General features: G+C 66.7%; 55 protein-coding genes and 1 pseudogene (2 of these 56 only partly in view). 40 read left to right on the top strand and 16 right to left on the bottom strand.

Annotated features, from left to right (window positions below):
* The 5 genes in view from RXV88_RS07525 to RXV88_RS07505 are tightly spaced (at most 48 nt apart) and all read right to left on the bottom strand, a layout consistent with a single transcriptional unit that may run on beyond the window.
* On the bottom strand, positions 1-350 hold the beginning of the coding sequence (locus tag RXV88_RS07525) for a hypothetical protein (protein ID WP_316291641.1). 352 nt of this gene lie to the left of the window's left edge; only the first 350 of its 702 coding nucleotides appear in the window; the start codon lies at positions 348-350; its stop codon lies off the left edge, out of view.
* 3 nt (positions 351-353) lie between these two features.
* Positions 354-1,646 carry a serine--tRNA ligase gene (gene serS, locus RXV88_RS07520; RefSeq protein ID WP_316291639.1) on the bottom strand — a complete coding sequence of 431 codons (1,293 nt, stop codon included), beginning with the start codon at positions 1,644-1,646 and terminating at the stop codon, positions 354-356.
* A gap of 48 nt (positions 1,647-1,694) precedes the next feature.
* On the bottom strand, positions 1,695-2,318 hold the full coding sequence (locus tag RXV88_RS07515) for a trypsin-like serine peptidase (protein ID WP_316291637.1): 624 nt from the start codon (positions 2,316-2,318) through the stop codon (positions 1,695-1,697).
* Positions 2,319-2,366: 48 nt separating this feature from the next.
* On the bottom strand, positions 2,367-2,750 hold the full coding sequence (locus RXV88_RS07510) for a pentapeptide repeat-containing protein (RefSeq protein ID WP_410468805.1): 384 nt from the start codon (positions 2,748-2,750) through the stop codon (positions 2,367-2,369).
* Positions 2,693-4,000: a pentapeptide repeat-containing protein gene (locus RXV88_RS07505; protein ID WP_316291634.1), complete on the bottom strand. Its 1,308-nt coding sequence runs from the start codon at positions 3,998-4,000 to the stop codon at positions 2,693-2,695. Before RXV88_RS07505 ends, RXV88_RS07510 begins: the two co-directional genes overlap by 58 nt.
* Positions 4,001-4,200: 200 nt before the next feature.
* Here RXV88_RS07505 and yajC point away from each other — a divergent pair, with 200 nt between their 5' ends.
* The 8 genes from yajC to RXV88_RS07465 all read left to right on the top strand — a co-directional run bounded on the left by yajC (position 4,201) and on the right by RXV88_RS07465 (position 10,499).
* Positions 4,201-4,488 carry a preprotein translocase subunit YajC gene (gene yajC, locus RXV88_RS07500; RefSeq protein ID WP_316291633.1) on the top strand — a complete coding sequence of 96 codons (288 nt, stop codon included), beginning with the start codon at positions 4,201-4,203 and terminating at the stop codon, positions 4,486-4,488.
* 41 nt (positions 4,489-4,529) lie between these two features.
* The gene (secD, locus tag RXV88_RS07495) at positions 4,530-6,191 is read left to right on the top strand and encodes a protein translocase subunit SecD (RefSeq protein ID WP_316291632.1); all 1,662 of its coding nucleotides are present in this window, start codon (positions 4,530-4,532) and stop codon (positions 6,189-6,191) included.
* A 1-nt stretch (position 6,192) separates the two neighbouring features.
* Entirely contained in the window at positions 6,193-7,161 is a 969-nt protein-coding gene (gene secF / locus RXV88_RS07490) for a protein translocase subunit SecF (RefSeq protein ID WP_316291631.1), read from the top strand.
* Complete coding sequence (locus tag RXV88_RS07485; RefSeq protein ID WP_316291629.1) at positions 7,154-7,906, top strand: sulfite exporter TauE/SafE family protein; 753 nt, start codon at positions 7,154-7,156, stop codon at positions 7,904-7,906. The genes secF and RXV88_RS07485 overlap by 8 nt, the downstream gene beginning before the upstream one ends.
* Before the next feature lie 12 nt (positions 7,907-7,918).
* The gene (locus tag RXV88_RS07480; RefSeq protein WP_316291627.1) at positions 7,919-8,272 is read left to right on the top strand and encodes an Mth938-like domain-containing protein; all 354 of its coding nucleotides are present in this window, start codon (positions 7,919-7,921) and stop codon (positions 8,270-8,272) included.
* Between the two features lie 41 nt (positions 8,273-8,313).
* Positions 8,314-8,742, top strand: a complete 429-nt coding sequence (locus RXV88_RS07475) for a GlcG/HbpS family heme-binding protein (protein WP_316291626.1) — start codon at positions 8,314-8,316, stop codon at positions 8,740-8,742.
* A 60-nt stretch (positions 8,743-8,802) separates the two neighbouring features.
* The gene (locus RXV88_RS07470; protein ID WP_316291625.1) at positions 8,803-9,579 is read left to right on the top strand and encodes a gamma-glutamyl-gamma-aminobutyrate hydrolase family protein; all 777 of its coding nucleotides are present in this window, start codon (positions 8,803-8,805) and stop codon (positions 9,577-9,579) included.
* 395 nt (positions 9,580-9,974) lie between these two features.
* Positions 9,975-10,499, top strand: a complete 525-nt coding sequence (locus tag RXV88_RS07465) for a flavodoxin domain-containing protein (RefSeq protein WP_316291624.1) — start codon at positions 9,975-9,977, stop codon at positions 10,497-10,499.
* Between the two features lie 18 nt (positions 10,500-10,517).
* Here the strand turns inward: RXV88_RS07465 and RXV88_RS07460 are convergent, their stop codons facing one another.
* From RXV88_RS07460 to RXV88_RS07450, 3 genes are all read right to left on the bottom strand, one after another.
* The gene (locus RXV88_RS07460; protein WP_316291623.1) at positions 10,518-12,893 is read right to left on the bottom strand and encodes a Hint domain-containing protein; all 2,376 of its coding nucleotides are present in this window, start codon (positions 12,891-12,893) and stop codon (positions 10,518-10,520) included.
* A 196-nt stretch (positions 12,894-13,089) separates the two neighbouring features.
* Positions 13,090-15,327, bottom strand: a complete 2,238-nt coding sequence (locus RXV88_RS07455) for a xanthine dehydrogenase family protein molybdopterin-binding subunit (RefSeq protein WP_316291621.1) — start codon at positions 15,325-15,327, stop codon at positions 13,090-13,092.
* Positions 15,328-15,330: 3 nt separating this feature from the next.
* Positions 15,331-15,792 carry a (2Fe-2S)-binding protein gene (locus RXV88_RS07450; protein ID WP_316291619.1) on the bottom strand — a complete coding sequence of 154 codons (462 nt, stop codon included), beginning with the start codon at positions 15,790-15,792 and terminating at the stop codon, positions 15,331-15,333.
* 96 nt (positions 15,793-15,888) lie between these two features.
* Here RXV88_RS07450 and RXV88_RS07445 point away from each other — a divergent pair, with 96 nt between their 5' ends.
* A complete protein-coding gene (locus RXV88_RS07445; RefSeq protein ID WP_316291617.1) occupies positions 15,889-16,467 on the top strand; it encodes a helix-turn-helix domain-containing protein in 579 nt (192 codons plus the stop codon).
* Positions 16,468-16,477: 10 nt separating this feature from the next.
* On the opposite strand, the gene kynA is transcribed toward RXV88_RS07445, so the two are convergent.
* The 3 genes from kynA to RXV88_RS07430 all read right to left on the bottom strand — a co-directional run bounded on the left by kynA (position 16,478) and on the right by RXV88_RS07430 (position 19,351).
* On the bottom strand, positions 16,478-17,311 hold the full coding sequence (kynA, locus tag RXV88_RS07440; RefSeq protein ID WP_316291615.1) for a tryptophan 2,3-dioxygenase: 834 nt from the start codon (positions 17,309-17,311) through the stop codon (positions 16,478-16,480).
* 100 nt (positions 17,312-17,411) lie between these two features.
* A complete protein-coding gene (gene kynU, locus RXV88_RS07435; RefSeq protein WP_316291613.1) occupies positions 17,412-18,605 on the bottom strand; it encodes a kynureninase in 1,194 nt (397 codons plus the stop codon).
* Positions 18,602-19,351, bottom strand: a complete 750-nt coding sequence (locus RXV88_RS07430; RefSeq protein WP_316291611.1) for an SDR family oxidoreductase — start codon at positions 19,349-19,351, stop codon at positions 18,602-18,604. The genes kynU and RXV88_RS07430 overlap by 4 nt, the downstream gene beginning before the upstream one ends.
* 120 nt (positions 19,352-19,471) lie before the next feature.
* Here RXV88_RS07430 and RXV88_RS07425 point away from each other — a divergent pair, with 120 nt between their 5' ends.
* From RXV88_RS07425 to RXV88_RS07400, 6 genes are all read left to right on the top strand, one after another.
* Positions 19,472-20,413, top strand: a complete 942-nt coding sequence (locus tag RXV88_RS07425) for an MBL fold metallo-hydrolase (RefSeq protein ID WP_316291609.1) — start codon at positions 19,472-19,474, stop codon at positions 20,411-20,413.
* A 104-nt stretch (positions 20,414-20,517) separates the two neighbouring features.
* Complete coding sequence (locus tag RXV88_RS07420) at positions 20,518-20,970, top strand: isoprenylcysteine carboxylmethyltransferase family protein (protein WP_316291752.1); 453 nt, start codon at positions 20,518-20,520, stop codon at positions 20,968-20,970.
* A gap of 135 nt (positions 20,971-21,105) precedes the next feature.
* Positions 21,106-22,677 (top strand): Re/Si-specific NAD(P)(+) transhydrogenase subunit alpha, encoded by a 1,572-nt coding sequence (locus RXV88_RS07415; protein WP_316291607.1) that lies wholly within the window; start codon positions 21,106-21,108, stop codon positions 22,675-22,677.
* Positions 22,678-22,690: 13 nt separating this feature from the next.
* Entirely contained in the window at positions 22,691-24,124 is a 1,434-nt protein-coding gene (locus RXV88_RS07410; RefSeq protein WP_316291605.1) for an NAD(P)(+) transhydrogenase (Re/Si-specific) subunit beta, read from the top strand.
* 195 nt (positions 24,125-24,319) lie between these two features.
* Positions 24,320-24,955, top strand: a complete 636-nt coding sequence (locus RXV88_RS07405; RefSeq protein WP_316291602.1) for a hypothetical protein — start codon at positions 24,320-24,322, stop codon at positions 24,953-24,955.
* Between the two features lie 174 nt (positions 24,956-25,129).
* A complete protein-coding gene (locus RXV88_RS07400) occupies positions 25,130-26,428 on the top strand; it encodes a DUF3422 domain-containing protein (RefSeq protein WP_316291600.1) in 1,299 nt (432 codons plus the stop codon).
* A gap of 325 nt (positions 26,429-26,753) precedes the next feature.
* Here RXV88_RS07400 and RXV88_RS07395 read toward each other — a convergent pair whose 3' ends face one another.
* From RXV88_RS07395 to RXV88_RS07380, 4 genes are all read right to left on the bottom strand, one after another.
* Positions 26,754-27,812, bottom strand: coding sequence for a YeeE/YedE family protein (locus tag RXV88_RS07395; protein WP_316291598.1), 1,059 nt, complete (start codon positions 27,810-27,812; stop codon positions 26,754-26,756).
* A gap of 233 nt (positions 27,813-28,045) precedes the next feature.
* Positions 28,046-29,026 carry an ABC transporter permease gene (locus tag RXV88_RS07390; protein ID WP_316291596.1) on the bottom strand — a complete coding sequence of 327 codons (981 nt, stop codon included), beginning with the start codon at positions 29,024-29,026 and terminating at the stop codon, positions 28,046-28,048.
* Positions 29,019-30,083 carry an ABC transporter permease gene (locus RXV88_RS07385; RefSeq protein WP_316291595.1) on the bottom strand — a complete coding sequence of 355 codons (1,065 nt, stop codon included), beginning with the start codon at positions 30,081-30,083 and terminating at the stop codon, positions 29,019-29,021. The genes RXV88_RS07390 and RXV88_RS07385 overlap by 8 nt, the downstream gene beginning before the upstream one ends.
* Positions 30,084-30,184: 101 nt before the next feature.
* Positions 30,185-31,888: a peptide ABC transporter substrate-binding protein gene (locus tag RXV88_RS07380; protein ID WP_316291593.1), complete on the bottom strand. Its 1,704-nt coding sequence runs from the start codon at positions 31,886-31,888 to the stop codon at positions 30,185-30,187.
* Positions 31,889-32,148: 260 nt separating this feature from the next.
* On the opposite strand from RXV88_RS07380, the gene RXV88_RS07375 reads away from it, so the two are divergent.
* The 25 genes and pseudogenes from RXV88_RS07375 to RXV88_RS07255 all read left to right on the top strand — a co-directional run bounded on the left by RXV88_RS07375 (position 32,149) and on the right by RXV88_RS07255 (position 55,782).
* Positions 32,149-33,969: an ABC transporter ATP-binding protein gene (locus RXV88_RS07375; protein ID WP_316291591.1), complete on the top strand. Its 1,821-nt coding sequence runs from the start codon at positions 32,149-32,151 to the stop codon at positions 33,967-33,969.
* 111 nt (positions 33,970-34,080) lie between these two features.
* Positions 34,081-35,238 (top strand): acetylornithine deacetylase, encoded by a 1,158-nt coding sequence (argE, locus tag RXV88_RS07370; RefSeq protein WP_316291589.1) that lies wholly within the window; start codon positions 34,081-34,083, stop codon positions 35,236-35,238.
* Complete coding sequence (locus RXV88_RS07365) at positions 35,235-36,578, top strand: FAD-binding oxidoreductase (protein WP_316291587.1); 1,344 nt, start codon at positions 35,235-35,237, stop codon at positions 36,576-36,578. Before argE ends, RXV88_RS07365 begins: the two co-directional genes overlap by 4 nt.
* A 60-nt stretch (positions 36,579-36,638) precedes the next feature.
* Positions 36,639-37,802, top strand: a complete 1,164-nt coding sequence (locus RXV88_RS07360; RefSeq protein ID WP_316291586.1) for a M20 aminoacylase family protein — start codon at positions 36,639-36,641, stop codon at positions 37,800-37,802.
* A gap of 46 nt (positions 37,803-37,848) precedes the next feature.
* Entirely contained in the window at positions 37,849-38,646 is a 798-nt protein-coding gene (locus tag RXV88_RS07355) for a glycosyl transferase (RefSeq protein WP_316291584.1), read from the top strand.
* Between the two features lie 86 nt (positions 38,647-38,732).
* Positions 38,733-39,992: a beta-ketoacyl-ACP synthase II gene (gene fabF / locus RXV88_RS07350; RefSeq protein ID WP_316291582.1), complete on the top strand. Its 1,260-nt coding sequence runs from the start codon at positions 38,733-38,735 to the stop codon at positions 39,990-39,992.
* Positions 39,993-39,995: 3 nt separating this feature from the next.
* Entirely contained in the window at positions 39,996-41,156 is a 1,161-nt protein-coding gene (mltG, locus tag RXV88_RS07345; RefSeq protein ID WP_316291580.1) for an endolytic transglycosylase MltG, read from the top strand.
* Between the two features lie 274 nt (positions 41,157-41,430).
* Positions 41,431-41,772 (top strand): hypothetical protein, encoded by a 342-nt coding sequence (locus RXV88_RS07340; protein WP_316291579.1) that lies wholly within the window; start codon positions 41,431-41,433, stop codon positions 41,770-41,772.
* Positions 41,708-43,051, top strand: a complete 1,344-nt coding sequence (locus tag RXV88_RS07335; RefSeq protein ID WP_410468804.1) for a DNA-packaging protein — start codon at positions 41,708-41,710, stop codon at positions 43,049-43,051. Before RXV88_RS07340 ends, RXV88_RS07335 begins: the two co-directional genes overlap by 65 nt.
* 177 nt (positions 43,052-43,228) lie before the next feature.
* The gene (locus RXV88_RS07330) at positions 43,229-44,425 is read left to right on the top strand and encodes a phage portal protein (RefSeq protein ID WP_316291575.1); all 1,197 of its coding nucleotides are present in this window, start codon (positions 43,229-43,231) and stop codon (positions 44,423-44,425) included.
* Complete coding sequence (locus tag RXV88_RS07325) at positions 44,418-44,645, top strand: hypothetical protein (RefSeq protein ID WP_316291574.1); 228 nt, start codon at positions 44,418-44,420, stop codon at positions 44,643-44,645. The genes RXV88_RS07330 and RXV88_RS07325 overlap by 8 nt, the downstream gene beginning before the upstream one ends.
* Before the next feature lie 78 nt (positions 44,646-44,723).
* A complete protein-coding gene (locus tag RXV88_RS07320) occupies positions 44,724-45,266 on the top strand; it encodes an HK97 family phage prohead protease (RefSeq protein ID WP_316291573.1) in 543 nt (180 codons plus the stop codon).
* 30 nt (positions 45,267-45,296) lie between these two features.
* Positions 45,297-46,481: a phage major capsid protein gene (locus RXV88_RS07315; RefSeq protein ID WP_316291572.1), complete on the top strand. Its 1,185-nt coding sequence runs from the start codon at positions 45,297-45,299 to the stop codon at positions 46,479-46,481.
* 161 nt (positions 46,482-46,642) lie between these two features.
* On the top strand, positions 46,643-47,236 hold the full coding sequence (locus RXV88_RS07310; RefSeq protein WP_316291571.1) for a head-tail connector protein: 594 nt from the start codon (positions 46,643-46,645) through the stop codon (positions 47,234-47,236).
* Positions 47,233-47,571, top strand: a complete 339-nt coding sequence (locus RXV88_RS07305) for a head-tail adaptor protein (protein ID WP_316291569.1) — start codon at positions 47,233-47,235, stop codon at positions 47,569-47,571. The genes RXV88_RS07310 and RXV88_RS07305 overlap by 4 nt, the downstream gene beginning before the upstream one ends.
* Entirely contained in the window at positions 47,568-47,972 is a 405-nt protein-coding gene (locus tag RXV88_RS07300) for a DUF3168 domain-containing protein (RefSeq protein WP_316291567.1), read from the top strand. The genes RXV88_RS07305 and RXV88_RS07300 overlap by 4 nt, the downstream gene beginning before the upstream one ends.
* A gap of 23 nt (positions 47,973-47,995) precedes the next feature.
* Entirely contained in the window at positions 47,996-48,418 is a 423-nt protein-coding gene (locus RXV88_RS07295; RefSeq protein ID WP_316291565.1) for a phage major tail protein, TP901-1 family, read from the top strand.
* Positions 48,418-48,636 (top strand): annotated as a pseudogene (locus RXV88_RS07290) (gene transfer agent family protein); the annotation flags it as partial. The gene RXV88_RS07295 and the pseudogene RXV88_RS07290, both read left to right, overlap by 1 nt.
* A 24-nt stretch (positions 48,637-48,660) precedes the next feature.
* Positions 48,661-48,849: a rcc01693 family protein gene (locus tag RXV88_RS07285; RefSeq protein ID WP_316291563.1), complete on the top strand. Its 189-nt coding sequence runs from the start codon at positions 48,661-48,663 to the stop codon at positions 48,847-48,849.
* Positions 48,850-48,853: 4 nt separating this feature from the next.
* Positions 48,854-49,513: a phage tail tape measure protein gene (locus RXV88_RS07280; protein WP_316291561.1), complete on the top strand. Its 660-nt coding sequence runs from the start codon at positions 48,854-48,856 to the stop codon at positions 49,511-49,513.
* A gap of 12 nt (positions 49,514-49,525) precedes the next feature.
* Positions 49,526-50,158 (top strand): DUF2460 domain-containing protein, encoded by a 633-nt coding sequence (locus RXV88_RS07275; protein ID WP_316291559.1) that lies wholly within the window; start codon positions 49,526-49,528, stop codon positions 50,156-50,158.
* Positions 50,158-51,045 (top strand): DUF2163 domain-containing protein, encoded by an 888-nt coding sequence (locus RXV88_RS07270; protein WP_316291558.1) that lies wholly within the window; start codon positions 50,158-50,160, stop codon positions 51,043-51,045. Before RXV88_RS07275 ends, RXV88_RS07270 begins: the two co-directional genes overlap by 1 nt.
* Positions 51,042-51,482, top strand: a complete 441-nt coding sequence (locus tag RXV88_RS07265) for an NlpC/P60 family protein (RefSeq protein WP_316291557.1) — start codon at positions 51,042-51,044, stop codon at positions 51,480-51,482. Before RXV88_RS07270 ends, RXV88_RS07265 begins: the two co-directional genes overlap by 4 nt.
* On the top strand, positions 51,482-55,417 hold the full coding sequence (locus tag RXV88_RS07260; protein WP_316291555.1) for a glycoside hydrolase TIM-barrel-like domain-containing protein: 3,936 nt from the start codon (positions 51,482-51,484) through the stop codon (positions 55,415-55,417). Before RXV88_RS07265 ends, RXV88_RS07260 begins: the two co-directional genes overlap by 1 nt.
* On the top strand, positions 55,414-55,782 hold the full coding sequence (locus tag RXV88_RS07255; protein WP_316291554.1) for a hypothetical protein: 369 nt from the start codon (positions 55,414-55,416) through the stop codon (positions 55,780-55,782). The genes RXV88_RS07260 and RXV88_RS07255 overlap by 4 nt, the downstream gene beginning before the upstream one ends.
* On the opposite strand, the gene RXV88_RS07250 is transcribed toward RXV88_RS07255, so the two are convergent.
* A protein-coding gene (locus RXV88_RS07250; protein WP_316291552.1) for a TraR/DksA family transcriptional regulator crosses the window boundary here: on the bottom strand, positions 55,689-56,020 show its 3' portion. It continues 10 nt past the right edge of the window; the window shows 332 of its 342 coding nt (coding positions 11-342); its start codon lies off the right edge, out of view — the gene reads right to left on this strand; its stop codon occupies positions 55,689-55,691. The genes RXV88_RS07255 and RXV88_RS07250 overlap by 94 nt on opposite strands.

The following is a 56,020-nucleotide window of genomic DNA, read 5'->3' as shown; positions in this document are numbered from 1 at the left end:
AGCGCGGTTCCCAGCATGAGCCAGATCATGGCCGTCGCCGCGATGGGCGAGGCCTGCGCCACCGGAAGCCAGGCCGCGCCGATGGCGAGGCTGGCAAAGAGCGGCTTGCGCATCGCCGCCCAGTCGGGATCGTCGGCGCGCTTGACCATGCCGAACCCCGTTCCGGCGATGAGCCACAGGTAAATAAGCCCCCAGATGCCAAAGGCATAGCCCGCGGGCTGCACCGGCGGGCCGTCCTGAGGGACCGGGAACTGGTCGGGCGCAAAACCGTTGAAGCCGGGCGACAAAATCGGCGAGGCGGCGAAGGCCAGCGCCGCCACGAACGTCAGGATCGCCCAGGTCCGGTTCATCGCTCAGACAAGCTCCCCGTCCGGGGTCAGCGTGGTCTTGCCGCCGATCCAGGGGTGCAGCGCCTCGGGCAGGGTCACCGATCCGTCGGCATTCTGGCCGTTCTCCAGCACCGCGATCAGGCAGCGGCCCACCGCCAGGCCCGATCCGTTCAAAGTGTGCACAAACTCGGGCTTGCCGCCCGCCGCCGGTTTGAACCGGGCGTTCATCCGGCGGGCCTGGAAATCGCCCGCGACCGAGACCGAGCTGATCTCGCGGTAGGTGTTCTGGCCGGGCAGCCAGACCTCGATGTCGTGGGTCTTGAGCATCCCAAAGCCCATGTCGCCGGAACACAGCACCACCGTCCGGTAGGGCAGGCCCAGCTTTTGCAGGATGCCCTCGGCGCAGGCGGTCATGCGGTCGTGCTCTTCCATGCTGCGGTCGGGGTGGACCACCGACACCATCTCGACCTTTTCGAACTGGTGCTGGCGCAGCATCCCGGCGGTGTCCTTGCCCGCCGAGCCCGCCTCGGAGCGGAAACATTGCGTGTGCGCCACATAGCGGCGCGGCAGGTAGCTTTCTTCGACCACCAGACCGTTGACGATATTGGTCAGCGTCACCTCGGCGGTGGGCACCAGCCACCAGCCATTGGTGGTGCGGTAGCTGTCCTCGCCGAATTTCGGCAATTGCCCGGTGCCGTACATCATCTCGTCGCGCACCAGCACGGGGGTCCATGTCTCGGTCAGGCCGTTTTCGGCGATGTGGGTGTCGAGCATGAATTGCGCCAGCGCCCGGTGCAGGCGCGCGATCCCGCCCGACATCACCACAAAGCGGCTGCCCGAAAGCTTGGCGGCGGTCTCGAAATCGAGGCCGTTCTGCGCGCCCTTGATCTGGTAATGCTCGACCGGCTGGAAATCGAAGGTGCGGGGCGTGCCCCAGCGGCTGATCTCGAGATTGTCGTCCTCGTCCTCGCCATCGGGCACGTCGGCGTGCAGCAGGTTGGGCAGGCCCATCAGTTCGTCGGTCAGTTCCGCATCCAGCTCTTTGGCGCGGGCCTGCATCTCGGCGACTTCGGCCTTCTTTTCGGCCACCAGCGCGCGCAGGCGCTCGAATTCGGCCTCGTCGCCGCTGGCCTTGGCCTTGCCGACCTCCTTGGAGGCCTTGTTCTGTTCGGCTTGCGCGGTCTCGGCGGCGTGGATCGCGGCGCGCCGTTCCTCGTCGATGGACAAGAGCCGCGCCGAGACGCCCGACAGGCCACGGCGGGCCATGCCGGCGTCGAAAGCCTCGGGGTTGTCGCGGATGGCGCGGATGTCGTGCATCGGGGGCTCCTGCAAAGGCTGAGTCGCTCGCCTTATGCCCCAACTTCGTCAGCGTGTGTAGGGGCCGGAAAGCCGCGTGCGCAGCCAGTCGTCCACGGGGGCGGCCAGCGCGTCGTCGCCAGAGATGGCCGAGAGCACGGCGACGATGCGCTGCGCCGCGCCGTCCCCGGCCAGAACCGGCCCGCCGGAAAGGCCCGGCGCGATGGCGCAGGCCAGCCGCAGCACGCCGCGGTCGGGGGTGCCGGCGCAGCCTTCGGTGAGGCGGGCGCGGTGCGGGCGGGTGCGGGCATAGCCGACCAGCGCGTAGGGGCCGGTGGCGGCCAGACCGACCGGCAGCGGGGCGGGGTCGAGCGGATCTTTCAGCGTCAGAAGGGCGATGTCGTGGCGCAGGTCGAGTAGGCCTTGGGCGTAGGCCTTGGGGTGCAGTTCGACCGAGGCGACGCGCGCGGCACCCGCATGGCCCGCGCCGTTCCACCCGGCGACAAAGACGATGTCACCCAGCGCCCGCCCGGCCACGCAATGCGCCGCCGTCAGCACCAGATCGGCCCGCACCAGCGCGCCCGAACACATGCTGCGCGTGTTGAACCCGCCGACATTGACCCGCCCCACGGCCTCCTGCGCGAGGGCGGGCAGGGGCAGGGCGAGCGCGAGGAGAATGAGGATCAGCCGCATGGCGCGATGGTAGCGGAGGCCGCGACGATATCCATCCCGCTCCGCTCTTCAGCCCGCGTCGTCGCTCGGCCCGTCCGGGGTCATGCCGATGCTCCGCTGCCAGGCGCGCCATTTGTTGTGGAAGTTGAAGAACTCCAGAGGGTCATCAGACTGGTCCCAATGCGCTGGCTTTTTCAGATCGCCAAGGGTTACCGAGGCATCGCCGAATGTTTCTTCGATTTGGTCTTGGGAAAACTTTGCCATCGCACAATCAACTGCCTTGAGCGCAGCACCTCGAAGAATAGCGGCGCTAAAGGAGGTTGAAGTGTCAAACTGCGCCTCGAAAAAGCGTGCCCCCTGCAACTGCGCCCGGACAAGGTCCGTCCCCTGCAACTTCACCCCGCCAAGTTGCGCCTCCTGCAACTGCGCTTCGCCAAGATGAGCCCCCTGCAAGTGCGCCCCGTCAAGGTGCGCCCCTGCAACTGCGCCCCGCCAAGGTGCGCCCCCTGCAACTGCGCCCCGTCAAGGCGCACTCCCTGCAAGTTTGCTTTTCGAAGGCGCGCCCCCTGCAACCGTGCGTCCTGCAGAATAGCATGATCGAAATTCAATTCCGCCATATCGGCGCCTTGCAGGCAGGTTTCGCGCAGGTCGAGCCGGTAGCCCACCTCGCTGCCGGGCACCTCTGCCGCGCGTTCCAGGTCGATCTGTTTGGGCGTTCTGCGGCCGATCACCTTCAGCGCGACCCGGATGTCGGTGCGAGGCTTGCCGAGGGTTTGTGGCCATCGCCAAATGTCTCGGAACGACGGCCAGCGGCCCCCCGATTTCTCCCAGCCTTCCGCGAAAAGCTTTTGCCATTCCTCCGGAAACGGCTTGGCCATCGATGCAGGCGCGTTCTCGCGGATGTAGGCGCAGAGGATCTCCATGATGCGGATGTGGTCGCGGTCGCTGTCCTGCGCGATCCGCTCCAGCGCATAGATCGCCCCGATGCGGACCTCGAGGTTGGGGAGGGTTTCGTTGAACGCCTGCCAGTCGCCACGTTCAGAAGCCGTTTCTCCTTGAGCGGTCACAAGATCTTCGTTTTGCCATTCGATGACCGTCCGTTTCGCCGGTCGCAGTTCCCGGCGCATTTGGTCTTCGGTGCCTTCGCCGAACGAGTCGGGATCGAAGTCTTCGAATGTCACCGGGCGACCGATCCGGCTGACGGTCTTTTCCGCGCCGAGACCCTCGACAGCCTTGTTGATGCGGTCGGTGACCTGGCCCTGCTGCGCCACGTCGACCTGCGCCAGCGCGGTGTCGACCTGGCTTTCCGCGGCCTTGGTCTGACGTTCATTTGCCTCGGCCCGCATCAGGCTGAGTGGCAGGGAAAAGATGCCGCCCAGCACGCCCAAAAAACCCACCAGCGCAAGGTAGTGGATGCGCAGGGCGAGCGCGTCGCTTGCGTCGGGCGGGTTGGTGAACATCCGCCAGGTGGTCAGCCCGACGGCGAAAAGCAGCGTGAACCAGACCGGGACGAGGACCACGAAATAGGTGTTCAGGCTGAGCTTGCGCCAGTCGCTGCGGAGTTTTGGCCGCAGCGCATACCGCTCGCGCCGCAGCATGAATACACATGCCGCAAGCGCCGTCAGCAGCACCGCAAAGGCGATCAGCGCCGACCACGGCAGCGTGCCGTTCAGGATGAGGCCGGCGGGGCCGAAGTCGATCATCGCCAAAAACTCCACTCGCTATTCCGGTCACCCTAGACGCTCATCCGCGTCAGCGCCATGGGGTGGGGCGGGCGGTTTTGCGCCCCGCGCGGACAAGCGGCGATCGACTTGCGTTCCGCGCCTTGCAAAGCCCCGCCCGCGCGCATAGGTTCCGCCGAAATCCGCGGGGTCCTCCCGCCCGGTCTGACAGGAGCCCAGAAATGGACGGCAACGCATTCGCCCAGTTTATCCCGCTTATCCTGATCTTCGCGATCATGTATTTCCTGCTGATCCGTCCTCAGCAGAAGAAGATGAAAGACCATCAGAAGATGGTCGAGGCGCTGCGCCGGGGCGACCAGGTGGTGACCCAGGGCGGGCTGATCGGCAAGGTTGTCAAGGTCAAGGACAACAACGAGCTTGAGGTCGAGCTGGCCGAGGGCGTCAAGGTCCGCGTGGTGCAGTCGACCATCGCGCAGGTGGTGTCGAAGACCGAGCCCGCCAACTCCTGATCCGTCCCTCGTTTACCCCGTAACGCCCGAAAGGCGCGCCCATGTTGCAGATCGATCTGTGGAAACGTGTTCTGATCCTCGGGACGATTGCGGTGGGGCTGCTGCTGGCGATGCCGAACGCCTTCTACAACCGGGTCGAGGGCTATAACGACGCGGTCAAAGCCATTGAAACCGCTGGGGAAACGCCCGAACGGCTGGAGGCCGCAGCCGGCTGGCCGTCGTTCCTGCCGTCGGGGCTGGTGAACCTCGGGCTCGACCTGCGCGGCGGCGCGCATCTGCTGGCCGAGGTGCAGGTCGAGGACGTGTATTCGGCGCGGCTCGAGGCGCTTTGGCCCGATGTGCGCGACGTGCTGCGGCCCGAGCGGAACGTGGTGGGCACGGTGCGGCTGCAGCCGTCGGGGCCCGACGAGCTGCGGGTGAAGATCAGCCAGCCCGAGGGCATGGCCCGCGCGCTGGAGCTTGTGCGCGGTCTGGCGCAGCCGGTGGCGTCGCTGACCGGGGCCATCGCCAGCGATCTGGAGGTGCGCGGCGACGGTGACGAGATCATCGTCACTCTGTCAGCCGAGGAACGCGCCGCCAGCGACGAGCGCACCCTGCGCCAGAGCCTCGAGATCATCCGCCGCCGGATCGACGAGGTCGGCACGCGCGAGCCGACCATTCAGCGCCAGGGCACCGACCGCATCCTGATCCAGGTACCCGGCATCGGGTCGGCGGCCGAGCTGAAGGCGATCATCGGCACCACCGCGCAGCTGACGTTCCAGCCGGTGGTGGGCCGTGCGGGCAGCATGGAGGACAGCGCCGGCATCGGAAACGAGATCCTGCCGGGCATGGACGAGGAGGGGGTGTTCTTCATCCTCGAACAGGCGCCCGTCGTGACCGGCGAAGAGCTGGTCGACGCGCAGCCTTCGTTCGACCAGAACGGCCGCCCGGCGGTCAACTTCCGGTTCAACCCGAACGGGGCGCGCAAATTCGGCGACTATACTGCCGACAACATCGGCAGCCCGTTCGCCATCGTGCTGGATAACGAGGTGATCAGCGCCCCGGTGATCCAGAGCCACATTCCCGGCGGGTCGGGCATCATCACCGGCAGTTTCACGGTCGAGGAATCGACCAACCTTGCGGTGCTCCTGCGGGCGGGCGCGCTGCCGGCGGGGCTCGAGTTCCTCGAGGAGCGCACAATCGGGCCCGAGCTGGGGCAGGACAGCATCGAGGCCGGGCGGATCGCCACCCTTGTGGCCTTTGCCGCCGTGCTGGTCTTCATGGGGCTGAGCTATGGGCTCTTCGGGCTTTTCGCCAATGTGGCGCTGATCCTCAATATCGCGCTGATCTTCGGGCTCTTGTCGCTGATCGGGGCGACGCTGACCCTGCCGGGCATCGCCGGGATCGTGCTGACCGTGGGGATGGCGGTGGACGCCAACGTGCTGATCTTCGAGCGTATCCGCGAGGAATTGAAGACCGCCAAGGGCCCGGCGCGCGCGATCGAGCTGGGCTACGAGAAGGCGCTGAGCGCCATCATCGACGCCAACATCACGACATTCATCACCGCGGTGATCCTGTTCGCCATGGGCTCGGGCCCTGTCAGGGGCTTCGCCATCACGCTGGGGCTGGGCATCCTGACCTCGGTCTTCACGGCGATCTTCGTCACGCGGCTGTTCATCGTCATGTGGTTCGAGCGCCGCCGCCCCCGGACAATCGAGGTTTGACATGCGTCTGAGACTGGTTCGCCAAGACACCAAGTTCGATTTCTTCAGCCGCTGGAAAATCTGGCTGGGCATTTCCGCCGTGATGGTCGTGGTGGCCTTCGCGTCGTTCCTGCAGCAGGGGCTGAACTATGGCATCGACTTCCGCGGCGGCACGACGATCCGGACGCAGGCCGAGACGCCCATCGACATCGGCGCATATCGTGCCGCGATGCAGACGCTCGATCTGGGCGACATCACCATCTCCGAGGTCTTCGATCCCAGCTTCGACGAGAACCAGCACGTCGCCATGGTCCGCATTCAGGCGCAGGACGACCAGGAGGCAGTGACGGTCGAGGTGATCGAGGCGGTCGAGGCGGCGCTGACCGAGGTCGCGCCCAACATCCAGTTCGTATCGGTGGAGTCGGTTGGCCCCAAGGTGTCGGGCGAGCTGATCCAGACCGCGGCCATCGCCGTGCTTCTGGCCATCGGGGCGGTGCTTATCTACATCTGGCTGCGGTTCGAATGGCAGTTCGCCGTGGGCGCGGTCGCCGCACTGGTGCATGACGTTATCCTGACCATCGGCATCTTTTCCGAGCTTCAGATCAAGTTCGACCTGGCGATCATCGCGGCGCTTCTGACCATCGTGGGCTATTCGCTTAACGACACGGTCGTGGTCTTCGACCGGGTGCGCGAGAACCTGATCAAGTACAAGAAGCGGGACCTGCGCGAGGTGCTCAACATCTCGATCAACGAGACGCTCAGCCGGACCTTCATGACCTCGGCCACCACTTTGCTGGCGCTGATCGCGCTTTTCGTGCTGGGCGGCGACGTGATCCGGGGCTTCGTCTTTGCGATGATCTGGGGTGTGATCGTCGGGACCTACAGCTCGATCTTCGTGGCCAGCGCGATCCTGCTCTGGCTGGGGGTCAAGCGCGACTGGACCAAGCCCACCGACACCACCGGCAACCAGTTCGCCAACGTCGATGCCTGATCCGCTGGCCCAGCTGGCGGCGCTGCCGGGGCTGGGCTGGATCGCGGCGGCGGGGTTCGTGGCGGGGCTGGTGCGCGGCTTTGCCGGGTTCGGCACGGCGATGATCTTTCTGCCCGTCGCGGGGCAGTTCCTGCCGCCCATCGGCGCGCTGACCACCTTGATCGTGATGGACGCCTTCGGCCCGCTGCCGAACCTGCGCCGGGCCTGGCGCGATGGCCAGCCGGCGGATGTGTTCCGGCTGATCGCGGGCACGCTGGTGATGCTGCCCATCGGTCTGGCTTTGCTGCTGGCCGTGGCGCCCGAGGTCTTCCGCTATGCGGTCTCGATCGTGGCGCTTGTGCTGTTGGCCTGCCTGATCGCGGGGCTGCGCTATCGTGGCAAGTTGCGCCCGCCCATGGTCTACGGGATCGGCGGGCTGGCGGGGTTTCTGGGCGGCGTGGCCGGGGTTCCGGGCCCGCCCGTCATACTTTTCTACATGGCCAGCCCGCTGCCAGCCTCGGCGATCCGGGCCAACACCATGTGGTATCTTTTCCTGTTTGATCTTGTTTTTCTTGGGGTTATGTACGTGGCCGACCAACTGCTGCTGGAATTCATACTGGTCGGTCTGGCGGTGGCGATTCCGGTTGTCATTGGAAATGTCGCCGGGGCCGCTATGTTCCGGCCTGGGTGGGAACGGCAATATCGGGCACTTGCCTACGCCATCATCGCGGTATCGGCCCTGTCGGGCCTGCCGCTCTGGGACTGAGGGGATAACGACATGCGGCTGAACGAAATCACCTATACCGAGGCGGCGCCGGTCGACGGCTATGGACCGGGCTTTTTCCGCGTGGGCGGCAAGATCGTGCCGGGCGCGGTCTGTCTGTCGCCGCAGGGCACGCAAGGCTGGGGCGGGCTCGAGGACGATGGCCCGCTGCTGGCGCTGTCGGACGAGGTCGATGTGCTCTTTATCGGAACGGGGGCCGAAATCGCCCATCTGCCGGGCCCGCTGCGTCAGCGGCTCGAAGGGGCGGGGGTCGGTGTCGAGGTGATGAATTCGCCCGCCGCCTGCCGCACCTACAACGTGCTGCTGTCCGAGGGCCGCCGCGTGGCGCTGGCGGTTCTGCCGGTTTAACGTCTGACCCAAACGCAACCCGAAACAGAGGAGCCCTGACCATGGCTGCCATTTCCCTGCGCCGCGCGCGCACGATCATCCGCAAGACGCTGGAACAGGGGCGCGAGATGGGGCTCAAGCCTTTGTCGGTGATCGTCCTGGACGAGGGCGGCAACGTTCAGGCGTTCGAGCGCGAAGACGGCGCGTCGCCGGGCCGTTTCCAGATCGCGCATGGCAAGGCCTACGGTTCGGTCATGCTGGGCATGTCGGGCACCGCGCAAAAGAACCGCGCCGAAGAGCAGGCCTATTTCATCGCCGCCGCCGGTGCCGCGCTCGGCGGGCAGATGGTGCCGGTGCCGGGCGGCGTTTTGGTGCGCGACGCCAAGGGCCGCGTTCTGGGCGCGGTCGGCGTGACCGGCGACACGTCGGACAACGACGCGGCTGCCGCAAAAGCGGGCATCGAGGCCGTCGGCCTGCAGGCCGAGGTCTGAGCCACCTTTTCTAGCCCCGCCGCATGACCTATGTTTGCGGCAGGCACAAAAGAGGATCCCATGGCGCGCCCCATCGTCGGCATCATCGGCAACCAGTATCTGCTTAACGACCAGTATCCGGCCCATGCCGGCGGGTCGATGAACTCCGAGGCGGTGGCGAATGTGGCGGGTTGTATGCCGCTGGTCATCCCCGCCGATCCGCGCTTTGTGTCGGTGGCCGAACTGCTCGAGACCTGTGACGGGTTCCTGCTGACCGGCGGCCGCCCGAACGTCCATCCCGAGGAATACGGCGAAGACTGGACAGAGGCGCATGGCGCTTATGATCGCGCGCGCGATGCGATCACCCTGCCGCTGGTGCGCGCCTGCGTCGAGCGGGCCCAGCCGTTCCTCGGCATTTGCCGCGGTTTTCAAGAGGTCAACGTCGCCATGGGCGGCACGCTCTACCCCGAGATTCGCGACCTGCCGGGGCGCGACAACCACCGCATGCCGCCCGACGGCACGCTGGAAGAAAAGTTCGCGCTGCGCCATGTGGTGACGCTCAAGGAAGGCGGGGTGTTCCACCGTCTCTTCGGCGCCACCGAGGTGCTGACCAACACCCTGCACGGGCAGGGCATCAAGGCCCCGGGCGCGCGCATCGCGATCGAGGGTCACGCCCCCGACGGCACGCCCGAGGCGATCCATGTCGAGGGCGCGCCGGGGTTTACGCTGTCGGTGCAATGGCACCCGGAGTGGGACGCGGCCAACGACCCGGTGTCGCGCCCGCTCTTCACCGCCTTCGGCGACGCCGTCCGCGACTGGGCGCAGATGCGCCACGGCCCGGCCCGGCGCAGCGCGTAAGTCTTTGCTGACTGACAGATAGGGTCGTCGAAACAAGCCGCGACCAGCGCCTGCCCGTGGGATGGCGCAGCCCGCCCGGTCGGCATGTTCCGACAATCCTTCAGCCCCGCCAAGTCGCGGAATCAAGGCCGCAGGCCGCCGCGACCAGCGCCTGCCCGTCCCGTCGGGCTGGCGCTTTGTCGACCTGGGCGCGCCGCTCGTTCGATGCGATGACTTGGCGGGGATAAAGCGCTGAGAACGCTAGTTGCAGCGCCATCCCACGGGCAGGCGCTGGTCGCGGCTTTTGCTTTGAAAAGCCGACCCCTGACATTTCAAAATTCAATTTGCGCCAGCGCAAAGTGCGGCCTCTCCGCATCCTCTACGGTCGCCCCGTACGAGTCGAGGAGCGAACCGTTATGCGAATTCTGATTGCCTATGCCACGACCGAAGGTCAGACCCGCAAGATCTGCCGCCATTGCGCGGACCGGCTGATCGACCGGGGCCACAGTGTCGAGCTTTTGCCGGTGGACGAGGACGGCGGGCTTGACCTGCAGCGCTTCGACGCCGCCATCCTCGCCGGCTCGGTTCACATGGAGCGTGTGCAGCCCGCGCTGGTGGCCTTTGCCAAGACCCATTCCCAGGCGCTGGCGCGCATCCGGACGCTCTATCTGCAGGTATCGTTGGCCGCGGCGGGCAACGATTACGAGGAATGGTCGGGGCTGCGCCGGATCGCCCGCAGGCTCGCGGCCGAGACCGGCTGGGCCCCGGGGCGCACCGAACATGTCGCCGGGGCGTTCCGCTTTACCGAGTACGATTTCTTTAAATCCTGGGCGATGCGCTGGATCGCGGCGCAGCACGACCGCAAGGTCGATCCGCATAAGGACACCGAATTCACCGATTGGGAGGCGCTGGACCGGGTCCTCGACGACTGGGCGGCGTGATTGGGCAGGGGCGGCGTCTCAGGCCGCCAGCGCAGCCCCAACGCCGGTCTGGGCGCGTAGCGACTGCACCTCGTGACGCTTCAGGCAGGCGCGGGCGGTGTCGCCGTAGGACCCCGGATCGCTGCGCAGCGCGGGGAAGTTGCGGAACAGATCCTCGCGCGAGGCATCGCTGAGCGACCCCAGGCCGGTCTGGCCGATATGCAGGGATTCGGTGGGCATCCCCTCGGCATAGATCACCTGATGGCGGTCCAGCATCAGGTGGATATAGGTCACCTCGCCGCCTTCTTCGCGGATCACGTCGATGCCGTTCTCCAGATGACAGGCGGCGGCGAAGACCTCGGCGTCGCCGAAGAGCAGCTCGGCGTGATAGCCCTCGAACAACATGCGGTGCTGAGGCGACACCAGCAGCGACCCGGTCGCCCCCGGCATCACCGATTTCGCGATGCGGATCGGGGCGGTCCTGCCGGTGGCGGCGACGCGGCGCTGGCCGATCCAGCGCAGCGGCTGCAGACCGGCGTCGCGGGTCACCAGAAGATCGCCGGGCCGCAGGCTCTCGATCGGGCGGGGGCCGGTGGCGGTCAGGATGCGCGTGCCGGGGGTAAAGCAGATCACGCTGTCGATGTTGGAGAACGACACCAGCGTGCCATCGAGCATCTGGATCGTGCCGCTCTGCTCGCCGCCGACATTCGAGGTGATGTCGAGCGTGGTGCGGTCGGCCAGCCCGTTGAGGTCGAGCGTATCGCCGCCCGACTGGCCGGTGGTGGCCCCCTCGATCGTGATGGTGCCGCTGCCTGCCTCGGCCAGATCGACCAGCGTGATCACGTCGTCGCCGTCGCCCGCGGTGATCGTGTCGCCCTGGGCGGCGAAGATCGTGTCGTTGCCCGCCCCGCCGTCGATAAGGTCGCCGCCCGCGCCGCCGCTCAGAACGTCGGCCCCGTCGCCGCCCGTCAGAGTGTCGGCCCCGTCATCGCCCGCCAGCGTGTCGTCGCCGGTGCCGCCCGAAAGGCTGTCGTTGCCGGTGCCGCCGGAAAGGCTGTCGTTGTCGGCGCCGCCCGTCAGGGTGTCGTCCCCCGCCTCGCCCAAAAGCGTGTCGTTGCCCGCGCCGCCGTCGAGGCTGTCGTTGCCGCTGGCGACGGGAATGGCGTCGAAATGCACATCCGTCAGCCAGATGCCCTGGGTGCCGGCCTGCAGGTTGCCGTAGATCACCTCTACCTGGGCGACGGGGCCCGCCACTTCGACCAGCACCGACCCGTCGAGCTGGCTGGTGTCGTTGGCCACCGTGTCGGCGGTGATCGTGTTGCCCAACACCGTGTCGCCGCCGCCGGGCGTCAGGGTGACGGCCACCGCGTTGCCGTCGGCATCATAGGCGTTGACGGTGATGATGTCGGTGTGATTGCCGCTGCCCCAATCGACGTCGTTGATCCGGAAGCTGACGTTCTCGACCTCGTCGGCGACGGACGCGCCGGTGCTGGCGGCGAAAGTCATCGTGGTGGTCGAGGTCGCGCCGTCGCCCTGGCCGTAGAGGTAGAGTGCGGAATTGGTAAAGGGCTCGCCCGCGCCGCCGTATTGCGTCAGCGTGTCGTCGACCTCGAATATGGGGGCGTTGTTGCCGTCGTTGGTAAAGCCCAGCGTGACGTCGATAGTGCCGGTATCCTGGGTGAACCCGGCCGACAGGTCGGTGCCGGTGGCGCCCTGATCGGTCCAGATCAGCGCCTCGGCTATCGGGTCGGGGCTGTAGAGGCCGTAGTCGCCATAGAGCAGATCGGCCCCGTCGCCGCCCAGCAGCGTGTCGTCGCCCATGCCGCCGATGGCGGTGTCGTCGCCGGCGCCGGCGTCCACCAGATTGCCAAGCGCGGAGGGGTCGCCGTCGACGGACTGGCCCTGTGGGTCGATGTAATCGGGGTCGATGGAATCGTTGCCCGTGGTGCCGTCGATGGTCGGGTCCTGAAAGGCCGCGTAATCCTGCGAATTGAACGCGATGGTGCCGTTGGTGACGCTTGGATTGTTGGTATAGGCGTTGACCGTATAGGTGCGGCCCGCGACCAGCGGCGCCTCGGACAGGGTGTAATCGCCCGCCGCCGCGCCGTTCTCGACGTCGAATTGCGCCACCTCGAAGCTCTGTCCGGTGACGCTGTCGGTGATTGTCCAGACGGCCTCGGCATCGACGTTCGAGCCGGTGGAGGAGGCGCCGGGGATGGTGACATCGGCGGTGGCGGTCTCGCCGCCACGGCTGTCGTCGTCGAGCGTGATGCCCTCGATCCCGGTTTCGGTGTCGGTGATGGTGGCGCTGCCGGCCGCAGTGGACGGCCCGGTCCAGACGAAGGAACTGCCGACCGAGTTGGAAAAGACGGTGGTGGGATCCACCAGATAAAATTGAACTGTATAAACGGGCATGCTGCCACTCTCGGTATTCTGCCCATTCTCCTTGGGCGTGTTTCATCTGCGGGCGTGCTTGCCCGTTTCGCCACTGGATACAATTCCGGTGGGGCAGCAAGATGAAGCGACCAAGGCGATAATATGATTGAATTTTATGCAAAATGAAAACGCCCCCGTGGGGTGTCACGGGGGCATTTCTAGTAAATTCAAAGGATTAGGCGTAGAAGTCGACGCTCTTTGACAGCGGCAATTCCCGCAGGCGCTGGCCCGTCAGGTCGAATATGGCATTCGCCAGCGCCGGGGCGGCGGGTGGCGTACCGGGTTCGCCCACCCCGCCGAGATGCGGGTTTGTTTCCAGTGTGCGCACAACCACCGCGGGCATTTGCGGCATCCGCAGGGCCTCGTAATCGGGGAAATTGAGCTGCTGCACCATCCCGTCCTCAAAGGTGATCTCTTCGCTGATCGCCGCCGACAGGCCGTAGACCATGCCGCCCACCATCTGCGCCTCGATGATCGACGGGTCGAGCGCGACGCCCACGTCGCAGGCGATCCAGGCGTCGGTCATGCGGATCAGCCCGCCTTCGTCGCGCACCTCGATCACCATCGCCACGGGCGTGCCGAAGCTGTAGCACATCGCCACGCCGCGTCCGACGCCCTCGGGCGTGCTGCCGGTCCAGCCCGACATCTCGCGCACCGCGTCCAGGCAATCGGCGGCAGGGCGCCATTCGGTCTTGGCCAGCTGAAAGCGAAAGTCCAGAGGGTCGGCCCCGGCGGCATGGGCCATCTCGTCGATGAAGGATTCATGGACGAAGCCGTTGATCGAATTGCCGACCGATCGCCAGAAGCCGATGGGCACGTCGAGATCGGCCAGATAGCCGCGCGCGCGGTAGTTGGGGATGGCGTAGGGCTGATTGAAGAGCCCCTCGACCGTCACCTTGTCGGGTCCGCCGGGGGCAAAACCGATCCAGCGCCCCAGCGCCTGACGCGCAACCGAGGGGGCGGCGACCTGGGCATCCAGCATCACCGCCTGGCCATCGGCCACAGCGCCGCGCATCCGGGCCAAAGCAGCGGGGCGGTAGAAATCGTGGGTCATGTCCTCTTCGCGCGACCAGGTCAGCTGGATCGGCGTGCCGGGTATGGCCTTGGCCACGCGGGTGGCGAGCACGGCGAAATCCATCTCTCCGCGCCGGCCAAAGCCGCCGCCCATATATGGCGTGATCACCTCGACCTGATCGGGCGACAGACCCGCCTCGGCGGCGCAGGCGTCGCGCACGAAGGTGGGGGCCTGGTTGCCGGCCCAGACGCGCAGACCCTCGGGCGTGATCCAGGCTGTGGCGTTCATCGGCTCCATCGTGGCATGGGCGAGGAAGGGCAGCTTGTAGCTGGCGCTCAGTTCGGTCGCGCCGCCGGGTAGGTCGGTCACGTCGCCGTCGTCGCGCATTGTCGAGTTGGGCTCGGTGTCGAAGGCGGCCTCGATGGCGGCGAACATGGCGTCGGTTTGGGCGGGGTAGGGCGCGTCCTCCCATTCGATGGGGATCGCATCCACGGCCTGCTGGGCCAGCCAGGTGTTGCTGGCCACCACCGCCACGCCGTCGCCCATGTCGATCACCCGCTCGACCCCGGGCATGCGGCCCGCGTCGAACCCGTCGAAGCTGCGCATCCCGCCGCGTTTGGGCGACATCCTGAGGGCGGCGAATTTCATCCCCGGCAGACGGGTGTCGACGGCGAATTGCGCGGTGCCGGTGGATTTCTCCACCATGTCGACGCGCGGTAGCGAGCGGCCCAGATAGCGCCACTGATCGGGCTCGCGCAGGATGACGTTGGGCGGCGCGATCCCGGCGGCCTCGGCGGCGAGGTCGGTATAGGGGATCCGGGTGCCGTCGGCGGCGATCACGTGGCCGTCCTCGGTGCCAAGCGTCTCGGGGGCGACGCCCAGCCGGTTCGCCGCCGCCGCTTTCAGCATCTCGCGCGCGGTGGCGCCGGCGACGCGCATCCGCTCGTACCCGTCCTTCATCGCGGTCGAGCCGCCGGTGACCTGCATGTCGAACAGCTTGCCCAGGCTGCCCATGGTTTCCCCCAGCGCCTGCTGGAAGGCCGAGGCGTCGTAACCCTTGTTGGGCAGACCTTCGCCCATCATGGCGTGGTTGTAATAGGCCTTGGCGGCGGGGCCGTGGATGACGCGGATGTCCTCCCATGCGATGTCCAGCTCTTCGGCCAGAAGGGCGGCCCAGGTGGTGCGGGTGCCCTGGCCCATCTCGGCGCGGGGCGCGATCAGGGTCACGCCCGCGCCGTCGATCAGCACGAATGGGTTGAGCGCGGTCTCGCCCTCGGCCGGGCGCAGCGGGTTGGGCGCGTCCTTGTTGATCTGCCAGACGCCAAAGGCGACGCCCCCGGCGATGGCGACACCGCCGAAGAGAAAGGTGCGGCGGACGATTTTTCCGATGCTGGCCATGGATCAGCCCTCCGACATCTGGGTGGCGGCGGTCTTGATCGCGGCGCGGATGCGCGGATAGGTGCCGCAGCGGCACAGGTTCCCGGCCATCGCCGCGTCGATATCGTCGTCGCTGGGGGCGGGGTTTTCCGCCAGAAGGCTCGCCGCCTGCATGATCTGGCCCGACTGACAATAACCGCATTGCGCGACCTGATGGTCGATCCACGCCTGCTGAAGCTTTGCCAGATTGTCCGGCGTGCCCAGCCCCTCGATCGTCGTTACGTCGCCCCAGACATCGCCGATGGCCACCTGGCACGACCGCACCGCCTCGCCATCGATATGGACGGTGCAGGCGCCGCAGGCGGCGACGCCGCAGCCGAATTTGGTGCCGGTCAGCCCCAGCCCGTCGCGCAGCGCCCAGAGCAGGGGCACATCGGCAGGCAGGTCGAGCTCGGTCGTTTCTCCGTTGACGGTGAGGGGGATCATGGGCAGCTCCTCTGGCCGGAAAGCGTTCTGACAATCTTAGCGTGATGTGTCATCCTGTCAATTGACAAATTTTCCCAGATCTGTCAAACCGTCTGTATGGCGGACGGTCAGGACATCGACGATCCCAAGCGCGCGGCTATTCTGCACGCGGCATTCGAGGTGTTTCTGACCTATGGGGTCCGGCGCAGCTCGATGGAGGATATCGCGCGAAAGGCCGGGATGTCGCGCCCGGCGCTCTATCTGCATTTCCGCAACAAGGACGACATCTTTCGCGCGCTCAAGACGCAGTATTACGACGACGCGGTGCGCGACGTGACCGTGGCGCTGTCCCAGGACGGGCCGGCGGAGGAGGTGCTGCGCGCGGCGTTCCTGGCGCAGGCGGGCGAGGTCTTCGAGGCGCTGATGAATTCGCCGCACGGGGACGAGATTCTGGACCAGGGCGTGGCCATGGCGGGCGACGTGTCGGCCGAGGGCGAGGCCCGGCTGGCGGGGGTCTATGCCGACTGGCTGACGCGGCGGGCGGCGGCGGGCCGGATTAAGCTGCCCGGCGCGCCCGAGGTGCTGGCCGAGGCGATGATCCTGGCGCTGAAGGGCGCCAAGGCGCCGCCCTACGCGCGCTATCTGGAACGCGTGTCGGCCCTGGCGGGGCTCTTCGGGCGGGGGCTCGAGGCCTGAAAGCGTGCCCTCAGAGGTCGGTGCGCAGGTGCCACAGATCGGGGAAAAGCTCGACCTCGAGCATGTGTTTGAGATAGCTCACGCCGCCGGTGCCGCCGGTGCCGCGTTTCAGCCCGATGACCCGTTCCACGGTGGTGACGTGGTTGAAGCGCCAGCGGCGGAAGTAATCCTCGAGATCGACCAGCTTTTCGGCGAGTTCGTAGAGATCCCAATAGGTTTTGGGGTCGCGGTAGACCTCTTGCCAGGCGTCCCGCACTGCCGCATCGGGCGCATGAGGACGCTGCAGGTCGCGGTCGAGGCTGGCGTCAGGCAAGGGGATGCGCGCATTGAGCAGCGCCAGTGCCGTGTCGTAGAGGCTGGGGCGGGTCAGCTCTGCCTCCAGAAGTGTGGCCAGCTCGGGGCGGTGCGCGTGGGGGCGGATCATCGCGGGATTGCGGTTGCCCAGGGTGAATTCGATCAGACGGTATTGGTGCGACTGAAAGCCCGAGCTTTGCCCTAAAGCGGCGCGGAATGTGGTGTAGTCGCTGGGCGTCATGGTGCGCAGCACATCCCAGGCGCTGTTGAGCTGTTCGAAGATGCGGCTGACGCGGGCGAGGGATTTGAACGCGGGGCGGATGTCGTCGCTGCGCAGGATCTCGCGCGCGGCGTGAAGCTCGTGCAGCGCGAGGCGCATCCAGAGTTCCGAAGTCTGGTGCTGGACGATGAAGAGCATCTCGTCATGGGCGTCGCTGAGCGGGTGCTGGGCGCCCAGCACCTGATCGAGGCGCAGATAGTCGGTGTAGGACATGCGGCCGTCGAAGGCCATCTGCGCGCCTTCGCCGGAGGGATCGTAGGGATCTGTCATGCGGGGCACCTTTGGTTTGGCGGGAAGAGGGGGCTCTGCCCCCGTCGCCCTGAGGGGCGACTCCCCCGGGATATTTATGACCAGATGAAACGGAAAGGGCTCATGTGACGGCCTTGCGCTGCAGGTATTCCGGCCGGTCCCACGCGGCGGTGTCGAGGATCTGCGCCAGGTGGTCGGCGGCGGCGTCGATGTCGGCCTCGCCGATGTAGAGCGGGCAGATGCCGAAGCGCAGGATGTCCGGCGCGCGGAAATCGCCGATGACGCCGCGCGCGATCAGCGCCTGCATGATGGCGTAGCCCTGGGGGTGGCGGAAGGATACCTGGCTGCCGCGCGCGTCGTTATCGCGGGGGGTGGCCAGTGCGAGCGACGGGCAGCGCGCCTCGACGGCGGCGATGAAGCGGTCGGTCAGCGCCAGCGAGCGGGCGCGCAGGTCGGCCATCTCGACCCGGTCCCAGATGTCGAGCGCGGTCTCGAGTGCTGCCATCTGCAGCACCGGAGGGGTGCCGACGCGCATCCGCTCGATGCCGTCGCCCGCGCGGTAGCCCAGATCGAAGTCGAAAGGCGCGGCGTGGCCCAGCCAGCCCGAGAGCACCGGTTCTGCCCGGTCGGCATGTTCCGGCGCGACATAGATGAAGGCGGGCGCGCCGGGCCCGGCGTTGAGGTATTTGTAGGTGCAGCCGACGGCGAAATCCGCCTTGTCGCGGGTCACGTGCACCGGCAGGGCGCCGGCGCTGTGCGCCAGATCCCAGATCGCCAGCGCGCCGTGTTGATGCGCCCTGGCGGTCAGCGCGGGCATGTCGTGACGACGTCCGGTGCGGTAGTCGACCTCGGTGATCAGGGTCACGGCGATCTCGTCGGTGATGGCGTCCGCGACCTCTTCAGGCGCGACGAGGCGCAGCTCGTAGCGATCGCCCAGCAGCTTGATCAGCCCTTCGGCCATGTAGAGATCGGACGGGAAATTGCCGGTGTCGGAGAGGATCACGCGCCGGTCGGGGCGCAGGTTCAGCGCGGCGGACAACGCCTGGAACACCTTGATCGAGAGCGTGTCGCCGATCACCGTATGGCCCGGCACGGCGCCGATGAGCCGGCCCACGCGGTCGCCGAGCCTGCCCGGCATGGCCATCCAGCCGCAGCTGTTCCAGCCTTTGATCAGCTCGGCCCCCCATTCGTCGCGCAGCGCCTTTTCCAGCCGCGCGGGCGTGGCCGTGGGCAGAGGGCCCAGGGAATTGCCGTCGAGGTAGATGACCCCGTGCGGCAGCTGGAACTGCGCCCGGGTCCAGGTGAAATCGGTCACAGCTCGCCCCCCGAGAGCTGGATCGCCTGGCCGTTGACTGACCCGGAATTCGGGCGGCAGAGCCAGACTGCCGCGTCGGCCACCTCCTCGGGGCGGATCAGACGCCCGTGCGGGTTGACCCCGACCATCAGCTGGCGGGCCTCGTCGTGGGACATGCCGGTGCGGGCGGCGATCGAGGTGACGTTGCTGTCGACGATATCGGTGTCGACATAGGCGGGGCAGAGCGCGTTGAAGGTGTAGGGCTTGCCGGCGTAATCAGCGGCCAACCCGCGGATCAGCCCGATCAGCGCGTGTTTCGAGGCGGTGTAGGTCGGCGCGCCCTTCAGCCCCTTGAGGCCGGCGATGGAGCTGACGGCGACGATCCGGCCCCAATCTGTCTGGGTCATGCTTTTCAGGCTTTCGCGAATGGTCAGGAAGGCGCCGTCGAGGTTGGTGGCCATCATGTTGCGCCAGAAATCGAGGTCGGTCTTCAGGAGGGCGCGGCCCTCGGCGATGCCGGCGTTGGGGACGCAGATCTGGATGGGACCGCGCTGGGTGACGGCCTCGGCGATGCCGTCGGCGACCGAGGCTTCGTCTTGTACGTCCATCACAAGAGGGTGCAAGCGGCCGCCCGCGGCCTCTTGCAGCGTCGCGGCGCGGCGGCCGGTGATGGTGACGAGGGCGCCTTCGTCGGCCAGCGCGCGGGCGATGGCCAGGCCGATCCCGGTGCCGCCACCGGTGACGAGTGCGTGTTTGCCGCTGAGCATCCTGCGTCCTTTTCCCAGGTTTTGGCGCAGCCTAGCCGGATTAGGCGTGGTGGCAAGGCGGACTTGCTAAACGCATTCATTCATGTGAATGTGAGCGCGGCTGACGGGAGGGTGAACGCCATGCGGATGATCTTGGGACTTGTGCTTTGCGCCGGGGCGGCGGCGGCGAGCGAGGATATCGCGGACAAGTATCCGCAGTCCGAGCTTTACGACAAACCGGTCGAGGTGATCCCCTATGTCTGGTCGGCCATCGGCGCGACGGCCCCGCCGACCTACGACAACAGCGGCCACAACAACAACCTGTCCTTCGTCGTGACCGGTGACGGGGTCGTGGTGGTTAACGGCGGCGCGTCGGTGCGGCTGGCCGCGGCGCTGCACGACGAGATCAAGGCGGTGACCGATCAGCCGGTGAAGCTGGTGATCAACGAGAACGGGCAGGGCCATGCCATGCTGGGCAATGCCTATTGGGCGGATCTGGGCGTCGATATCCTGGCCCATGAAGAGGCCATCGCCGAGGTCGAGGAAAACGGCGATTTCATCCTGCAGGGGATGCAGCGCTATAATGGCGACAAGGCCGAGGGCACGCGGGTGGTGCCGGCCAATCTGTCGTTTTCCGACCGCGAGGTGATCGAGATGGGCGACGTCACGCTGGAGGTGCTGCATCTGGGTCCGGCGCACGGGCCGGGCGACACGCAGGTGTGGATTCCGCAATGGTCGATGATGATCGCCGGGGATATCGCGTTTCACGAGCGCATGCTGCCGGTTTTCGCGGACACCTGCACCTCGTGCTGGATCGAAACCTGGGAGACGGGATTTGCGCCGCTGGAGCCGACTTATGTGATCCCGGGCCACGGGCATCCGACGAACCTGGCGCAGGTGACGCGTTACACGTACGACTATCTGCTGGACCTGCGCGAAAAGATCGGCGCGCATATCGACGAGGGTGGCGATCTGGCCAGCGCTTATTACGTCGATCAGGAACGCTGGTCCAAGCTGGACACGTTCGAGGAACTGGCCACCAAGAATGCCGGCCGGGTCTTCGAGGAAATGGAATGGGAATAGCCACGCAGCTCCGAGGAAAGCCCGCAAGGGCTTGAGGAGGGGCCGCTCGTCCGCCCGTTTGGGCGTCCTCGCTTCGGCGGGAAACAAACCGGAGGATGGCGCAGATGCTCAGATGGGTCGACATGCCGCCGGTGTGGCTGGCGCTCTGCCTGGCGCTGGCCTGGGGACAAAAGACCTACCTGCCGGCGGGGCTGAGTTTCGGCCCGGTCTGGGCCGACCTCCTGGGCGGTCTTCTGGTGGGCGGCGGCGTCGTGCTTTTTGCACTGGCCGCCTACGAATTCCGCCGTCACCGCACCAGCATCATCCCGCATGAAACGCCTGAGCGGATGATCACCCTGGGTATCTTCAAACGCAGCCGCAACCCCATCTACCTCGGTGATTCGCTGATCCTGGCAGGCATGATCCTGTATTGGGATGCGGTGTTGGCGCTACCACTGATCCCGGTCCTCGTCTGGATCCTGGAACGGCGCTTCATCGTGCTGGAGGAAAATCGGATGCGGCGCAAGTTTCGTGCCGATTTTGCGCGTTATGCGCAACAAACAAGAAGGTGGCTTTAACTCCCGCGCGACTTATGTTCTAGAGCCGCAGCAGCGGTTGTGGCCGATGGGTCAGCATTGTAGACCCACCGTTTGAGCGGCGCTGCCGCAACGGAACCGAAGAAACGTTTGATCTGACGCGAGGGGGACTCATACGTGAAGATAGGGACGCCTAAGGAAGTGTTCGCAGGCGAGGCGCGTGTAGCCATGACGCCTGACTCTGCACTTCAGTTGCAGAAACTGGGCTACGACTGCGCCATCGAGACCGGTGCGGGCGCGGCGGCCGGGTTCACCGACGACGCCTATGAAGCCGCCGGGGTCGAGGTGGTCAAGACCGCCGCGGCGCTCTGGAAAGGCGCCGATATCATCGCCAAGGTCCGCCCGCCCAGCGACGCCGAGGTCAAGCGGCTGAACGGCGACAAGCTGCTGATCAGCTTCTTCTACCCCGGTCAGAACCAGGAGCTGATGGAGGCCGCCGCCAAGAAGGGCGCATCCGTCATCGCCATGGACATGGTGCCGCGCATCAGCCGCGCCCAGAAGATGGACGCGCTGTCGTCGATGGCCAATATCGCGGGCTACCGCGCGGTGATCGAGGCGGGCAACAACTTTGGCCGCTTCTTCACCGGTCAGATCACCGCCGCCGGCAAGGTGCCGCCGGCCAAGGTTCTGGTGGTGGGCGCGGGCGTGGCCGGTCTGGCCGCGATCGGCACGTCGACCAGCCTCGGCGCGATCACCTACGCCTTCGACGTCCGGCCCGAAGTGGCCGAGCAGGTGGAATCGATGGGCGCGGAATTCGTCTATCTGGATTTCGAGGAAGAGCAGCAGGACGGCGCCGCCACCGGCGGCTATGCCGCTGTATCCAGCCCCGAATTCGCCGCGGCACAGCTTGCCAAGTTCCGCGAGCTGGCGCCTGAGATGGACATCGTCATCACCACCGCGCTGATCCCCAACCGCGAGGCGCCCGAGCTCTGGACCAAGGACATGGTCGAGAGCATGAAGCCCGGGTCGGTCATCATTGACCTCGCGGCCGAGAAGGGCGGCAACTGCAAGCTGACGGTGATGGACGAGAAGATCGTCACCGACAACGGCGTCACCATCATCGGCTACACCGACTTCCCCAGCCGGATGGCAACGCAGAGCTCGACGCTCTATGCCACAAACATCCGCCACCTGATGACCGATCTGACGCCCGAGAAGGACGGCCAGGTCAACCACAACATGGAGGATGACGTGATCCGCGGCGCGACCATCGCGCATGAAAAAGAGATCACCTTCCCGCCGCCGCCGCCCAAAGTGCAGGCCATCGCGGCGCAGAAGAAGGAAAAGCCCAAGGAACTGACGCCCGAGGAAAAGCGCGCGCAGGAAATCGCCGCGTTCAAGGCGCAGACCAAGCAGCAGGTCACGCTGATCGGTGTCGGCGCGGCGCTGGTGCTGCTGGTGGGGCTCGTGGCGCCCGCCAGTTTCATGCAGCATTTCATCGTCTTCGTGCTGTCGGTCTTCGTCGGCTTCCAGGTGATCTGGAACGTCGCCCATTCGCTGCACACGCCGCTTATGGCGGTGACCAACGCGATCTCGTCGATCATCATCCTGGGCGCGCTCATCCAGATCGGGTCGAGCTCGCTGCTGATCACGGTGCTGGCCGCGGCCGGTGTGCTGATGGCTTCGGTCAACATCTTCGGCGGCTTCCTCGTCACACGGCGCATGCTCGCCATGTTCCAGAAATCTTAAGGAGCGGCGCATCATGGAATACGGATTCACGATTGCGGCCTATGCGGTCGCGGCGGTTCTCTTCATCCTGTCGCTGGGCGGGCTTTCGGGCCAGGAAAGCGCGAAACGGGCGGTCTGGTACGGCATCGCCGGCATGGCCATCGCCGTTCTGGCGACCCTGATCGGGCCGGGCCAGGGGCTTTGGCTCGGGTCGGTCGTCCTGATCGCGCTGGGCGCGGCGGTCGGCTATCAGCTGGCGACCCGCGTGCAGATGACGCAGATGCCCGAGCTGGTGGCGATCATGCACAGCCTCGTCGGCCTTGCAGCGGTCTTCGTCGGCTTCAACGCCGATCTGACCATCAACATGGTCGAGGCGGCCAAGGCCGCCGGCGAGGCGGTCGAGGGCAGCTTTGCCACGCTCGTGGCCAAGAAGACCTCGGTCGAGATTACCATCCTCAAGGTCGAGCTGGTGCTGGGCATCTGGATCGGTGCCGTCACTTTCACCGGCTCGGTCATCGCTTATGGCAAGCTGGCGGGCAAGGTGAACTCGGCGGCGAAACAGCTTCCGGGCGGGCATATGCTGAACGCCGCCGCGGCGGCGCTGTCGGTGGTGCTGGCGATCGCCTATTTCGCCGATACCGGCAGCTGGACGCTGGTCCTGCTGACGCTGCTGGCGCTCTTCATCGGCTATCACCTGATCATGGGCATCGGCGGCGCCGACATGCCGGTGGTGGTGTCGATGCTGAACAGCTACTCGGGCTGGGCGGCGGCGGCCATCGGCTTTAGCCTGGGCAACGATCTGCTGATCGTCGTGGGTGCGCTGGTGGGATCGTCGGGTGCGATCCTGTCCTACATCATGTGCAAGGCCATGAACCGTGCCTTCGTCAGCGTGATCCTGGGCGGCTTCGGCGGCGCATCGGGCGAGCAGATGGCGGTCGAGGGCGAACAGATCGCCATCGACGCCGACGGCGTAGCGCAGGCGCTGGACGAGGCCGACAGCATCATCATCATCCCGGGCTACGGCATGGCCGTGGCGCAGGCGCAGCAGAACGTGGCCGAGCTGACCCGCCGCCTGCGCGCCAAGGGCAAGGAGGTGCGTTTCGCCATCCACCCGGTCGCGGGCCGTCTGCCGGGTCACATGAACGTGCTGCTGGCCGAGGCCAAGGTGCCCTACGACATCGTGCTCGAGATGGACGAGATCAACGACGACTTCCCGGATACGGATGTCGCCATCGTCATCGGCTCGAACGACATCGTGAACCCGGCCGCACAGGACGACCCCAACAGCCCCATCGCCGGCATGCCGGTGCTGGAATGCTGGAAGGCCAAACAGGTCTTCGTGTCCAAGCGCGGCCAGGGCACCGGGTACTCGGGCATCGAGAACCCGCTGTTCTTCAAGGACAACACGCGGATGTTCTACGGCGACGCCAAGAAGTCGCTCGAGGATCTGCTGACGCGCATTTCCTGACGCGCCGGCGACAAACAAACTTCAAGGCCCCGCCACCCCGGCGGGGCCTTTTGATTTGCGGGGCGCGCCGCGGTCCTGCCTGCGATCCGTGCAGACGCACTCCGCCCAGGGGCGCGATGGTCAGTTAATCCTTTCAAGCCGAGCGAGACCGCGGCTAGGCTGATCGGACAATTGCTTTTTAAACCGGAGATTGACATGCAACGAGAAGACCTGCCCGCCGATTTGCAGGCCCGCTACGACGCGCTTTATGCCATTGCCGAGCAGGCGCTGGGGCAGGACCCGGCCACGGCCTATGCCTCCGACACGCCGCCGCCGCTCGACCCTGCGCTCTTCGCCGGGCACGAAGCCGACATTCAGGCAATCCTCGCCGCCTATGGCGACATCTTCGAAGAGCCGGAAGACGAGCCCGATCTGGAGTTCGAAACCAAGCTGACCCTGCCGATGCTCGGCCAGATCGCGCAGGCGCACCACGCCACGCACCACACCCATCACCACCATCATCACAAGAAAAACAAACTGCGGGTCTATTACAAAGGCATCTTCCTGCACCTGGTGGTGCCGAAGGATGTGATGGACCACATTCTGGCACATACCGGGACGGCCAAAGAGCTGGCCGATTGGCTGGGTGTGTCCGGGGTCGAGGGCGAGGCGCTGGCCGCGGCGCTGCATTTCCTGATCAAGTTCGAGACCAGCCGTCTGAAAAAGGCCAATTCCCATTCGCACGGCAAGGGGGTGGACCTGCGCTGGACGATCTTCCAGCTGGGCCTGCTGGTATCCTCGGGCGGTATCCTCTCGCAGGCGGCGCAGCCCTTCATTTCGCCCGCGACCTGACCGTCTTTGATACCGCGCCCGCACCGGCCGAAAAGCGCGAATTGCGGGCGCGCGCGGCGCTGGCTGGGCATGTATGCCGTTGTGTACGATTAAGTTATTGATAAGTATGGAGATTTGTCTTTACACTTGACCGATGTCACAGTAAGGCCGAGTCTATAAGCTCGGGAAAGCATCATGCCGCCCATTCAGGACCATCCGCTGCGCTACCGGCTCTCGAACGAGCTGCACGCGCGGCCGTTCCCCTCGCTCAGCGCGCCGTGCCGCGCGGTCTATCTCGCGATCAAGAAGCCGCAGCAGGCCGCGTCGCGCGACCGGTCGCTCGATCTCAAGCATCTGACCGATCTGCTGGACCGATACGGCACGCAGCATCCGCAGCCCGGGGCCACGCATTTCTCGGGCCGCATCGGCCAGCACATGCTGAAATGGGAGCAGCACACGGAATTCGTCACCTACACGGTGTTCATGGACGGCCTGACCGACCGGCCTTTCGATCCGGCGGATTTCGAGGTCTTCCCGGAAAGCTGGCTTGCCGAAGCGCCGGGCGTGCGCATCACCTCGGCGCTGATCCGGATCGCCGAACGCGGCGAGGCGGCCGAGACCGAGCGCGCGCTGAACCACTGGTTCGTGCCAGAAAGCCTCGCGGTCAGCGCCGTGCTGGACGAGGACGCCATCGTCGCCGGAGATTTCCGCATCGATCCGGCGGGGCATCTGCGCTTTGGCGTCTTCACCCGCCCCGGGGTCGGCGAACGGCGTGTGGGGCGCATCGTGCAGCGGCTGTGCGAGATCGAGACCTACAAGACCATGTCGATGCTGGGCTTCACCCGTGTGCGCGAACTGGCCCCCCGCATGGGCGAGATCGACGGCGAACTGAGCCGCCTGATGGAGGCGATGACACATGGCGCGGGACCGGCGGAGGAGACGCTGAAGGCGCTCCTGTCGGTCTCGGCGGAGCTGGAGAGCCTGTCGGCGCAGACCTCTTTCCGGCTGGGCGCGACCGGGGCCTACGAGGCCATCGTCGGCCAGCGGATCAGCGTGCTGCGCGAAACCCGGTTCCAGGGGCGGCAGACCTTCGGCGAATTCATGATGCGCCGCTACGACCCGGCCATGCGTACGGTCAAGAGCACCGAGGCGCGGATGGACACCATGACCACCCGCGCGATGCGCGCCGGCGACCTCTTGCGCACCCGGGTCGAGGTCGAACGCTCGGCCCAGAACCAGCAATTGCTGGAATCCATGAACCAGCGCGCGGACATGCAGCTGCGGCTGCAGAAGACGGTCGAAGGTCTTTCGGTGGTCGCGATCAGCTATTACGCGGTGTCGCTGGCGGGCTATCTGCTCTACCCGCTGGCCGATGCCACGGGGATCGGCCGAGGGCTTCTGCTGGCAGGGGTGACCTTGCCCGTAGTGGGGATCGTCTGGTGGATGATCCGCCGCATCCGGCACGCGATGGAAAATTCCGGCCCCAGCCTCTGAAAACTTGTTGGGAATCCATCGGAGCGCCTTCGGCGCGCTTTATGGTGTGATGAGGGGCGCTGCCCCTCAAACTCCCCGGGATATTTGGGGATCAGTGAAACGAAGTCTTAAATAAGATAGTGACAAAGTGGTTTTGCGGAACAGGCGGGGACGCCGATGACCGTGATCGGTGAAGCAGTTGCTTTTCCCTGACCCGGTGGTGATCCCGCCGGGTCAGTCATTTCAGCCCCTGTTTTCATTGATCCATAAATATCCCGGGGGTGTGGGGGCTGGCCCCACTTGACCCTGCGTGTGGGGGCTGGCCCCCACTGGCCCGCGATACGGCTTATTCCGCCGGTTGAAGGAGCGCACCGGAATTGCGGCTTGCGCCGCGCAGGGCCGCGTCGAGGGCAAGTGCGCCACCGGCGATCGACGCTATGGCCAGGATGGCGGCGAACGACAGGGTGGGCACGCCGGAGAGGCCTGCGCCGACGGTGCAGCCTCCGGCCAGCACGCCGCCCACGCCCATTAGGGCCGCGCCGGCGAGGTAGCGCCCGGTCTGGCGGGGGCTCTCGAAGCTTTGCCAGGCAAAGCGGCGTGCGGCCAGCGACGACAACAGCGCCCCGCCCAGCACGCCGCCGATCAGGCCGACACCGAAGCCCGCCGGGATCGATGTCGAGGCGACGAGCCAGAAGAGGCTGTCGGCGAAGGGCGAGGTGAAGCTGAGGCTTTCCATCGCGATGGGATCGAAATCGTCATAGAGCACGAAACCCGTCCCGACCCAGCCCAGTGGCACCAGCAGGCCCAGCAGCGCCGCGAGCGTCAGCATCGGCCAGCGGTTGCCCGAGCGCAGCGCAAAGGCCAGCGCGGCCGTCGCCAGAAGAGCCGTCCAAACCAGCGCGCCGCCCGGCAGGGCGGCGAGGCTGACGGCCTCGCCCAGCGGCAGGGTGACGCTGCCCAGCGTGGTGCGGATCGGAGCCAGCACACCTTTGAGCGTCGCGTGGGCGACGATTGCGAAGACCGCAAGAACGGTCAGGGCGCGCAGGTTGCCCGAGCCGGTCAGAACCGTCAGGCGCGACACGCATCCGCGGGTCAGCACCATCCCGGCGCCGAACATCAGCCCGCCCGCGACGATCGCCAGCACCGGAAGGTCGGACGCCATGAAGCGGTGATCGTCGAAGGCGATCAGACCCTGCGACACGGCGAACTGCGTGCCGACCAGCGCCGTCGCCAGCGCGGTCAGCCAGACGCCCATCGCAGAGCGGGCGTCAGACCCGACCAGCCCGCGGCGGAAACAGAATTTCGTCTGTTCGGCGAGCACGCCGAACAACGCCCCCAGGCCCAAAGCGAAAAAGACGGCGACCTGCGGCGCGGTGAGGTTTTCAAAGCCGAGCGTTTCGAACATGACGGACTCCGGGTTTCAGAACAATATTCCAGATGAACCGGAGAAAGCCGCAATGCAAGGTCGCAGAGGGTCGCTGTAAGCCGTTTTTTCAGAACAAAGTTCCGGTTTCTGCGCTGCGGTAGGCCGCAGGTTCCGCTTTGGGTGCGTATGGGCAAAGCTGTCTTGCCTTCAGCAGTACGCTGGAACCGTCGTTCTTTTTTGCCGATCGGCGCGGGGCCGCGCCGCGGCCCGCCTCAGCGCCCGCGGATACGCGGATCGAGCGCGTCGCGCAGCCCGTCGCCAAGGTAGTTCACCCCCAGCACCGTCAGCGAAATGGCGATGCCGGGCAGCATGACGCGCTCGGGGAATTCCTCCATTCGGGGCACCGCGTCGGCGAGCATCTTGCCCCAGGTCGGGAAGTCCGAGGGAAAGCCGACGCCGAGGAACGAAAGGGCGCTTTCGGTGATGATGGCGGTGGCCAGGCCCAGCGTCGCCGACACCATGATCGGCGAGAGCACGTTGGGCAGCAGGTGGCGCGAGATGATCTTGAACGGTGTCGTGCCGATGGAACGTGCGGCCAGCACGAACTCGCGCTCTTTCAGCGCCAGGATATCGCCGCGCACGATCCGCGCGGTGGGCATCCACGAGGTGATGCCGACCACGGTGACGATCAGGATGAACATCCCGCCCTCGGGGCCGAAATTGGCGCGCAGGGGCTGGCGGAAGAGCGTCACGGCCACCAGCAGCAGCGGCAGGATGGGCAGCGACAGGAAGAGATCGGTGGCGCGCATCAGCGGCCCGTCGAGCCGCTTGAAGAACCCGGCCATGACACCGATCGCGGTGCCGATCACCAGCGACAGCACCATCGCCGCCCAGCCCACCGCCATCGAGGCGCGGCCACCGTAGATCATCTGGGCCAGCTGGTCGCGGCCCAGGTTGTCGGTGCCGAAGGGGTGGCCCCAGTCCACCACCGCGGCGCTGTCCCAGAGCGCGGTGTAGATCGGGCGCAGGTCCTTGTTGCGGATGTCGAGCTTTTGCGGATCCAGCGTCCACACCCACGGCCCCACCAGCACGGCGAGCGTGACGAACACCAGGAAGCCGCCGCCCAGCATCGCGCCCTTGTGCTTGCGGAACTGCGACCAGACATCGGCCCATTGCGAGCGCGGCGGCTTGCCGGGTTCCTTGTCCTGAAGCGCCTCGATGGGCAGGAGCGAGGAGGGGACGGGGTCAGTCATAGCGGATCCTCGGGTCAAGCACGCCATAGAGGATGTCGGCGATCAGGTTGAAGGTCACGATGAGGATCGCGAAGATGAAAGTCAGGGTCATCACCATCGGCAGATCGTTGGCGAAAAGCGCGGTGATCAGAAGCTGGCCGATGCCGTTCACCTTGAACACGTTCTCGGTGATGATGGCGCCGCCGAAGATCGCCGGAATACCCAGCGCGATCACCGTGATCACCGGGATCATCGAGTTGCGCAGGACGTGCACCATGACCACCACCGCCTCGGACAGGCCCTTGGCGCGGGCGGTGCGGACGTAATCCTGGTTGAGGTTGTCGAGCATCGAGGCGCGCATGTAGCGGCTGATCTGCGCGGTGGTCTGCAGCGCCAGCACCATCACCGGCATGATCATCTGTTGCAGCTGGTATTTGAGGCTGGCCCAGTCGTTGACCACGTGGGTGGTGTCGTAGATCGAGGGGAACCAGCCCAGCTGCACCGAGAAGATCACGATCAGCAGCGGGCCTGTGAAGAACGGCGGGATCGAAAAGCCGATCATGGTGATGAAGGTGCCCGACTGGTCGAAGATCGAATATTGCCGGTAGGCCGAATAGATGCCGATGGGCAGCGCGATCAGGATGCCGACGACATACGACAGCCCCACCACCCAGAGCGTCTGGGGAATGCGCTGGATCACGATGTCCATCACCGGCGAGCGGGTCTGCCAGGACAGGACGCGCAGGTCGCAATTGTCGAGGTTGATGCCTTCGCAGCGGGTGTAAAGACTGGTGTCCGGCAGCCAGCCCAGCAGCGTAGACGACGACGTCAGCCAGTCGATCAGGACCTTGGGTTCGGTCCAGAAGAACTGCACCAGCCATTTCCAGTATTGCACGAAGACCGGCTCGCCCAGGCCGAGCGCCTCGCGCATCTTCTGCTTGACCTCGGGCGGCACGGTCAGCGGAACCTGCGCCATCGGGTCGCCGGGGGCCAGCTGCAACAGCATGAAGATCACGAAACTGATGAACAAAAGCGTCGGGACGGACAGGACCAATCGTCGGACGGCGTAGGTCAGCATGGGGCGCCTCGGTTCATGAGTCTTTAAGGGGGGATGCGGGGGCGGCAGAGCGCGCCCCGCGGGTCCGGCGTGCGGCGGGGAAGGCCCCGCCGCGCCGTGGTTCAGTCGATACGGTACCAGTCGGCAACGTTCCAAAGCTCGCTGTCCCAGGTGTTCAGAATGACACCGCCCAGCGTGTTGGCATGGGCCGACACCCGGCCACGGTCCACCAGCGGAAGGATGGTGTAGGTGTCCTTGGTCAGCATGTCGTTCATCTGCTTGGCGATACGGCCGCGCTCTTCCAGCGACCCGGTGCGGGCCAGCTCGTCGATCAGTGCGTCGTATTCCGGATCGCAGAAGCGGTTGATGTTCTCACCCTGCCACTGCGACGAGGGCTTGGGCTCGTTGCCGCAGCGATACATGGCCAGATAGGCCTGCGGATCGGTGCCGTCGAAGTTGTTGGCGTACATTTCGACGTCGGCATAGAACTTCTGGAAGGTGTCGGGCGAGCCCGGGTCACCGCCGAAGAAGACCGACGCGTCGATGTTGCGCAGCTCGGTTTCGACGCCGATTTCCGACCACCACTGCTTGATCAGCGCCTGGAAGTCCTGACGGACAGCGTTGGTCGAGGTCTGATAGAGGATCGAAAGTTCGACGCCGTCCTTGTCGCGGATGCCGTTGCCGTCGCTGTCGACCCAGCCGGCCTCGTCTAGCAGCGCGTTGGCGCCGGCGATGTCCTGGGTCAGGCATTCGGTGTTGTCCGAGGCATAAAGCGCCGGTGCGGGCACCAGGTTACAGGTCGGACGGCCAGCCTGGCCATAGCCCACCTCGACCAGCAGCTCGCGGTCGATGGCCATCGACAGCGCCTTGCGCACGTTGATGTCCGACAGGAACGGGTGCGGATGCGCCACGGTCGCGCGCTCGCCTTCCGGCAGGTCGGGCGAGGGGTTGGTCATGTTCATCTCAAGCCGCTCGACCAGGGTGCCGAAGGCCGCGATCGGGGTGCCCATGCCGCCCTCGGCCATGCGCGCCAGCACGTCGGGCGCCAGCTGCAGGTTCCAGGCATAGTCGAATTCGCCGGTTTCCATCACTGCGCGGCCCGCCGCGGTCGCATCGCCGCCGCCCTTGAAGGTCAGCGTGGCGAAGGCCGGCTTGGCCGGATCGCGGTAGTTGGGGTTGGCCGACATCGAGATCACGTCGTTGGGCTTGAACTCATCGACCACGAAGGGGCCGGTGCCGATCGGGGCGAAGTTCTGCTCGGTGCAGGTCGAGGCCGCGGCGCCGGTGCAGTTTTCAAACTGCGCCTTCTGGATGATCGGGGACTGACCGCCCATGAACGGGCCGTAGGGGTTGGGCGTAGGCTGGCCGAAGGTCACCTTGACCGTCAGCGGATCCAGCACCTCGACCGCGGTCACGCCGTCGAACTTGGCCAGCTGCGCGCAGCCGCCTTCCGGGTTCATGCAGTAATCGGCGGTGAACTTGACGTCCTCGGCGGTCACCGGGCTGCCATCGGACCACACCAGCCCGTCTTTGATCTTCCAGGTGATCGAGGTCAGATCCTCGCTCACGCCGCCGTTTTCGACGGTGGGGATTTCGGTCGCCAGGTAGGGCACCAGCGCGCCGGTCTGGTCGTAGCGGCCAAGGGGTTCAACCACCAGCGACGCGGATTCGATGTCCTTGGTGCCGCTGGACAGATAGGGGTTCAGGATCGACGGGGCCTGCCAATAAATGATATTGACGTGCCCGTCGGATCCGCGTTCGGCCATGGCCGCCGGGGCCAGGGCAAAAGAGGCCGCGGCCCCCAGCATCAGGGTCTTGAGCTTCATTCATACTCTCCATGTTGGACACGCGCTTTACCGGGTGTCGCCGTTTTTTTTATCGCGGGGACGGGCCGAAAACGGGTCGATGCCAAAGGCGGACCGGACCGGACGGGCCCGGAACGACCGGTGATCGAACCCCCACTGGGCGTTATCGAAGCAGACTTTGGGGAAATTGCAAGGCTTGCATTGAGGAAAGCGGCCTCGGGGTTTGACACTTTGGAAAACGTGCCGTTAGCGTAATCGCATCTGACAAGGGAGCGCAGCGGATGCTGGACCACGCCATCGCCCGAATTCAAAACCTGAGGGTGGAATTCGAAACCAAGGACGGCCCGGTGGTTGGGGTCGAGGACGTGTCCTTCGACATCGGCCCGGGAGAGACCGTCTGTGTCGTGGGCGAATCGGGCTCGGGCAAGTCGGTGTCGTCGCTGTCGCTGATGCGGCTGATCGAATACGGCGGCGGCGATATCGCCAACGGCCGGCTGCTGTTCGACCGCAAGGAAGGCGGCGAGATCGACCTGGCCGGTGTCGATCAGGATCTGATGCGAACGATCCGCGGCAACGAGATCGGGATGATCTTTCAAGAGCCGATGACCGCACTCAACCCGGTCTTCACCGTGGGCCGCCAGCTGACCGAGGGTCTGCGCGTGCACCGCGGCATGAACCGCGAGCAGGCCGAGGCGCGGGCGCTGGAGCTTTTGCAGCAGGTGCGCATCCCCGAACCGGAACGCCGTCTGCAGCAATATCCGCATGAGCTGTCGGGCGGGATGCGTCAGCGGGTGGTGATCGCCATGGCGCTGGCCTGCAAGCCGCGCCTGCTGATCGCTGACGAGCCGACAACCGCGCTCGACGTGACGATCCAGGCCGAGATCCTGGCGCTGATGGACCGGCTCAAGCGCGAGACGGGCACGGCGGTGATGTTCATCACCCACGACATGGCGGTGGTGGCGCAGATGGCCGACCGCGTGGTGGTGATGTTCCGCGGCAACAAGGTCGAGGAGGGGCCGGTCGAGCAGATCTTCGAGAACCCGCAGCATCCCTACACCCAGGCGCTGCTGGCGGCGGTGCCCAAGCTGGGCGAGATGACCGGCAAGGACCTTCCCGAGCCGATGCGGCTGGTGGGCCACGAACAGGACGAGGTTACCCCGATCAAGGGCACCGACAAGGTGCTGCTGACGGTCGAAGGGCTGACCACGCGGTTTCCGGTAAAGGGCGGTTTTTTCCGCCGCACCGTGGCCAATGTGCACGCGGTCGAGGATGTGTCCTTCACCATCAAAAAGGGCCAGACCCTCAGCCTGGTGGGCGAATCGGGTTGCGGCAAGTCGAGCGCGGGGCGCTCGATCTTGCGGCTGGTCGAGCCGCTGAGCGGCAAAGTCGACCTCGACGGCAAGGACATCATGGCGCTGGACGCAGGCGGGCTGCGGCAGGCGCGGCTGGATATGCAGATGATCTTTCAGGATCCCTTTGCCTCGCTGAATCCGCAGATGCAGCTGGCCGACCAGGTGGCCGAGCCGATGCGCAATTACGGCACCCATAAAGGGGCCGAGATGATGGACCGGGTGGCGATGCTGTTCGACCGGGTAGAGCTGCCGCGCAGCTTCATGCGGCGCTTTCCGCATGAATTGTCCGGCGGCCAGCGCCAGCGGATCGCCATCGCCCGGGCACTGGCGCTGAACCCCAAACTGATCGTCGCCGACGAGGCGGTGTCGGCGCTCGATGTGTCGGTTCAGGCGCAGGTGATCAACCTGATGATGGAGCTGCAGGCCGAGCTGGAGCTGAGCTATCTCTTCATCAGCCACGACATGGCGGTGGTGGAGCGCGTCAGCCACAAGGTCGGGGTGATGTATCTGGGCCGCATCGTCGAGATCGGCCCGCGTCGGGCGGTCTTCGAGGATCCGCAGCACGACTATACGCGGGCGCTGATGAAGGCGGTGCCGATCGCCGATCCGCGGCGGCGCAAATCCGAGAAGGATCTGAACTTCAAGCCGATCCCGTCGCCGATCCATCCGGTGGGCTACGAGCCGGGGCGGTCGGAATATGCCGAGGTCAGCCCGGGGCATTTCGTGCTGACCTCGGACAGCGGGTATTGAGGGATTGCGCCGACGCAGGCGACCTTCGGTCTTGCGTCGACGCCGGGAGTGGGGGGCCAGTCCCCCACACCCCCCGGGATATTTTGGGATCAGTGAAAACAGGGGGCCGTGATGGCTGAAGTTTTGGCGCCGCGCGCGATTCTCGATGCGCTGGTCGGGTTTCCGACGGTGAGCCGCGACAGCAATCTGCCGCTTATCGACTGGGTCGAGGCGTATCTGACGGGGCACGGGATCGTCTGCCACCGGCATTACAACGAGGATCGGGAGAAGGCGGGGCTCTTTGCGCATGTCGGGCCGGAGGCGCCGGGGGGCGTGGTGCTGTCGGGGCATACGGATGTGGTGCCGGTCGACGGCCAACCCTGGGCCAGCGATCCCTTCACGGTGACCGAGCGCGACGGCAAGCTTTACGGGCGCGGCACCACGGATATGAAGGGCTTCGACGCGCTGGCGGTCTGGGCCATGGTCGAGGCGCAGCGGCGGGGCGTGACGCGGCCCTTGCAGATCGCGCTGAGCTATGACGAGGAAGTCGGCTGCACCGGCGCGCCGCCGCTGATCGAGGCGATGGCGCATCTGCCGCGCGCCACGGATGTGATCGTGGGCGAGCCGACGATGATGAAGGCGGTGACCGGGCACAAGGGCGGGGTGACCTACTGGGTGCATGTGCACGGCTTCGAGGTGCACAGCTCGATCCTGCACAAGGGCGTCAGCGCGATCATGTACGGGGCCAAGCTGATCGACTGGGCCAACCAGCTGAACGCGAAGCTGAGCGCAGAGACGCCGGGCGGGATGGCCGCCCTTTTCGATCCGCCGTACACCAATGCGCATGTGGGCCAGATCCACGGCGGTACGGCGCATAACATCGCAGCCAAGGATTGCGAGTTCGGCTTTGGCTTTCGCATCGTGCCGGGGGAGGCGCCGGACGACTGGCGGCGGCTTTTCCGCGACAAGGTGGCCGAGATCGAGGCCGAGATGCAGGCGGTGCGGCCCGAGGCCTGGATCGAGGTGAAGGAGACCTTTGCCCTGCCGCCCTTCGCGCCTAGCGAGAACAACGCGGCAGAGGCGCTGGTGCGTCAGATCACCGGCGACAATTCGGAGAATTTCGTCAGCTACGGCACCGAGGCGAGCCACTTCCAGGCGGCGGGCTGTATGGCGGTGGTCTGCGGGCCGGGCAATATCGCTGTGGCGCATCAGCCGGACGAATACATCACCGTGGCGCAGTTCGAAGCGGGGCAGAGGTTCATGGAAGATCTGCTGGCGCGGCTGGCATGACCTTTCCGTTCCGCGCCGAGGGGCCGGTGACCTATGCCGGGCCGTTGCCCGACGCGGCGGATCTGGTGGTGATCGGCGGCGGGGTGATCGGGGTGAGCACCGCGCTCTACGCGGCCCGTGCTGGGCTGCGGGTGGTGCTGGTGGAAAAAGGCCGCATCGCCGCCGAACAATCGAGCCGGAACTGGGGCTGGATCCGGGTTCAGGGGCGTGACCCCGCCGAGATCCCGATTGCGCTGGAGGCGCAGCGGCTGTGGCAGGAGCTCGACGCGGAATGCAAGGGCCGGATGGGGGTGGCGACCTTGGGCGTCAGCTATCTGGGCCGCAGCAAGCGCGATCTGGAGGGGTTCGAGGGCTGGCTGGCCTCGGCGGCGCCGTTCGGGCTGACCTCGCGGATGCTGAGCCGGGGCGAGACGCAAGAGCTGATGAACGGGGCGCACGCGCCCTGGGCCGGGGCGCTGCACACGCCGTCGGACATGAAGGCGGAGCCCTGGGTGGCGGTGCCGGAGCTGGCGCGGCTTGCGGTCGAGGCAGGCGCGCGGCTGATCGAGGATTGCGCGGTGCGGGCGCTGGATGTCGCGGCGGGGCAGGTCACGGGCGTGATCACCGAGGCCGGACGGATCACAGCGCCGCAGGTGGTGCTGGCGGGTGGGGCGTGGTCGGCGCTGCTGTTGGCGCGGCACGGGGTGCGGATGCCGCAGCTGTCGGTGCGCTCGACCGCCGTGGCGACGGGGCCGCTGCCGCAGGTCTTTGCGGGCGCGGCGGTGGACGACCGGCTGGCGGTGCGGCGGCGGGCGGACGGGGGCTATACGCTGGCGCCGGCGGCCTTCAGCGAGCTTTTCGTCGGGCCGGACGCGGTGCGGGCTTTGCCGAAATACCTGCCGCTGGCGCTGTCGGGAGAGTTCGACGTGCATCTGCATCCCGCCGCGCCGGCGGGGTTTCCCGACGCCTGGCGCACGCCGCGCCGGTGGGCGGCCGACGAGCAAAGCCCGTTCGAGCGGATGCGGGTGCTGAACCCGGCGCCCTCGGGCGCGAAAGTGTCGGAGATCGCGCGGCGTTTCCGGCAGTTGTGGCCCGATCTGGGGCAAGTGCCGGTCCAAAAGGCCTGGGGCGGGATGATCGACGTAATGCCGGATGTGGTGCCTGTGGTCGACCGGGTGGCGCAATTGCCGGGGCTGACGGTGGTCACGGGCATGTGCGGCCACGGCTTTGGCATCGGCCCGGCGTTTGGGCGGATCGCCGCCGACATGGCCGCCGGGCGCGACCCGGGCCACGATCTGACGCGGTTTCGGCTCTCGCGTTTCTCGGACGGGTCGAAACTGGTGACCGGACCCAATATATGACGGGTTGAACCCGCGCGGAGCCGGTGGCAGTTTCGCGCCGATCTTCAAGGAGAGACACCCATGCCGGTCAAGAACCGATTTGCCGAATTGCACGACGACATCACCGCCTGGCGGCGGGATTTGCACGAACACCCCGAGATCCTCTTCGAAACGCACCGCACCAGTGCGCTGGTGGCCGAAAAGCTGCGCGCCTTCGGCTGCGACGAGGTGGTCGAGGGCATCGGGCGCACCGGGGTCGTCGCCGTGATCAAGGGCAAGAGCGACGGGTCGGGCAAGGTGATCGGGCTGCGCGCCGATATGGACGCGCTGCCGATCCACGAACAGACCGGCGTGCCCTATGCCTCGAAGACCGCGGGCGCGATGCATGCCTGCGGCCATGACGGGCACACGGCGATGCTGCTGGGCGCGGCGCAATACCTGTCCGAGACGCGGAATTTCGACGGCACGGTCGTGGTGATCTTTCAGCCCGCCGAAGAGGGCGGCGGCGGCGGCCGCGAGATGTGCGAAGACGGAATGATGGAGCGTTGGGGCATCCAGGAGGTCTACGGCATGCATAACTGGCCGGGCCAGCCTCTGGGCAAGTTCGCGATCCGTCCCGGCGCGTTCTTTGCCGCCACGGATATTTTCGAGATCGAGGTCGAGGGCAAGGGCGGTCATGGTGCAAAGCCGCACGAGACTGTCGATCCGACCGTGATCGCGGCGCAGATCGTCACCGCGATGCAGACCATCGCCAGCCGCAACGCCGACCCGATCAGCCAGATCGTGGTGTCGGTGACAAGCTTCGAGACCTCGTCCAAGGCGTTCAACGTGATCCCGCAGAGGGTGCATCTGAAAGGCACCGTGCGCACGCTGTCGCCCGAGAACCGCGATCTGGCCGAGACGCGGATCAACGAGCTTTGCCAAGGCATTGCCGGTGCTTTCGGGGCGACCGCCAAGGTCGATTACACGCGCAACTACCCGGTGATGGTGAACCACGAGGAACAGACCGAATTCGCCGCCGAAGTGGCGCGCGCGGTGTCGGGGGATTGCGACGAGGCCCCTCTGGTGATGGGCGGCGAGGATTTCGCCTTTATGCTCGAGGAACGGCCCGGGGCCTATATCCTCGTGGGCAACGGCGACACTGCGGCGGTGCATCATCCGGAATACAATTTCAACGACGACGCCATCCCCGCCGGCTGCAGCTGGTGGGCCGAGATCGTCGAGCGCCGGATGCCCGCGGCTTGATCCGCGCGGGCGAAGAGGTGCTGCGCGGGTCCGCCAAGGGGCCCGCATGAGCGTCGTCAACGTCATCTGCATCAAGTGGGGCACGCTCTTCGGCCCGGAATATGTCAACCGGCTTTATTCCGGGGCGCGGCGCAACCTGTCGCGCCCGGTGCGGTTCTTTTGCATGACCGAGCATTCCGAGGGGCTGCACCCGGATATCGAGGTGCTGGACCTGCCGGTCGAACCATTTGCCGAGCCGATGGCGGCGGCGCTGGCGGTGGCCAACCGGCAGGGGGCGATGCGCAAGGTCAGCCTCTTTCGGCTCGGGCTGGTGCCTGATCTGGAGGGGCCGTTCCTGGGCTTCGATCTGGATGTGGTGATCACCGGCGATCTGGACCCGATTGTCGATCTGGCCCCCGGTACGGTGGCGATGCGGCACGATTGGGTGGAAAAACGCAAGGGCCGGCCCACCGGGCACGGGTCGGTCTTTCGCTTCGATCCGGCGCATCATGGGTTTCTCTACGAGGATCTGGCCGCCAACCCTTATGAAGAGGTCGAAAAGGCGCGCGGATCCGAGCAGCGCTACACCAGCCACAAGGCGATGGATCGCGGCGTTTTCACTTATATTCCAGAGGATTGGGTCGTTTCCTTCAAGTACGACTGCAACCCTTTCCCGATGAATTATCTGCGCCCGCCCGTGCTGCCCGGCGATGCGCGCGTCGTGTGTTTTCACGGGCGGCCCAAGATGCCCGAGGCGGTTTCGGGCTATTCCGGTTCGCTCATCCGGCGGTCGAAACCCTGCGGCTGGCTGCGGGATCACTGGATCGAGCGGGCGCGCGTCGATCTGGGCGAGAGCTGGGCATAAGGCGGCGCGGGCGCGCGCGGGTGCTCTTGCCCCCGGTGTCCCCCCCGCGCTAAGAGCGGAACGAAAGCAATCGAGGGAGCAGAGCCATGCGTCGCGTTGTTGTTACCGGTCTGGGACTAGTCACGCCTTTGGCGTCGGGGGTCGAGGAAACCTGGTCGCGTCTGCTGGACGGGCAGTCGGGCGCCGGCACGATCACCAAATTCGATGCCAGCCATCTGGCCACGACCTATGCCTGCGAGGTGCCGTATGGCGACGGCACCGACGGCACGTTCAATGCCGACGACTACATGGCGCCGAAAGAGCAGCGCAAGGTCGACGAGTTCATCCGCTTTGGCATCGCCGCCGCCGAGCAGGCGGTGACGGATGCGGGCTGGAAGCCTGAGGACCGCGAGAGCCTGGAACGCACCGGCGTCATGATCGGGTCGGGGATCGGCGGGCTGAACGCCATTGCCGAGACCGCCTATCTCTTGCGCGACAAGGGTCCGCGGCGGGTGTCGCCGTTCTTTATCCCCGGCGCGCTGATCAACCTGATCTCGGGTCAGGTCAGCATTCGCTATGGCTTCAAGGGGCCGAACCACGCGGTGGTGACGGCCTGTTCCACGGGCGCGCACGCCATCGGCGACGCGGCGCGTCTGATCATGTTCGATGACGCGGATGTGATGATCGCCGGCGGCGCCGAGGCGGCGATTTCCGAGATCGGCATCGCCGGGTTCAACGCCTGCAAGGCGCTCAGCACCAAGCGCGGCGACAATCCTCAGGCGGCCAGCCGCCCCTATGACGCCGACCGTGACGGCTTTGTCATGGGCGAGGGCGCGGGCATCGTCGTGCTGGAGGAATACGAGCACGCCAAGGCGCGCGGGGCCAAGATTTACGCAGAGGTCTGCGGCTATGGCCTGTCGGGCGACGCCTATCACATCACCGCGCCCAGCGAGGATGGCGAGGGCGGCGAACGGTCGATGCGCGCGGCGCTGAAGCGCGCGGGGATCGAGCCGAAGGATATCGACTATATCAACGCGCATGGCACCTCGACGATGGCCGACGTGATCGAACTGGCCGCGGTCGAGCGGATGATGGGCGACGCGGCGGACAAGGTCACCATGTCGTCGACCAAATCCGCGACCGGGCACCTTTTGGGGGCCGCCGGCGCGATCGAGGCGATCTTTTCGATCCTGGCGATCCGCGACCAGGTCGCGCCGCCGACGATCAATCTCGACAATCCCGCGATCGAGTCGACCGTGGATCTGGCGCCCAACGCCAAGCGCGAGCGCGAGATTCGCTATGCGCTGTCGAACTCGTTCGGGTTCGGCGGCACCAATGCGAGCGTTATTTTCGGGAAGGTGGGCTGACCCATGTGGCGCAACATCGCCTCTAACGCGATGACGTTTCTTGTCGTCGCGGCGTTCCTGTTCGGTGGCGTCCTGATCTGGGCGCAGAACGAATACATCGCCGAAGGACCGCTGGAGCAGGCGATCTGCCTGCAGGTGGAGCGCGGGTCGAACATGCGCCGCGTGTCCGAGGACCTGGCCGGGCAGGGCGCGATCACCAGCGGGATGCTGTTCCGGCTGGGGGCGGATTATTCCGAGCGTTCGGACGATCTGAAGGCCGGCAGCTATCTGGTGCCCGAGCGCGCGTCGATGTCGGACATCGTCGATGTGGTCACCGGCTCGGGGCTGAGCACCTGCGGCACCGAGGTGGTCTATCGCGTCGGAGTGACCCGGGCGACCGTGCAGGTCCGCGAGCTGGACCCTGTGACGGGCAGGTTCGAGGAGCGGGCCGAGTTCGACCCCGCCGAGGACGACGCGCCCGACGCCTATCTGGCGGTCAAGCAGCAGTCGGATACGCGCTATCGCGTTGCGCTGGCCGAGGGCGTGACCAGCTGGCATGTGGTGCAGGAACTGGGCCAGATCGACGTTCTGGAGGGCGAGGTCGCCGAGCTGCCCGCAGAAGGCTCGCTTGCGCCGGACAGCTATGAGATCCGCCCCGGCGACACGCGCGCCTCGGTGATCGAGCGGATGCAGCGGGCGCAGCAGGTGATCCTGGCGCGGGCCTGGCAGGAACGGCAGCCCGGACTGCCGCTGGCCAGCCCCGAAGAGGCGCTGATCCTGGCCTCGATCATCGAGAAGGAGACCGGCGGCCCGGAGGAACGCCCGCAGGTGGCCAGCGTATTCGTCAACCGGTTGGAGCGGGGGATGCGCCTGCAGACCGACCCGACCGTGATCTATGGCCTGACCAAGGGCGAGGGCGTGCTGGGACGCGGGCTGCGCCAGAGCGAGCTGCGCCGCGAGACGCCGTGGAACACCTATGTGATCGACGGGCTGCCGCCCACGCCCATCGCCAACCCGGGCCGCGCCAGCATCGAGGCGGCGCTGAACCCGGACGACACCGACTATGTGTTCTTCGTGGCCAAGACGCTTGACCCGCGCGACGGTCACAATTTCGCGGAAACGCTGGAAGAGCATAACCGCAACGTCGCCGCCTATCGGCAGCTCGAGGCCGAGCGCGACCAGTAGGCCGGGGTCGGATCACCTTGCCAAGGGGCGGATGCAGAGGCCTGCATCCGCGCTTTTTCGTTGTGCTGAGTGCTCTGGAGCGGCGCCGCGAAAAGCCGTGCCCGATTAATCCTTTGGAGACGCGACCGCGCGGTCCTGTAAGGGCCGGGTACAGGGTTGCGGCTAGTGTGCAGAGGCTGGCGGAAAGGCCCCCCCCCGCGACGCGCACGGACCCAACCGTGCCGGGCGGGCCGCAAGTGGACGGAGACCCACAGGCAAGAATGGTATCGAGCACATGATCCTTATTACTCCCGAGCAGGAGACGACCCGGCTGGACGCGGAACGAGATCGCATCTCCGCAATCCTCGTACAGCTGGGAAAGACGCTGGAAGACCTCAACACGCAGGTCGCAGCCGGGGAAGTTTCGGACAAAACGGAGGCCAACAGGGTGTTGGCCGACATCAGGTACTGGCTGAAAGCGGCCAGGGAAACGGAGGCTGAACTTGACCAGATCAGACGAAAGACCGCCGGCATCTGCGCGGCCTACGGGCTCGACCTTGAAGCGGCAGAGCTTGAAATCGGGTGCCGCATGGCTCGCCTGCGCACCTGCTGCCGTGAGGACGAGCTTTCTGGATGACCTGACGGAGGGGGAGCGCCTTGCGCTCCCCTATCTGTTCGTCTTCTGGGCGATGGAGCATCAGTTGCCGCCCGAGGGCGCCTGGCGCAGCTGGGTGATCCTGGGCGGGCGCGGCGCGGGCAAGACCCGCGCGGGCGCCGAATGGGTGCGCGCATGCGTCGAGGGCGCAAGACCCGCGCAGCCGGGCCGGTGCCGCCGCGTGGCGCTGGTGGGCGAAACGCTGGAACAGGTGCGCGAGGTGATGGTTTTTGGCGACAGCGGGCTCTTGGCCTGCTCGCCGCCCGACCGTCTGCCGGTCTGGTCCGAAACCCGGCGCGAGTTGGTCTGGCCCAACGGCGCTGTGGCCAAGGCCTATTCGGCGCATGATTACGAACGCCTGCGCGGCCCGCAGTTCGACGCAGCCTGGGCCGACGAGCTGGCCAAGTGGAAGAACGGGCAGGCGGCCTGGGACATGCTGCAATTCGCGCTGCGGCTGGGCGAACATCCGCAGGTCTGCGTGACCACGACGCCGCGCGACGTGCCGGTGCTCAAGGCGCTGCTGGAGATGGAGAGCACGGTCCGGACCCATGCGCCGACCCAGGCCAACCGCGCCAACCTGGCGCAGAGCTTTCTCGAAGAGATGGAGGCGCGTTATGCCGGATCGCGGCTGGGCCGGCAGGAGCTGGAGGGCGAGTTGCTGTCGGATATCGAGGGCGCCTTGTGGCGGCGCGACACGATCGAGGCGGCGCGGGTCGAAGCGCCGCCCGACTTTGACCGGATCGTGGTGGCCGTCGATCCCCCGGCGGGCAGCGGCCCGTCTTCGGACGCCTGCGGGATCGTTGTGGCCGGGGCGGTGACCAAGGGCCCGCCGCAGGCCTGGCGGGCGGTGGTGCTGGAGGATGCCAGCGTGCGGGGGTTCGGCCCCAGCGGCTGGGCCGCGCGCGCCATCGACGCCGCAAGGCGCTGGCAGGCCGACCGGCTGGTGGCCGAGGTCAACCAGGGCGGCGACATGGTCGAGCTGACCATCCGCAGCCTCGATCCGCTGATCCCCATCACCAAGGTGCACGCCACCCGTGGCAAGAGCGCCCGCGCCGAACCGGTGGCCGCGCTTTACGAGCAGGGGCGCGTCGGGCATCTGGCGGGGCTTACCGCGCTGGAGGACGAGATGTGCCTGATGACCCAGACCGGTTTCGCCGGTCAGGGCAGCCCCGACCGCGTCGACGCGCTGGTCTGGGCGCTGACAGCTCTGATCGTGAAACCGGGTCTGAAATACCAGCGCCCGCAGGTGCGTACGCTCTAGTTAAAGCTTGTTAACCAGTAAATCCTAGATTGGTTTTCGAAGGCCGGGACAGACCCCGGCAGGGCGGATCGGCCGCCGGTTTCATCAGAAAGAGTGTTTGCGATCCTCCGGGGCCTGTCGGCCCCGGGCCAGGTTTGGTGCGGTCGCGGGCTTTGGGGAAAGACAGGAGAAGCGCGCATGGTGTTCGACTTTCTGCGGCGGGGCGAGGCGGCGAAGACGCCGGTGACCGAGGCCAAGGCCTCGGCTGCGGGGCCGGTGGTGGCCTATCACAGTGCGGGCCGCGTGGCCTGGAGCCCGCGGGACACCGCGTCGCTGACCAAGCAGGGCTTTGCCGGCAACCCGGTGGGGTTCCGCCCGGTCAAGCTGATCGCCGAGGCGGCGGCGGCGCTGCCGCTGGTGCTGCAGACCACCGAACAGAGGTTCGACGCGCATCCGCTGCTGACGCTGCTGCGCCAGCCCAACCCGGCGCAGGGCCGGGCGGAGTTGTTCGAGGCGCTTTACGGGCAGCTTTTGCTTTCGGGCGACGGCTATGTCGAGGCGGTGGGCGGCGACGCCGGCCTGCCGCTGGAGTTGCATGTGCTGCGCTCGGACCGGATGCGGCTGATCCCGGGGACCGATGGCTGGCCGGTTGCCTATGAATACGCGGTGGGCGCGCGCAAGCACCGTTTCGACGTGCGCGGGCCGTTGCCGCCGATCTGCCACGTGAAGAACTTTCACCCGCAGGACGACCATTACGGCCTGTCGCCCATGCAGGCCGCGGCGCAGGCGGTGGACGTGCACAATTCGGCCTCGCGTTGGTCCAAGGGGCTCTTGGACAATGCCGCGCGGCCCTCTGGCGCGATCGTCTATCAGGGCGCGGATGGCCACAGCACCATGACCGGTGAGCAATACGACCGCGTCGTTGCCGAAATGGAGGCGCACCACCAGGGCGCGCGCAACGCCGGGCGGCCGATGCTGCTGGAGGGAGGGCTGGATTGGAAACCGATGGGCTTTTCGCCCTCGGACATGGAGTTTCAGAAGACCAAGGAGGCTGCGGCGCGCGAAATCGCAGTGGCCTTCGGGGTGCCGCCGATGCTGCTGGGCATCCCCGGAGAGGCGACATTCGCCAATTACCAGGAGGCGCATCGGGCGTTCTATCGCCTGACCGTGCTGCCGCTGGTGAGCCGCGTGGCGGCGTCGCTGGGCGCCTGGCTGGCGCGGTTCGGCGGCGAGGCTCTGGAACTGAAGCCCGATCTGGACCAGGTGCCCGCGCTCTCGGCCGAGCGGGATGCGCAATGGGCGCGGGTGGCGCGCGCCGAGTTCCTGTCCGAGGCCGAAAAGCGCAGCCTGCTGGGCCTGCCCGCACGGATGGCCGAGGAGGAGGCCGGTGGGTGATCCGCAGTCGAAATACGAGGCCTTCGCCTGTGCGCCGGGGCTGAAGCTGGATGCGCACGAGCGGCTGAGCGCGCTGCAGTTCGACGCCCTGGCCAATCGGCTGGACCGGCTGGAGATGATGCTGGAGCGGCAGGAGAGGCGGCTGTGGGTGGCGGTCTACGGGGTGGTTGCGGTGGTTCTGGCGCAGGCGTTCCAGAGCATCGCGCAGGCGGTGCCGTGAGGCTGGTCATTGTCTACCGCACGACGAGGATTTGCGCGCAATGCGCCCGGGGCAAACCCAAGAAAGGGAAGTGAAAGCATGGATTTGGAGCACAAGTTCTGCCGGTTCGACGCCGAGGTGACGGTGGTCGAAGGCACGAAGATCGAAGGCTATGCCAGCCTTTTCGGGGCCTGCGATCACGGCAATGACGTGGTCAGCCCGGGCGCTTACGGCGCATCGCTGAAGCGGTTGGGCGCCGAGCGCCGGGCGGTCAAGATGCTGTGGCAGCATGATCCGGCCCAGCCCATCGGGATCTGGGACGAGGTGCGCGAGGATGCGCGCGGGCTTTACGTCAAGGGCCGGCTGCTGGACAGCGTCGAGAAGGGCCGCGAGACCGCGGTGCTGATCGCGGCGGGGGCGATTGACGGGTTGTCGATCGGCTATCGCACGGTGAAGGCGCAAAAGAACGACAAGGGCCAGCGGCTCTTGACCGAACTGGAGCTTTGGGAGGTGTCGCTGGTGACCTTCCCCATGCTTCCCAGTGCGCGGGTGGCGGCCAAGGGAGAGCATCCCGACGACGCCGCTTTGCGTGAATTGGCGGGCGTTCTGGAGAACGCGCGCCGGAATCTGGCGGGCGGCTGACGCGCCGCCATTAACGATGGGACAATTGGGATGAGCAAGACCGAGACCAAGTCTCGGACCGGGGAAGATGTGTCTCCGGTCACCCGGGTCAGCACCGCGATGGCGGGATTGATCGGGGATTTCAGGGCCCTCCAGGCCGACCTTCAAGCAAAGCTTCAAACACAGGAAGAGCGACTGACCATGCTGGATCGAAAAGCTGCATTTGCGCCCGCGCGCCCCGCGCTGGCAACCACGGCCGAGGCCGAGGCCCCCCACCAGAAGGCGTTCGACGCCTATCTGCGCACCGGCGACGACGACGGGCTGCGCGGGCTCGAGCTGGAGGGCAAGGCGCTGAACACGGCGGTGAACGGCGACGGCGGCTATCTGGTCGATCCGGTGACAGCCGAGACGATCAGTTCGACGCTGGCCTCGACCGCGTCGATCCGCGCCATCGCCAATGTGGTCAATGTCGAGGCGACCTCGTTCGACGTGCTGATCGACCGCAACGACGCCGGCGCAGGCTGGGCCAACGAGACCGCGGCCAGCGCCGAGACCGGCACGCCGACGATCGAGCGCATTTCGATCCCGCTTTTTGAGCTGAACGCGATGCCCAAGGCCTCGCAGCGGCTGCTGGACGACAGCGCTTTCGACGTCGAGACCTGGCTGGCGGGCCGCATCTCGGACAAGTTCGCCCGCGCCGAGGCCGCGGCCTTTGTCAGCGGCGACGGCGTCGACAAGCCGCGCGGGTTCCTTGATCACGCGGCGGTCGACAACGACGTCTGGACCTGGGGCAACCTCGGCTATGTGCCGTCGGGCGTGGATGGCGACATCGGCGACGGAGACGCGCTGATCGATCTGGCTTACGCGCTGGGGGCGCAGTACCGCAGCAACGCGCAATTCGTGATGAATTCGAAGACTGCGGGCGCGCTGCGCAAGCTCAAGGACGCCGACGGCCGCCACCTGTGGACCGATGGCTTCGCGGCGGCCGAACCCGCGCGGCTGATGGGCTATCCGGTGCTGATCGCCGAGGACATGCCGGACATCGCCTCGGGGTCGGATTCGATCGCCTTCGGCGATTTCGGGGCGGGCTACACCGTCGCCGAACGCCCCGACCTGCGCGTGCTGCGCGACCCGTTCAGCGCCAAGCCGCATGTTCTGTTCTACGCGACCAAGCGTGTGGGCGGCGACGTGAGCGACTTTGCGGCGATCAAGCTGCTGCGTTTCGCCATCGCGTGATGCGCTGAGAGACATGGGGGTGGGCGCGAGCCTGCCTTCATGGGGCGCGCATCGGGAGTTCGCGTTGTCCAGCTGCTCCCCTCCGTCCGAGCAACGTGAGCGGTGCGCGCCCGTCTTCGGCCCGACGTGTCGGGATCGACAGGGACTTTCGGAGAAGAAACATGATGTTAGTCGAAGAAACCCAGGTGCCCGAAGCGGCGCTTCCGGTGGCGGAGCTGAAGCGGCATCTGCGGCTTGGCACCGGGTTCGCCGAGGACGACGTGCAGGACGCGGTCCTGGGGTCGTTCCTGCGCGCCGCGATGGCGGCGATCGAGGCGCGGACCTCGAAGATCCTGTTGCAGCGCGGCTTTGTGCTGACGCTGAACGGATGGCGCGACCCGTCCGCCGTAAGTCTGCCGGTGGCCCCGGTGGTGTCGGTCACGCAGCTGGCGCTGGTCGACCGCTGGGGCGTCGCGACGGTGGTTGCGCCCGAGCTTTACCGGCTGGAGCAGGACGCCGACCGGCCCCGGCTTGCGGCGCAGGGCACGGCCTTGCCCACGGTGGTGACGGGCGGCGCGGCGGAAGTTCGCTTTGCCGCCGGAATGGCGAGCGCCTTTGCGGAACTGCCGGCCGATCTGGCGCAGGCGGTGCTGCTGCTGGCGGCGCATTATTACGAATACCGCGACGACACCTCGCTGGGGCAGGGCTGCATGCCGTTCGGCGTGACCTCGTTGCTGGCGCGTTATCGCCCGGTGCGTCTGGGGATGCCGCAATGAGCGCGCCGCAGCTGAATCACCGGCTGGTGCTGGAAACGCGCGTGCTGGCGCCGGACGGTGCGGGCGGCTTTTCAGAAAGCTGGCAGGCGCTTGGCACGCTTTGGGCGCAGATCCGGCCGCGCGCCGGGCGCGACGCGAACGGGACGGCGGGGGTGTTGTCGGTCGCCGGGTTCAAGATCGTGGTGCGGGGCGCGCCGCAGGGGCATTCGGGCCGGCCGGTGGCAGGCCAGAGGTTTCGGCACGGCGCGCGGTTCTTCCGCATCCTGGCGGTGACCGAGAGGGAGCCCGACGGCACATATCTGATCTGCACGGCGGAAGAGGAGATCGCGGCATGACCTATGCTTTTTCCGCGCCATTGCAGGAGGCGGTCTATCAGGCGCTGGCCGGGGATGCCGCGCTGGTAGCGATTGTCGGGGCCAACGTGTTCGACGCGATGCCCGGAGGCCCGCTGCCGCCGCTTTACGCGATGCTGGGCCCCGAGCGGGTCAAGGATGCGTCCGACCTGACCGGGACTGCGGCCTGGCATGACTTTGCGGTGTCCGTGGTGACGGACGGCGCGGGCTTTCACACTGCCAAGCAGGCGGCGGCCATAAGCGACGCCTTGCACGACGCCGATCTGGCGCTGAGCCGGGGGCGGCTGGTGGGGCTGCGGTTCGTCAGCGCGCAGGCCAAACGTGAAAGCGGCGGGCTGCGTCGGATCGACCTGACCTTCCGCGCTCGCGTGGAAGACAACTGAATTTAATCAACGGAGTGACGGATATGGGTGCCCAGAACGGCAAGGATCTCTTGATCAAGGTGGACCTGACCGGCGACGGCCAGTTCGAAACGATGGCGGGCCTGCGCGCGACGCGGATCAGCTTTAACGCCGAAAGCGTCGATGTGACGACGCTGGAAAGCCAGGGCGGCTGGCGCGAGTTGCTGGCGGGCGCGGGTGTCAAATCGGCCAGTATTTCGGGATCGGGCGTCTTCAAGGACGCCGATACCGACGAACGCGCGCGGCAGATCTTTTTCGACGGTGAGACGCCCGAGTTTCAGGTGATTATCCCGGATTTCGGCACCGTCGAGGGGGCGTTCCAGCTGACCAGCATCGAATATGCCGGCAGCCATAACGGCGAGGCCACCTTCGAGATTGCGCTGTCGTCGGCGGGACATCTGGCCTTCACGCCGGTGCCGGTGGTCTGATGACCAATCCGTGGAGGGGAGAGGTCGGCCTGGTGATCGACGGCACGCGCCACGAGATGCGCCTGACGCTGGGCGCGCTGGCCGAGCTGGAGGCGGCGCTGGAGAGCGGGTCGCTCGTCGATCTGGTGCAGCGGTTCGAGACCGGAGGCTTCGGCACGCGCGACGTGCTGGCGCTGATCGTCGCTGGGTTGCGCGGCGGCGGCTGGCAGGGCCGCGCCTTCATGCTGCCTGAGAGCGGGTAAATGGCGTTCGACTGGCCGGTTCTGATGCGGGCGGGGCTGCGGGACCTGGGGCTTAGGCCCGAGGAGTTCTGGGCGCTGACGCCCGCAGAATTCCAGCTGATGCTGGGAGACGCGACCGGCGCACAGCCGATGGCGCGCGTGCGGCTCGACGAGCTGATCGCGGCGTTTCCGGACAAACCGAAGGAATGAAAGAATGACGGATCAAGACATCCTGGACCAGCTGCGGGACAAGTTCGAAGCGGTGGAAGGCACGCTTGACAGCGCGGCCGACATGGCGGCCGTTTGCGACGCGGAAATCAAGCGCATCCACAAGACAACTTTGGCCACGGGCAAGAAAATGTCCAAGCTGGACAATACCTTGTCGAGCGGCGTGTCCAAGGCGATCGACGGCGTTGTGCTGGACGGCATGAAACTGTCGGACGCGCTGCGGGTCGTGGCCAACTCGATGATCAACGCGACCTACAAGGCGGCGGTCAAACCGATGTCCGATCACTTTGGATCGTTGCTGGCGACGGGGCTTGGCGCGTTCTTCGGCGAATTCACGCCTTTCGCCAAGGGCGGGAGCTTTGTCCAGGGGCGGGTGATGCCCTTTGCCAACGGTGGAATCGTCAGCGGCCCGACCACTTTTCCGATGCGCGGCGGCACCGGGCTGATGGGCGAGGCGGGGCCGGAGGCGATCATGCCGCTCAGCCGTGGGGCGGACGGCAAGCTGGGGGTGCGCGCCGCGGGCGGGCGGAACGTGACGGTGGTGATGAATATCACCACGCCGGACGTGCGGGGCTTCCAACGTTCTCAAAGCCAGATCGCCGCGCAGATGGGCCGTGCGCTGAGCCGCGGCCAGCGCAACCGTTAAAGGAGAGATGCGATGTCGTTTCACGAAGTCCGGTTTCCGGCAAATCTAAGCTTCGGGTCGGTCGGCGGGCCGGAGCGGCGCACCGACGTGGTCACGCTGTCGAGCGGTTTCGAAGAGCGCAACACGCCCTGGGCGCATTCGCGGCGGCGTTTCGACGCCGGGCTCGGCCTGCGGTCGCTCGACGATATCGAGGCGCTGATCGCGTTTTTCGAGGCGCGGGGCGGGCAGCTTTACGGGTTCCGCTGGAAGGATTGGTCGGATTACAAATCCTGCCGCCCGTCGCAGAGTGTCGGCTACGGCGACCAGGTGATCGCGCGCGGTGACGGTGCGACGCGCAGCTTTCAGCTGATCAAGACCTACCGGTCGGGCGCCCACGGCTATGCCCGCCCCATCACCAAGCCGGTCGCCGGGACGGTGCTGACGGCTGTGCAGGATGTCGAGCGCCGGGAGGGTGTGCATTTCGAGGTTGATGTGACCACCGGTGTGGTGACCTTCGAGGAGCCGCCCTTGCAGGGTGTCGAAATCAGCGCGGGGTTCGAGTTCGACGTGCCGGTGCGCTTCGACACCGGCCGCATCCAGACCAGCGTTGCCAGCTTTCAGGCCGGCGACGCGCCGGACGTGCCTGTGGTGGAGGTGCGGGTCTGATGGAGGGGACAACGGCGCTTCACGCGCATCTTGCCGGCGGGCTGACGCAGGTCGCGCTCTGCTGGGAAGTGACTCGCAAGGACGGCACGCGGTTCGGCTTTACCGATCACGACCGCGATCTGGCCTTTGACGGGCTGACCTTTCGCGCAGGCACCGGAATGTCGGCGATGGCGTTGCAGCAATCGACGGGCCTGTCGGTCGATAATACCGAGGCGATGGGCGCGCTGAGCGATGCCGCCATCACCGAAGAGGACATCGCCGCGGGCCGCTTCGACGAGGCCGAGGTGCTGTGCTGGATGGTGCATTGGGCCGATGTGTCGGCCCGCAAGATCGTCTTTCGCGGCACCATCGGCGAGTTCCGGCGCGGCGGCGGGGCGTTTCATGCCGAATTGCGCGGGCTGAGCGAGGCGCTGAATCGGCCTCTGGGCCGGGTCTATCAAAAGCCGTGCAGCGCGGTTCTGGGCGACAACGACTGCCGGTTTCAGTTCCAGACCCCCGGCTATGTCCATGTCGGCACGCTGGCCGCGGCGGAGGAGGGGCGGGTCTTCGACCTTGGCCCGGTGGGCGGCTTTGACGCGGAGTGGTTCCAGCGGGGCCGGCTGAAGATCCTGAGCGGCGCGGGCAAGGGGCTGAGCGGCGCGGTCAAGCGCGACCGGATCGGCGCGGACGGCCACCGGAGGATCGAACTTTGGGAGCCGCTGCGCGCCGAGGTGCTGGCGGGCGACGAGGTCAAGGTCTTTGCCGGCTGCGACAAGCGCTTTGCGACCTGCCGGCTGAAGTTCAACAATATCATAAACTTCCAGGGCTTCCCGGACATTCCCGAGGACGATTGGATCATGGTGCATCCGACCATGGCCAAGACCCGCGGCGGAGGCAGCCGCAGATGAGCGGTGCATGTGTGGTGGCGGTGGCCCGGTCCTGGACTGGCACGCCCTATGTGCATCAGGCCTCGGTCCTGGGGGCGGGCTGCGATTGCCTGGGGCTGTTGCGCGGCGTCTGGCGCGAGGCGCTTGGCGCCGAGCCCGAGGCGGTTCCCGCCTATACCCAGGACTGGGACGAACCGCAGGGGCAAGAGGTGCTTTGGGCCGCGGCCCGGCGTCATTTGCGGCCCAAGGACAAGAGCGCAGCCGCACCCGGTGACGTGCTGCTTTTCCGGATGCGCGACGGGGCGGTGGCCAAACATCTCGGGCTGCAGGCGCGGGTCGGGACGGACCCGAGCTTTGTGCATGCCTATAGCGGTCACGGGGTGATCGAAAGCGCGCTGACCGCGCCATGGGAACGCCGGCTTGCCGCGCGTTTCGCCTTTCCAACGGAGAACGACTGATGGCGACAATCCTTCTTTCAGCCGCGGGCGCGGCGCTTGGCAGTGCCATTAACGGGTCCGTTCTGGGGCTGTCGACGATGGCGGTGGGCCGGTTCATCGGCGCGAGCCTCGGACGGTCGCTGGATCAGCGGCTGATGGGGCAGGGGGCGGAGGCGATCGAGACCGGGCGGCTCGACCGGTTCCGGCTGACCGGTGCGGGCGAGGGCGCGCCGGTCGCCACGTCCTTTGGCCGGATGCGGCTGGGAGGGCACGTGATCTGGGCCACGGAATTCGAGGAACGGGTCAAGAAAAGCGGCGGCGGCGGCAAAGGCGCGCCGCCGCAGCCCGAGGTCAAGACCTACAGCTATTCGGTCAGCCTCGCGCTGGCGATCTGCGAGGGGGAGATCACCGGTGTCGGCAGGGTTTGGGCCGATGGCGCAGAGCTGCCGCTGAGCGATCTCAACATGCGGGTCTATACAGGCAGCCGCACCCAGCATCCCGATCCCAAGATCGAGGCGGTCGAGGGCACCGATATGGTGCCGGCCTATCGCGGCACAGCCTATGTGGTGATCGAGGATCTCGAGCTGGCGCGCTTCGGCAACCGCGTGCCGCAGTTCAGCTTCGAGGTCACGCGCCCGGCGCAGAATGCGCCCCAAGAGGTGCCTTTCGCCATAAGGGGCGTCGCGCTGATGCCGGGGACGGGGGAATATGCGCTGGCGACAGAGCCGGTGGCGATGGCCTTCGGCGACGATGCGACCGCGATCGCCAACGTCAATTCCCCTTCGGAAGAGCCGGACATCGTGACCTCGCTGCGCGCGCTGCGCGACGAGGTGCCCAATTGCGAGAGCGTGTCGCTGATCGTGAGCTGGTTCGGCGAAGATCTGCGCTGTGGCAGCTGCGGCATTCGCCCCAAGGTCGAGCAATCGGAATTCGACGGCAAGACGATGCCTTGGCAGGTGTCAGGTGTGACGCGCGCCACCGCCGGGGTCGTGCCGCTGGACGACGGCCGTCCGGTCTATGGCGGCACGCCGGCGGATCTGTCGGTGATCCAGGCGATCCGAAAGATGGCCGGGGACGGGCTGAAGGTGATGTATTACCCCTTCATCCTGATGGAGCAGATGGCGGGCAATAGCCTGGCCGACCCCTGGAGCGGCGCCGAAGGGCAGCCGCCGCTGCCCTGGCGCGGGCGCATCACGCTGTCCAAGGCCCCCGGGCGCGACGGCTCGCCCGACGGCACCGCCGCCGCGGATGCGGAAGTGGCGGCGTTCTTCGGCACGGCTTCGGCCGCGGATTTCACGCTGGAGGACGACGCGGTCGTCTATTCCGGCCCGGCGGAATTCTCATACCGCCGGTTCATCCTGCATCAGGCGGCGCTCTGCGCGGTGGCGGGCGGGGTCGATGCGTTCTGCATCGGGTCCGAGATGCGCGGGCTGACGCAGATCCGGGGCGCGAGCGGGTTTCCCGCGGTGGCGGCGCTGCGCGCGCTGGCGGTGGAGTGCCGGGCGCTGCTGGGGCCGGGGGTCAAGTTGGGTTATGCGGCGGATTGGTCGGAATATTTTGGCTATCACCCACAGGACGGATCGGGGGATGTGTATTTCCATCTTGACCCGCTCTGGGCGGATCCGCTGATCGATTTCGTGGGGATCGACATTTACATGCCCTTGTCCGACTGGCGCGATGGCGAGGGTCATGCGGATGCGGGTTGGGGGTCGATCTACGACGCGGGCTATCTGCGGGCTAACGTGGCGGGGGGCGAGGGATACGATTGGTATTACCCCGGACCCGACGCGCGGGACGCCCAGCGGCGCGAGCCGATCACCGACGGAGCCCATGACGAGCCCTGGGTCTTCCGTTACAAGGACATCCGTAGCTGGTGGTCCGAGCGTCACTATGAACGCAGCGGAGGCCAGCGGGCCGCGGCGCCCACGGAGTGGGTGCCGCAGTCGAAACCCGTCTGGTTCACCGAGCTGGGTTGCGCGGCCATCGACAAGGGCACGAACCAGCCCAACAAGTTCCTCGATCCGAAATCCTCGGAAAGCAAAACGCCATATTATTCAAGCGGTTTGCGGGATGAGTTGATCCAGAGCCGCTATCTGCACGCGATGCATTCCTATTGGGGAGAGGCCGCCAACAACCCGGTCTCGGAGGAATACGGCGGCCCCATGATCGACATGTCGCGCGCCTTTGTCTGGGCCTGGGACGCGCGGCCCTACCCGTGGTTCCCGGGCAACGAGAGTCTTTGGAGCGACGGGCCGAATTACCGCCGGGGCCATTGGATCACCGGGCGGGTGTCGGGGCAGACGCTGGCCTCGGTCGTGGCGGAGATCTGCGAAACCGCGGGGCTGAGCGACTATGACGTCAGCGCGTTGCATGGGTTCGTGCGTGGTTCGGTCGTGCCGCAGGTCACGGATGGGCGGCGGGCGCTTCAACCGCTGATGCTGGCCTACGGGTTCGACGCGATCGAGAGGGACGGCGCGCTGGTCTTTCGGATGCGCGACGGGCGCGCGCCGCTCGCGCTGGCAGCGTCGGAACTGGCGGTCGCCGAGGACATCGAGGGCGATATCGAAGAGACCCGCGGGGCCGAGGCGGAAATGGCGGGCCGTGTGCGCTTGCGCTTTCTTCTGGCCGATGCGGATCACCAGAACGCCGCCGAAGAGACGGTGCTGCCCGACGAGGCCACCCATGCGGTGGCCGAGACCGATCTGGCGCTGTCGATGACCCGCGCCGAGGGCCGGCTGACGCTGGAGCGCTGGCTGAGCGAGGCGCGGATCGCGCGCGACACCCTGCGCTTTGCCCTGCCGTTGTCGAAGCTGCCGGTGGGCGCGGGGGACATCGTGACCTTGCCCGCCCCGTCGGGCGCGACGCGGGCGCGGGTGGACCGGGTCGAGCTGACCACCCACCAGCTGGTCGAGGCGGTGCGGATCGCCCCGGACGTCTATGCGCCGTCGGATTTTCCCGACGATCCCGCGCCTTTGCGCCCTTTTGTGCCGGCGGTTCCGGTGCAGCCGCTGTTCCTTGACCTGCCGCTGATGCGCGGCGACGAGGTGCCGCACGCGCCATATCTGGCGCTGACGGCAAGGCCCTGGCCGGGCAGCGTCGCGGTTTACGATTCCGCGACCGACGCGGATTATGCCCTGAACGAGATCATCGCCGCGCGCTCGGTCGTCGGAGCGACCGAAACCGCGTTGTACGCGGCCCCGGCCGGGCGCGTGGATCGCGGTGCGGCGTTGCAGCTGCGGCTTTACTCCGGTCAGCTGCAATCGGTCAGCGACAACGCGCTTTTGTCCGGGGCCAACGTGCTGGCCATCGGCGATGGCAGCGCGGGAAACTGGGAGATCCTGCAATTTCGGGATGCCGAGATGATCTCGGAGGGGACCTGGCTTGTGTCGCACCGGCTGCGCGGGCAGTTCGGCACCGATGCGGTCATCCCCGAGGTCTGGCCCGCTGGCAGCAAGGCGGTCGTGCTGGATGGCACGCCGGTGCAGATCGCGCTGGCGGCCGGGCAGCGCAGGCAGGCGCGGCATTACCGGATCGGCCCGGCCAAGCGGGCGGTGGACGATCCGACCTATGTCTACGAGGTGCATGCCTTCGACGGCAACGGGTTGCGGCCCTATCGGCCGGCGCATCTGCGGGTCCAGAGCATCGCCAGCCCGTATTACGACAGCGACACGCCGGGGCTCGATGCTCTGGTCACCTGGATCCGGCGCACCCGTATCGACGGCGACGACTGGACCCTGACCGAGGTGCCGCTGGGCGAAGAGAGCGAGGCCTACCTGCTGCGCGTGAGCCAGAACGGCGTGCTGCGGCGAGAGGTCGAGCTGACGGCGCCGGTCTGGTTCTATTCGTCGAATATGCGCACCGCCGACGGGGTAGTGCCGGGCTATCAGATCGAAGTGGCGCAGGTGTCGGCGCGGTACGGCACCGGCCCCTTTGCCACGGTCACGGGCTACGTGTGAGGCCGGTGCTGATCGGCGATGTCACGGCGGCGGCCTGCGCGCTGCTGGCCGTGCCGCCCGCGCGGCGCACCGCGCTGGCGCGGCGGCTGATCGCCGAGGCGGAGGCAGCGCGGCGATATCAGGACGGCACGGGCCGCGCGCATCCCGACTGGGGCAACGGCACGCTGATGTCGGCGGCGCTGGCGCATCCGCGCAGGCCCGAGCCGCGGGCCGGCGAGCCGGACTTTCTCGAATGTCTGATGCTTGTTCTGGCGGCGCTGCGCGACCGCCGTCACCGTCCCGACGCGCAGCCCACGCAGCGCTGCAGCGACGGGTCGAGCGCCAGCCGCGCCTCGGCGATGTCGTCCCCGCAGTCGTCGCAATAGCCGAACTCGCCCTCCCGGATTCGATCCAGGGCCTGTAATAGCGCGCGTCGCTGCGCGTCGCGGCGCGCCTGCGTGGCCTTGGACATGGCCTGCGACAAGAGCGCGTCCTGCCGCGACAACCGCCCCACGGCCTGCTGGTCGAGCGTGACCACCGACTGGCCCTCGCGTCCCAGCGCGTCGTCGGCATCGAGATTGGCCAGCCTCTCTTCGATCAGCCGCCGGAACCGCGCGATCGCGG

It is taken from the genome of Aestuariicoccus sp. MJ-SS9 (assembly GCF_032586235.1).
Taxonomy (GTDB): Bacteria; Pseudomonadota; Alphaproteobacteria; order Rhodobacterales; family Rhodobacteraceae; genus Aestuariicoccus.
This window is presented reverse-complemented; position numbering and strand designations above follow the sequence as displayed.

Bases quoted from the DNA above. Each gene is read 5' to 3' on its own strand.
- RXV88_RS07390 (WP_316291596.1), bottom strand. From the start codon at position 29,026: ATGACTGACCCCGTCCCCTCCTCGCTCCTGCCCATCGAGGCGCTTCAG.
- RXV88_RS07295 (WP_316291565.1), top strand. From the start codon at position 47,996: ATGGGTGCCCAGAACGGCAAGGATCTCTTGATCAAGGTGGACCTGACC.
- RXV88_RS07320 (WP_316291573.1), top strand. From the start codon at position 44,724: ATGGATTTGGAGCACAAGTTCTGCCGGTTCGACGCCGAGGTGACGGTG.
- RXV88_RS07300 (WP_316291567.1), top strand. From the start codon at position 47,568: ATGACCTATGCTTTTTCCGCGCCATTGCAGGAGGCGGTCTATCAGGCG.
- RXV88_RS07515 (WP_316291637.1), bottom strand. From the start codon at position 2,318: ATGCGGCTGATCCTCATTCTCCTCGCGCTCGCCCTGCCCCTGCCCGCC.
- RXV88_RS07270 (WP_316291558.1), top strand. From the start codon at position 50,158: ATGGAGGGGACAACGGCGCTTCACGCGCATCTTGCCGGCGGGCTGACG.
- RXV88_RS07310 (WP_316291571.1), top strand. From the start codon at position 46,643: ATGATGTTAGTCGAAGAAACCCAGGTGCCCGAAGCGGCGCTTCCGGTG.
- argE (WP_316291589.1), top strand. From the start codon at position 34,081: ATGGCTGAAGTTTTGGCGCCGCGCGCGATTCTCGATGCGCTGGTCGGG.
- RXV88_RS07355 (WP_316291584.1), top strand. From the start codon at position 37,849: ATGAGCGTCGTCAACGTCATCTGCATCAAGTGGGGCACGCTCTTCGGC.
- RXV88_RS07410 (WP_316291605.1), top strand. From the start codon at position 22,691: ATGGAATACGGATTCACGATTGCGGCCTATGCGGTCGCGGCGGTTCTC.
- RXV88_RS07315 (WP_316291572.1), top strand. From the start codon at position 45,297: ATGAGCAAGACCGAGACCAAGTCTCGGACCGGGGAAGATGTGTCTCCG.
- RXV88_RS07480 (WP_316291627.1), top strand. From the start codon at position 7,919: ATGCGGCTGAACGAAATCACCTATACCGAGGCGGCGCCGGTCGACGGC.
- RXV88_RS07475 (WP_316291626.1), top strand. From the start codon at position 8,314: ATGGCTGCCATTTCCCTGCGCCGCGCGCGCACGATCATCCGCAAGACG.
- RXV88_RS07260 (WP_316291555.1), top strand. From the start codon at position 51,482: ATGGCGACAATCCTTCTTTCAGCCGCGGGCGCGGCGCTTGGCAGTGCC.
- RXV88_RS07365 (WP_316291587.1), top strand. From the start codon at position 35,235: ATGACCTTTCCGTTCCGCGCCGAGGGGCCGGTGACCTATGCCGGGCCG.
- RXV88_RS07450 (WP_316291619.1), bottom strand. From the start codon at position 15,792: ATGATCCCCCTCACCGTCAACGGAGAAACGACCGAGCTCGACCTGCCT.
- RXV88_RS07340 (WP_316291579.1), top strand. From the start codon at position 41,431: ATGATCCTTATTACTCCCGAGCAGGAGACGACCCGGCTGGACGCGGAA.
- RXV88_RS07455 (WP_316291621.1), bottom strand. From the start codon at position 15,327: ATGGCCAGCATCGGAAAAATCGTCCGCCGCACCTTTCTCTTCGGCGGT.
- RXV88_RS07460 (WP_316291623.1), bottom strand. From the start codon at position 12,893: ATGCCCGTTTATACAGTTCAATTTTATCTGGTGGATCCCACCACCGTC.
- RXV88_RS07275 (WP_316291559.1), top strand. From the start codon at position 49,526: ATGTCGTTTCACGAAGTCCGGTTTCCGGCAAATCTAAGCTTCGGGTCG.
- RXV88_RS07360 (WP_316291586.1), top strand. From the start codon at position 36,639: ATGCCGGTCAAGAACCGATTTGCCGAATTGCACGACGACATCACCGCC.
- kynA (WP_316291615.1), bottom strand. From the start codon at position 17,311: ATGACAGATCCCTACGATCCCTCCGGCGAAGGCGCGCAGATGGCCTTC.
- yajC (WP_316291633.1), top strand. From the start codon at position 4,201: ATGGACGGCAACGCATTCGCCCAGTTTATCCCGCTTATCCTGATCTTC.
- fabF (WP_316291582.1), top strand. From the start codon at position 38,733: ATGCGTCGCGTTGTTGTTACCGGTCTGGGACTAGTCACGCCTTTGGCG.
- RXV88_RS07285 (WP_316291563.1), top strand. From the start codon at position 48,661: ATGGCGTTCGACTGGCCGGTTCTGATGCGGGCGGGGCTGCGGGACCTG.
- RXV88_RS07420 (WP_316291752.1), top strand. From the start codon at position 20,518: ATGCTCAGATGGGTCGACATGCCGCCGGTGTGGCTGGCGCTCTGCCTG.
- RXV88_RS07385 (WP_316291595.1), bottom strand. From the start codon at position 30,083: ATGCTGACCTACGCCGTCCGACGATTGGTCCTGTCCGTCCCGACGCTT.
- RXV88_RS07280 (WP_316291561.1), top strand. From the start codon at position 48,854: ATGACGGATCAAGACATCCTGGACCAGCTGCGGGACAAGTTCGAAGCG.
- RXV88_RS07395 (WP_316291598.1), bottom strand. From the start codon at position 27,812: ATGTTCGAAACGCTCGGCTTTGAAAACCTCACCGCGCCGCAGGTCGCC.
- RXV88_RS07425 (WP_316291609.1), top strand. From the start codon at position 19,472: ATGCGGATGATCTTGGGACTTGTGCTTTGCGCCGGGGCGGCGGCGGCG.
- RXV88_RS07405 (WP_316291602.1), top strand. From the start codon at position 24,320: ATGCAACGAGAAGACCTGCCCGCCGATTTGCAGGCCCGCTACGACGCG.
- RXV88_RS07505 (WP_316291634.1), bottom strand. From the start codon at position 4,000: ATGATCGACTTCGGCCCCGCCGGCCTCATCCTGAACGGCACGCTGCCG.
- RXV88_RS07375 (WP_316291591.1), top strand. From the start codon at position 32,149: ATGCTGGACCACGCCATCGCCCGAATTCAAAACCTGAGGGTGGAATTC.
- serS (WP_316291639.1), bottom strand. From the start codon at position 1,646: ATGCACGACATCCGCGCCATCCGCGACAACCCCGAGGCTTTCGACGCC.
- mltG (WP_316291580.1), top strand. From the start codon at position 39,996: ATGTGGCGCAACATCGCCTCTAACGCGATGACGTTTCTTGTCGTCGCG.
- RXV88_RS07485 (WP_316291629.1), top strand. From the start codon at position 7,154: ATGCCTGATCCGCTGGCCCAGCTGGCGGCGCTGCCGGGGCTGGGCTGG.
- RXV88_RS07265 (WP_316291557.1), top strand. From the start codon at position 51,042: ATGAGCGGTGCATGTGTGGTGGCGGTGGCCCGGTCCTGGACTGGCACG.
- RXV88_RS07380 (WP_316291593.1), bottom strand. From the start codon at position 31,888: ATGAAGCTCAAGACCCTGATGCTGGGGGCCGCGGCCTCTTTTGCCCTG.
- RXV88_RS07330 (WP_316291575.1), top strand. From the start codon at position 43,229: ATGGTGTTCGACTTTCTGCGGCGGGGCGAGGCGGCGAAGACGCCGGTG.
- RXV88_RS07465 (WP_316291624.1), top strand. From the start codon at position 9,975: ATGCGAATTCTGATTGCCTATGCCACGACCGAAGGTCAGACCCGCAAG.
- secF (WP_316291631.1), top strand. From the start codon at position 6,193: ATGCGTCTGAGACTGGTTCGCCAAGACACCAAGTTCGATTTCTTCAGC.
- RXV88_RS07305 (WP_316291569.1), top strand. From the start codon at position 47,233: ATGAGCGCGCCGCAGCTGAATCACCGGCTGGTGCTGGAAACGCGCGTG.
- RXV88_RS07470 (WP_316291625.1), top strand. From the start codon at position 8,803: ATGGCGCGCCCCATCGTCGGCATCATCGGCAACCAGTATCTGCTTAAC.
- RXV88_RS07400 (WP_316291600.1), top strand. From the start codon at position 25,130: ATGCCGCCCATTCAGGACCATCCGCTGCGCTACCGGCTCTCGAACGAG.
- RXV88_RS07445 (WP_316291617.1), top strand. From the start codon at position 15,889: ATGGCGGACGGTCAGGACATCGACGATCCCAAGCGCGCGGCTATTCTG.
- secD (WP_316291632.1), top strand. From the start codon at position 4,530: ATGTTGCAGATCGATCTGTGGAAACGTGTTCTGATCCTCGGGACGATT.
- RXV88_RS07430 (WP_316291611.1), bottom strand. From the start codon at position 19,351: ATGCTCAGCGGCAAACACGCACTCGTCACCGGTGGCGGCACCGGGATC.